Origin of the sequence: Streptomyces sp. WM6386, from assembly GCF_000972385.1 — a bacterium.
In the GTDB taxonomy this organism is placed as follows: domain Bacteria; phylum Actinomycetota; class Actinomycetes; order Streptomycetales; family Streptomycetaceae; genus Streptomyces.
This window is the reverse complement of the sequence record NZ_JXTE01000031.1, coordinates 1-57,671: the sequence shown is the minus strand read 5'-3', so window position 1 is coordinate 57,671 and position 57,671 is coordinate 1. Positions and strand designations below refer to the sequence as shown.

Below are 57,671 nucleotides of genomic sequence, written 5' to 3'. Positions count from 1 at the left end.
ATGCCGTGGGTGACCACGAACACCGCGAAGATCGTGGAGGCGAGGCCGCTCACCGAGCCGACGGACAGGTCGATCTCACCGAGCAGCAGCACGAACACCAGGCCGATGGCGAGCATGCCGGTGGCCGACAGGAAGTAGCTGATGCTGGACAGGTTGTCCGCGCTCAGGAACAGGTCGTTCTTCAGCTGGAAGATCGTCCAGATGACGATGAGGCCGACGACGACGGGCAGCTGGCCGAGCTCGCCGCCCCTGACCTTGCGCTTGAACTCGGTCCAGTAACCCTTGAAGCCCTCTTCGCGGATCAGCAGACGCGGGTCGACGACGACGACCGGCGCGGCCGTGGGGTCGTCGGCGGGCGCGACGGTGGTCTGTCCCTCCACCACGCCGGCAGTCTTTGCTGTCTTTTCGGCGTTCTCGGTCTTCGACGTGTCGCTCACTTTGCCGCCTCCGTGCTGCGACGCCCCGCACGACGGGTCACGGCGTTCTCCGTGGCACCCGTGATGGCGGCGATGATCTCTTCGTGGGTGGTGTCCTTCACGGAGAAGGAGCCGTTGTTCTTACCCAGGCGCAGCACGGCGACGGTGTCGGCGACAGCCTTCACGTCGGCCATGTTGTGGCTGATGAGGATGACGCCGAGGTTGCGCTCGCGCAGCCGCTCGACGAGGTCGAGGACCTGTGCGGTCTGCTCGACACCGAGGGCGGCGGTGGGCTCGTCGAGGATGACGACCTTGGGGTCACCGATGAGGGCACGCGCGATGGCGACGACCTGGCGCTGACCGCCGGAGAGGCTCGCGATCGGGATGCGCACGCTCGGGATGCGGATGGAGAGCGTGGACAGCAGCTCGCGGGCCTTCTGCTCCATCGTGACCTCGTCGATGACGCCGCGGTGCAGCAGCTCGCGTCCGAGGTAGAGGTTGCCGACCACGTCGAGGTTGTCGCACAGCGCGAGGTCCTGGTAGACCGTCGCGACGCCGAGTCCCTGGGCGTCGTGCGGCTTGTTGATGCTGACCGGCTTGCCGTCCCACTCGATGACGCCCTCATCGATGGGGTGGACTCCGGCGATCGTCTTGACCAGCGTGGACTTTCCTGCGCCGTTGTCGCCGACCAGGGCGACCACTTCTCCGGCGTGGACCTCCAGCTCGACATCGGTGAGTGCCTGCACAGCACCGAATCGCTTGGAAACTCCGCGCAACGCCAGCACGGGCGTAGCGGACACGTGAACCATCTCCTTCGCCGCCTGACCGGCGGGGATGCCGCGCTTGGGGTAAGGCGCGGAGGGGGATGCCGAAGGGGGCACCGACTTACTGATGAACTTGCGCGCAGCCCGTGCTTGTTGGCAACGGGCGCGTTCGCCATGCTTCCGTCCGGCGCCCGTCCCGCAGCGGGGTATGAAGGCGGGGCGGGCGCCGGAGGGGGCTGTACCTGCCAGGAGGGCGTGCCGGATCAAAGGCACGCCCTCGGGGCGGTGACTACTGCAGACCGGCCTTCTTGCACGCGGCGGCGTACTCGGCGGTGCAGATCTGGTCCACGGTGTACAGCTTGTCCTTGATCACCGTGTCCTTGATGTTGTCGACGGTGACGGAGACCGGGGTCAGCAGCTGCGACGGAACCTTGTCGCCGGAGCCGTTGGTCATGGTCGTCGTGGCGAGGGAGTCGATGCTCTTGCCCTCGAGCAGGTTGACCGCGAGCTGGGCGGCGGCGTCGGCCTCCGGCTTGAAGGCCTTGTAGACCGTGCTGGACTGCGTACCGGCGACGATGCGCTGGATACCGGCGAGCTCGGCGTCCTGACCCGTCAGCGGGATACCGGAGATGCCGGCGCCCTTGAGGGTGGTGGCGATACCACCGGCCATACCGTCGTTGGCGGCGTAGACGCCCGCGATGTTCTTCTTGCCGAGCTGGGTGATGGCCGCCTTCATCTTCTGCGCGGCGACCGAGTCCTTCCACAGGCCGGACTGCTCGTAGGCGATCTTGACCTTGCCGTCGAGGACGCTGTGGGCGCCCTCCTTGAAGAGCGCGGCGTTCGGGTCGGCGTCGTCACCGTTGATCATGACGACGTTGGCCTTGGGGGTCGCCTTGGCGCCGAGGGAGTCGAGGAGGGCCTGGCCCTGGAGCTCGCCGACCTTCTTGTTGTCGAAGGAGACGTACGCGGAGACCGGGCCCTGGGCCAGACGGTCGTACGCGATGACCTTGACGCCCTTCTTCACCGCGGCGTCGATCGAGGACTTGATCGCGGCCGAGTCCTGGGCGGAGACGACGATGACCTTCACGCCCTTGGTCACCATGGTGCTGACCTGCTGGGCCTGCTTGGCGGCGTCGGCGCCGGCGTTGTTGTAGGAGACGGTGCAGTCGTCGCACAGCTCCTTGACCTTGGCCTCGAAGAACGGCCGGTCGAACTGCTCGTAACGCGTGGTGACACTGTCGGGCAGGAGCAGGCCGATCGACTTGTTGTCGGAGCCGCTGCCGCCGCTGTCGTTGTCGTCGTCTCCGGCCTTGCCACAGGCGGCGGCGGAGAGAGCAAGAGCCGAGACCAGAACGGGCACGGCCGCACGACGCATAAGCGTGTTCACTTTGAAACCTCCCTGACGAGGCCGCGTCGTTGCGGCCGAGGTGGCTGGAAGTCAACTCGGCCGTACGTGCGACGTCAAGAAGTAAATACTTAACGGGTTGGCAACGGCGGGTTTCGTTCTCTAAGTGAAGGCAGGGGCTGCTGCATGCAGCGTGCCGTCCAAAAGGGTCGAATCGCCCATCTCGCTAAGTGCGAGAGCGAGCGCTCCGAGCACCTCCGCACGGCCCCCAAGTGCCCCCGGAAGAACGGAGAGTTGACGTGCCGCGCTAGGGATGGCGTACCGGCCCACGGACTCCCTGATGGGGCCGAGCACCAGCTCACCGGCCTCGGCGAGATCACCGCCCAGGACCACCCTGCTCGGGTTCAGGAGATTGCAGAGATTGGCTACTCCACTGCCGATGTGTCGGCCGACGTCGGCGATCACCCGACGGCAGCCTGGGTCTCCGTCCCTGGCCAGCCGTACGACGCCTTCCATCGTCAGGTCGGTGCCGTGACTGGACTGGAGGAGCGGCAGCACATAACGCGCGGCCGCGAAGGTCTCCAGGCAGCCACGGTTTCCACAGCGGCAGACCGGGCCGGACTCATCAAGAGTAATATGCCCGATTTCTCCCGCTGTGCCACCCGGGCCCCGGTAGATCTTGCCGCTGATGACCAGACCTGCGCCGACACCACTGGCGACCTTGATGTACGCCAGGTCTCTGGCGCCTCTGCCGGCGCCCCAGACCATCTCGCCGAGGGCGCCCAGGTTGGCGTCGTTGTCGACGTGCACGGGGACGCCCAGACGGCCTCCCAGCTCCTCGGCGGGCTTGGTGCCGATCCACCCCGGCAGGATCGCGGAGGAGCCCAGGGAACCGGACTCCACATCGATCGGGCCGGGGACACCGAGACCCACCCCGGCGATCTTGGAGCGGTCGACGCCGGTCGCCGCGATCAGGCGGTTGACCAGCTCTTCCGCCCGGTCGAAGCCCTGCGTCGAGGAGGCGTCCACGTCCAGCGGCTCGGACTCCTCGGCCAGCACCTGGTGGGCGAGGTTGCCGACCGCGACCCGTAGGTGCGTATGGCCGAAATCGACGCCGATCACAATGCCGGCGTCCCCGCTGAGCGAGACGCTGCGGGCCCGCCGGCCACCCGCCGAAGTGGGCGTGACCTCGACGGTTCCGCCGTCCTTGAGCTCACGGACGATATTGGAGACGGTGGCCGCGGACAGACCGGTGGTCCGGGCGATCTCCGCCTGGGTGAGCGACCCGGCCAGCCGGACGGCCCGGACGACCCGTTCCAGGTTGGCTCGGTGCAGTGACGACTGCGACCCCGGAGTCTCCACGACGACCTCCTGCGCGCGGGACCGCTTCTATGAGGCCCCGTGAGTGTCCAACTAGTGAACTCTAAGCTGAGCCGTTCGGGTCGCCTTCCGTCAAGAGGTTGAACAGTATCCGCGGCTCCGGCCACGTCGGCGTACGCCGCTCCCAGGGCGGGGAACGGCGTGCGCACGGTCGGTTCCGGAGCGCTACGCGCGCTTCACTTCAAGGTCGCGGATGTCAGCCCCGCCTGCACCTGACGCTGGAAGGACAGGTACACGACCAGCATCGGGATCATCGCGATGGTCACGCCCGCGAAGAGAACCGGAAGATCGGAGGCGTACCCCTGTTGCTGCTGGAGCTGGATGAGCCCCTGGGTGAGGACATAGCGCTCGGGATCGTCACCGCTCTGCGGCTGCATGAGGACCGTCGGCAGGATGAACTGGTTCCACTGGCCGAGGGTGTTGAAGATGCCGACACTGAGCAGGCCCGCCTTCGCCATCGGCAGCATCACCTGGAAGAACGTCCGGGTGTGCGAGGCCCCGTCCAGGATCGCCGCCTCGAAGACCGCGGTCGGCAGGGTCCGGAAGAAGGCGTGCATGAAGAAGACCGTGAACGGCATCGAGTAGGCGATGTAGACCAGGATCAGGCCCTGATAGGTGTTCAGCATGTCCAGCCGTTTGACCATGAAGAACAGCGGGACGAGGGCGAGGAACACCGGGAACATCGCGCCGGCCACGAAGAAGTAGTACAGGAAACGGTTGCCCCAGAACTCGTAGCGGGCCAGCACGTACGCCGCCATCGAGCCGAACAGCATCGTCAGCGGCACCGAGAAGACCAGCACGATGACGGTGTTGACGAAGTAGTCGCCGATGCCCTTGTCCCAGGCGCGGGAGAAGACGTCCAGCGACCAGTTCTGCGGCCAGCCGAAGGCCGAACCGCCGATCTGGGCATCGGTCCTGAAGGAGCTCAGCACCAGCCACAGCAGCGGCAGCACGATCAACAGCGCCCACAGGGCGAGGAAGCCGTGCGAGAAGACGTTCAGTGCGAGGCCTTCACCGCGCTGGTCGCCGGGGCGGGCCGGGGTCTTGCCGATCGAGGGCTGGGCGGGGACCGAACCGCCCGAGGCGGCGGTCTCCTTGAGAGGTGCGCTCATGAGGTGTCTTCTCTCCCCGCTCAGAACTCGACGCGGTCGCGGCGGGTGGCGCGCAACGTGAACACGGACACGATCAGGGTGAGAACGAGCATGACCACGCCCATGGCGCAGGCGTACCCGCTCTTGCCGTACAGCAGGAAGTTGCGCATCATCACGGTCGCCATGACCTCGCTGTGGTGGTCGGGGCCGCCTCCGTAGTCGCCGGAGGTCATCGTGGAGACCAGGATGAACATGTCCATCGCCGCGATGCCGAGATAGACCCAGGCGGTCTGTACGGACTCCCAGAGCAGCGGCAGCGTGATGCGGAAGAAGGACTGCGAGCGGCCGGCGCCGTCGATGAGCGCGGCCTCGTAGATGTCCTTCGGGATGGACTGCATGGCGGCGGAGAACAGCACGAGGTAGAAGCCGACGCCGTGCCAGACGACCACCACGAGCAGCGCCCACAGCACGAGGTCGGGCTCGTTGAGCCACTCGATGGGGCTCTGGGCGTCGACCAGGCCCAGCTTGATGAGGAGCCCGTTGAGCATGCCGCCGCCGTCACTGCGGTAGACGGCCCCGAACAGCACCGCCATGATCGCCAGCGACAGCACCTGCGGGAAGAAATAGATGATCTTGTAGTACTTGGATCCGGCGACCCCCGCGACCCCGCCGGCCCGGCTGCGCCCGCCCACGTTGAGCATGAAGGCGAAGAACAGCGCGAGCAGAATGGTGACCAGGGGAATGAAGATCAGGAACAGGATGTTGTGCCAGATCGCCCCCATGAAGATGTCGTCCTGGAACAGCGCCTTGTAGTTGTCCAGGCCGACGAACTTGAAGGTCTGGGACTGCCCCTTCCAGTCGGTCAGCGAATATCCGAACGTCTGGATGTACGGCCAGATCACGAAGATCACATAGAGCGCCACGGGAGCGAACAGAAATCCCGCGACGAACCGGTACTGCCCTTTGCGCATTGGCGTTTCCTGCCCCTGGTCTCCCGGCGGAACGCCCGCGCCCCTTTTCCGGGGCGCGGGGCACTGTGATCAGTCCCGGTGGTTCTTCTTCGACTCCGGGTCCTTGGCCTGCTTGTCGACGGCGGCCTGAGCCCGCTTGAGCCACTCCGCCGGCTGGATCCGCTTGGCCATCAGCTCGTTGGACGCGTTCTCGATCGCCGTACCCATCTCGCTGTACCACTCGGTGTACAGGAAACGGAAGGTGTCGTCACCGGCCGCCTTGGACGCCTCGACCGTCGACTGGGTGCCCGGCCGCAGCTGGACCCCGGTGTCGACGCCGTCCTTGACGATGGTCAGCGAGTTCGCCTCCTTGGCGAAGGTCGTCGACCACTCCTTGGACAGCATCATCCGCACGAACTCCTTGGCCGCGGGCAGGTTCTTGGCCTTGGCCGGGATGATGAAGGGCTCACCGGAACCGGCCCGGATCGCCTGGAAGGGCAGCTTGCTGCCGGGCAGCAGCGGCATCGGCAGGAACTTCATGTCGAAGTCGGACGGCGTCGTCTTGAGCTGCTCGTTCTCCAGCCAGGAGCCGCTGGTGATGAACACGGCCTTGTACTGGTTCCACCGGGTCTGGGACTCGGTGTGGGTCAGGCCGTTCGTGCCGGGCATCAAGTAGCCCTTCTCGACGACCTCGTAGACCGCCTCGACGGCGGCCTTCGCGGCGTCGGAGCCCACGAACGCGTTGGGCTCCAGGTTGTCGATCGCCTTCATGGCCTCCAGGCCGCCGGTCTTGGCGATCAGGTCCATGATGGCGACGTTGATGTAGTACGGGTACTTGCCCTGGTGGGCGAGGCCGCCGATGCCCTGGGACTTGGCGTCCTTGCAGATGGCGAGGAACTCGTCCCAGGTCTTGGGCTCCGTCCAGCCCTTCTCCTTGAAGAGCTTGCCGGAGTACCACAGGCCCCACACCGTGTAGATGTAGTTCAGGGCGACGACCTTGCCACCCTGCATGCCCGCGTCGAGGGTGCCGGGGATCAGCGTGTCGCGGACCTTCTTGGCCGGGTCGTCGATCGACGGGGCGTCCAGGACCACGGCGAGGTCGAGCAGCTGGCCGTTCTTGTACAGCACGTCGATCGGGATCTGCTGGGCACCGGAGTCGTCCACGATGTCCGGCGGGTTGCCCGCGTTGAAGCGGGGCTGGAGCTTGCCGGTGATCTCCTGGGTGCCGGTGTGGACGGAGGTCACGCCCCACTTCTTCTTGAAGCTCGCCTCCCAGGCCTTGGCGTAGTCGTCGCCGTAGCCGCCCTTGAAGATGACGACGTCGAGCTTGCCGCCGTCCTTCACGCCGAAGGGGTTGGACTTGGAGGTCTTGCCTCCGGTGTCGTTGTCGGAACTGTCGTCCCCGCCGCCGCTGGCGCAGGCGGAGAGGACGCTCATGGTGGGTACGGAGATCAGACCGAGCGCGGCGGACCGCTTGATCAGATCGCGGCGGCCGACGGAGCCTTTGTTGCTGTTCTCGGCGGAAGTGGATCCCATGCTCAAGTCCTCGCCTTCTCCAGGACTCAGGCGGTGAACCGGATCCTCCCGGGCACCGCGTTCGGGTCACGCTGGGTCGTGCAGGAAGTGCGGTGAATCGCCGACAGGTATAGTCCACTTCCCGCCAGCGGAGCAAGATCGAATGCAAGGTTGGCCATGGGTCTTTTCCGAGTTGAGACCTCCCGGAAATATGTGCGGGCTGTGTACCGACTGACGGAAATATCCCCGGCATTGCGCCCGAATGCCACACTCAACACCCTTGACACCGCCGACCACTTGGGCCACAACTGATCCTTGCGCATCGAAGTTGACAACGTTGTCCGCGATGGCAGGAGGGTGCTGGCGCATGCGGCACAGAGCTCGGTACAGACGAGGCCCGGCGGTCGCTCTCACGACCGCCTTTGCTTTGGCCATGGGTTCCCAGGGGGCCGCGACCGCCCTGCCGGAGGCGCCCGGCGCCGACCGGGAGTTCGCGTCCTCCTTCGAGGCGGACGATCCGGTGCCGGACTGGACCGACACGGTGGAGCGCGCCTCGGGCGTCGACGGCGGCTACAGCAGCGGCATCCCGGGCAATGTGACCGACCGTGTCACGGACGTCCGCGCGAGCGCCGAGAACACCTCCGGCGGCGAGGTGAAGGAGAACCTCGTCGACGGCGAGCCGGGCACCAAATGGCTGGCGTTCCAGCCCACCGGCTGGGTGGAGTTCGACCTGGACAAACCGCGAAAGATCGTGATGTACGCCCTTGTCTCGGCCAACGACTACGCCGAGCGCGACCCCAAGGACTGGACGCTTCAGGGCTCGACGGACGGCAAGGACTGGAAGACCCTCGACACCCGCGCCGGGCAGGCCTTCGCCGAGCGCTTCCAGACGAAGTCGTACGACCTCGCGGAGCCGGCCGAGTACCAGCACCTCCGCCTCGACGTCACCGCGAACAACGGCGCCTCCGGCCTCCTGCAACTCGCCGACGTGCAGTTCTCCACGGGCGGCGGCGACGGGCCCGTCCCGCCCGACATGCTCTCGCTGGTCGACCGCGGCCCGAACGGCTCGCCCACCGCGAAGGCGCGGGCGGGCTTCACCGGAAAGCGGGCGCTGCGGTACGCCGGGCGGCACACGGCGGACGGGCGGGCGTACTCGTACAACAAGGTCTACGACGTGAACGTGGCCGTCGGCCGGGACACCCGGCTGGCGTACCGCGTCTTCCCGTCGATGGCGGACGGCGACCGGGACTACGCGGCGACGAACGTGGCGGTGGACCTGGCCTTCACGGACGGCACGTATCTGAGCGGCCTCGGGGCCCGGGACCTGCACGGCTTCGAGCTGTCGCCGCAGGGTCAGGGCGCCGCGAAGGTGCTGTACGTCAACCAGTGGAACGACGTGGCCTCGCGGATCGGGTCGGTGGCGGCCGGGAAGACGGTCGACCGGATCCTGGTGGCCTACGACTCCTCCGGCGGCCCGGCGAAGTTCCGCGGCTGGCTGGACGACGTCCGGATCGGGACCGTGGCGCCCGAGAAGCCGAAGACCCATCTCTCGGACTACGCGCTGACCACCCGCGGCACCAACTCCAGCGGGGCCTTCTCCCGCGGCAACAACTTCCCCGCGACCGCCGTGCCCCATGGCTTCAACTTCTGGACGCCGGTCACCAACGCCGGATCGCTCAGCTGGCTGTACGACTACGCGCGGGCCAACAACGACGACAACCTGCCGACGATCCAGGCGTTCAGCGCGAGCCATGAGCCGAGCCCCTGGATGGGCGACCGGCAGACCTTCCAGGTGATGCCGTCCGTGGCCGTCGGCGTCCCGGAGACCGGCCGCGAGGCGCGGGAGCTGGCCTTCCGGCACGAGAACGAGACCGCGCGGCCGTACTACTACGGCGTGCGGTTCGAGAACGGGCTCAAGGCGGAGATGGCACCGACCGACCACGCGGCGGCGTTGCGCTTCACCTACCCCGGCGACGAGGCGAGCGTCCTCTTCGACAATGTGACGGATCAGGCGGGGCTGACGCTCGACAAGGCGGCCGGGGTCGTCACCGGGTACTCGGACGTGAAGTCCGGGCTGTCGACGGGGGCGACGCGGCTGTTCGTGTACGGGGTCTTCGACAAGCCGGTGGTCGAGGGCGACTCCAGCGGGGTCAAGGGCTATCTGCGGTTCAAGGACCGCACCGTCACACTGCGGCTGGCGACCTCGCTCATCAGCATCGACCAGGCCAAGGACAACCTGCGCCAGGAGATCCCCGACGGCACCTCCTTCGAGGCGGTGAAGTCGCGCGCCCAGAAGCAGTGGGACCGGCTGCTCGGCAAGGTCGAGGTCGAGGGCGCCACCGAGGACCAGCTGACCACGCTGTACTCCAGCCTGTACCGGCTGTATCTGTACCCCAACTCCGGCTTCGAGAAGGTTGGTTCGAAGCACCAGTACGCCTCGCCGTTCTCCCCGATGCCGGGTCCCGACACCCCGACGCACACCGGGGCGAAGATCGTCGACGGCAAGGTGTACGTCAACAACGGCTTCTGGGACACCTATCGGACGACCTGGCCGGCCTACTCGCTTCTGACGCCCACTCAGGCGGGGGAGATGGCCGACGGGTTCGTGCAGCAGTACAAGGACGGCGGCTGGACCTCGCGCTGGTCCTCCCCCGGTTACGCGGACCTGATGACCGGCACGTCCTCGGACGTCGCCTTCGCCGACGCGTACGTCAAGGGCGTCGACTTCGACGCCAGGTCGGCGTACGAGGCGGCCCTGAAGAACGCGACCGTCGTGCCGCCCACGTCGGGCGTGGGGCGCAAGGGGATGGAGACCTCCCCGTTCCTCGGCTACACCAGCTCCGAGACGCACGAGGGCCTGTCCTGGGCCCTGGAGGGCTATCTCAACGACTACGGCATCGCGCGGATGGGACAGGCGCTGTACGACGAGACGGGTGAGAAGCGGTACGCGGAGGAGTCGGAGTACTTCCTCAACCGGGCCCGGGAGTACGTGAACCTCTTCGATTCCCGGGCCGGCTTCTTCCAGGGTCGGGACCTCGCCGGTGACTGGCGTGTGGAGTCGTCGAAGTACGACCCTCGCGTCTGGGGCCACGACTACACGGAGACCAACGGCTGGGGGTACGCCTTCACCGCCCCGCAGGACAGCCGCGGCCTGGCCAATCTGTACGGCGGCCGCCGCGGGCTCGCCGAGAAGCTCGACGAGTACTTCGCCACGCCGGAGACGGCCTCGCCGGACTTCGTCGGCTCCTACGGCGGGGTCATCCACGAGATGACGGAGGCCCGGGACGTCCGCATGGGCATGTACGGGCACTCCAACCAGGTCGCCCACCATGTGAACTACATGTACGACGCGGCCGGCCGGCCGTGGAAGACCCAGCGCAACGTCCGTGAGGTGCTGTCCCGGCTCTACACCGGCAGTGCGATCGGGCAGGGCTATCACGGTGACGAGGACAACGGCGAGCAGTCGGCGTGGTTCCTCTTCTCCGCGCTGGGCTTCTATCCGCTGGTGATGGGCAGTGGCGAGTACGCCGTCGGCTCACCGTTGTTCACCAAGGCGACCGTGCATCTGGAGAACGGACGGGACCTCGTCGTCAAGGCGCCGAAGAACAGCACGCGCAATGTGTATGTGCAGGGCCTGAAGGTCAACGGGCGTACCTGGACGGCGACTTCGCTGCCGCACTCGCTGATCTCGAAGGGTGGCACGCTGGCCTTCGACATGGGTCCGCGGCCCTCGTCCTGGGGCACGGGCAAGAACGCGGCGCCGGTGTCGATCACCGAGGACGACAAGGTGCCGACGCCTCGGGCGGATGTGCTGAAGGGCGCCAGCAGTCTCTTCGACAACACGTCGGCGAGCGAAGTGGCGGTGACGGAGGTCGAGTTGCCGGTCACCGAGGCGGTCGGGGCGGTGCAGTACACGCTCACCTCGCCCTCGGACCGCTCGAAGGCGCCCACGGGCTGGGTGCTCCAGGGGTCGGCCGACGGGACCTCGTGGGAGAAACTGGACGAGCGGTCCGGAGAATCCTTCGCCTGGGACAGACAGACACGCGCGTTCACCGTGGGGTCGCCGGGTACGTACGAGAGGTACCGCCTCGTGCTGGACGGCGAGGCGACCGTGTCCGAGGTCGAACTGCTGGCCTGAGCAGTTGAGTTGGGAGTCTCGTGCCGCACCTTCCTGAAAGTGTCGACCCCGCCTGGCTGGCGCCCGGCGCCTTCCGGGCGATCGGCAGCCGCCGGACGCTCATCCGTGGCGGTGAGGGTCCGGTCGTGGACTCGGTGCACGAGGAAGTGGCTGAGGCCTGCGCCCGGTTCGGGGGACAGGTCGAGCGCGACGCGCCCTCCGGCCCCTACGACCTGCTGCTGGACCTGACCGGCGACGACGGGTCCGAGGCGTTCACGTTCGCACGGGAGGCCGGCCGGACGACGGTCACCGCGTCCGGCCGGCCAGGCCTGCTGTACGGGCTCTTCCACGTCGTACGGCTCGGCGAGGACGCCTTCCGGGGCGAACCCCGTCGGGAGACGCATCGCCCGGCCCTGGGCCTGCGCATGCTGGACCACTGGGACAACGTGTCCGTGCACCCGGTGATGGGCCAGGTGGAGCGCGGGTACGCGGGTGGCTCGCTGTTCTGGGAGGACGGGCGGGCGCGCGGCGATCTGGAGCGGGTCAGGGCGTACGGCAGGCTGCTCGCCTCGTGCGGGATCAACGCCGTGGCCGTGAACAACGTCAACGTGCACCAGGCCGAGGCGCGGCTGCTGACCGACCGGATCGGCGAAGTCGCCGCGATCGCGGGCGCGTTGAGGGCGTACGGGATCCGGACGCATCTGTCCGTGAGCTTCGCCGCGCCGGTCGTGCTCGGCGGGCTTGCGACGGCCGACCCGCTCGACGAGGGGGTGCGGACGTGGTGGGCCGGGGTGACCGCGCGGGTGTACGAGGCGATACCGGACTTCGGCGGGTACGTGGTCAAGGCCGACTCGGAGGGGCAGCCGGGGCCGTTCGCGTACGGCCGCTCACACGCCGAGGGGGCGAACCTGCTGGCCGCCGCGCTGGAGCCGTACGGCGGGACCGTGCACTGGCGGGCGTTCGTCTACGACCACCGGCAGGACTGGCGGGACCGGACGACGGACCGGGCGCGTGCGGCGTACGAGCATTTCGTGCCGTTGGACGGGGAGTTCGCGTCGAACGCCGTGCTCCAGGTCAAGCACGGGCCGATGGACTTCCAGGTGCGGGAGCCGGTCTCACCGCTGATCGGCGCGATGCCCGGCACCCGGCTCGCGGTGGAGTTGCAGGCGACGCAGGAGTACACCGGGCAGCAACGGCATGTGTGCTGGCTGGGGCCGATGTGGAGCGGGGTGCTGCGGTTCCGGCCCAACGGCACGCCGGTGGCGGAGCTGGCGGATGCCCTGGTCGCCGTCTCCAACGTCGGCGACGACCCGTTCTGGACCGGGCATCCGCTGGCCCAGGCGAACCTCTACACCTTCGGCCGACTGGCGTGGCGGCCGGACGCGGACCCGCTGGAGATCCTCGACGAGTGGATCCGGCTCACCTTCGGGACGGAGCCGGCGGCGGGGGTGCGCGCGGTGATGGAGGGGTCGTGGTGCACGTACGAGAAGTACACCGCGCCGCTCGGGGTCGGTTTCATGGTGCAGCCCGGTCACCACTACGGGCCGAGCGTGGACGGATACGAGTACAGCCCGTGGGGGACCTACCACTTCGCCGACCGGGACGGCATCGGCGTGGACCGCAGCGCGGCGACCGGCACGGGGTACGCGGCGCAGTACGCCAAGTCCTGGGCCGAGGTGTACGAGTCGCCGGAGGCCTGCCCGGACGAGCTGCTGCTGTTCTTCCACCATGTGCCGTACGGGCATGTGCTGCACAGCGGCGGGACGGTGATCCAGCACATCTACGACACCCATTTCGAGGGCGTGGAAGAGGTGGAGGCCGCTCGGCGGGTGTGGGCCTCGCTGGTGGACCTGGTGGACGCCGAGCGCCACTCGCGGGTGACGGAGCGGTTCGAGGAGCAGCTCCGCTGCGCCCGCGAGTGGCGCGACCAGATCAACAGCTACTTCTTCCGGAAGTCCGGTGTGCCCGACGTACATGGGCGCCGGATCCACTAAGCGCTCCGCGGGAAGTGCCGCGATGTGCCGTCGACCGTCCCCGGCACCGTCGTGGCTGGTCGCGCCCCGCGGCGGAGCCGCACATTGATACGGCCCCGCGCCCCTTCAGGGCGCTGCCGAACCGTAGAGGACTTCACCCGACCCGCTCAGAGCCCTTCTACCGGATTCGCAGGACCGCCGTGTCCAGCGGGTCGAGGGTCAGGGGTTCGCCCTTCTCGATCCGCTTGCCGGTGAGCAGGTCGGTGGCGGTGGTGTGGGCGGTGAGACGGGCCGGTTCGGGGGTGTGGTTGAGGAGGAAGAGGAGGCGGGTGCCGTCGGGGGCGATCCGGGTCGCGGTCTCGACGCCGGGGTGGTCGGCGTAGGGGCCGAGCAGGTCGTGGCGGGCGAGGACGCGGCGGACCACCTCGTCGACGCCGGGCTGGTCGAGGGCGGTGGCGACGTACCAGGCCTCGCCTTCCCCGAACGCGTTGCGGGTGACGGCCGGGGTGCCCGCGTAGAAGTCGGTGCCGTAGGTGGCGACCGGCTCGGCGCCGCGCAGTCGGACGATCTCGAAGACGAGGCGGGCTTGCGACCCCAGCTCGGGTACGGGCTGGGTGAACTCCGGTTGCCGGCTGTCCCATTCGTCGATCCGCACGCCCATCAGGGGCGCGAGCGGGCCCGGTACGTCGGTGGGGAACGCCCGGTCGTGCTGGTCGCCGCGGCCCGAGAGGAAGGTCGTCAGGACCGTGCCGCCGCGTGCGGCGACCGCTTCCAGTCGCTTGGCGAGATCACCCTTGACCAGGTGCAGCACGGGGGCGAGGACCACGGCGTACGAGGTCAGGTCGGCGGTCTGCGGGACCACGTCCACGTCGGCGCCGGCCTCGCGGGCGGCGCGGTAGTAGGCGTGGACCACCTCCTGGTACTTGACCAGCCGGGAGGGGCCGTCGGAGATCTCCAGGGCCCACCAGCTGTCCCAGTCGAAGACCAGGGCAGTGCGGGCGGGCGTGCGGGCGCCGAGCGTGGAGTCGCCCAGTGCCTCCAACTCCCTTCCCAGCTCGGCCACTTCGCCGAAGACGCGGGTGTCGTCGCGGCCCGCGTGGCCGATGACCGCGCCGTGGTACTTCTCGCAGGCGCCACGGGAGGCGCGCATCTGGAAGTAGAGGGCCGCGTCGGCGCCATGGGCGATGGCCTGGAAGGTGGCCAGCCTCAGCTCACCGGGGCGGCGCAGGGGGTTGACGTCCCGGCACGCGGTCGTGGAGGGCGTCTGCTCCATCAGCCAGAACGGGGCGCCGTCCTTCAGGCCGCGCATCAGGTCATGGGCCAGGGCGGGCCAGGTCGGCGGGGCGTCGAGGGGCGGGTAGCTGTCCCAGGAGGCGAAGTCGAGGTGCGGGGCCCAGCGGTGGTAGTCGAGGGGGCGAAACATGCCCATGAAGTTGGTGGTGACAGGGGTCTGCGGGTCGTGGGCGCGGATCACCTCCTTCTCGGCGAGGAAGCAGCCGAGGAGGGCGTCGGTGGTGAAGCGGAGATAGTCGAGGGTGAGGCCCTGGAAGGCGGTGTGGTCGGGGCCGCGCCAGTGCTCGGTGAGGGCGCTGGGGGGTTCGATCTCGGCCCAGTCGGTGTAGCGGTGGGACCAGAAGGTGGTCCACCAGGCGTCGTTGAGGGTGTCGAGGGTGACGTACTCGGTCCGGAGCCACTCCCGGAAGGCCTCGGCGCAGTGCTCGCAGTAACAGGCGCCGCCGTACTCGTTGTTGATGTGCCAGGCGAGCAACGCCGGGTGCTCGGCATACCGTTCGGCCAGACGGGCGGCCATGGCCGTGGAGAGGCGGCGGTACGCCGGTGCGCTGGGACAGAAGTTGTGGCGCTGGCCGTAGCGGTGGCGGCGGCCCTCGAAGTCGGTGCGGTTGACCTCGGGGTACTTCTTGGCGAGCCACGGCGGGAGAGCGGCCGTGCCGGTGGCGAGACAGACCCGGCGGCCCTCGGCGGCGGCACGGTCGAGGACACGGTCCAGGACGGTGAAGTCGTAGGTGTCCTCGGCGGGTTGGGTGAGGGACCAGGAGAAGACGCCGACGGTGAGGGTGTCGATGCCGGCCCGGGTGAAGAGACGGTGGTCCTCGTCCCAGGTGGACTGCGGCCATTGCTCGGGGTTGTAGTCGCCGCCGTACCGGATCTTGCGACTCATACGGTGAAGTCCTCCTGGGTCTCGGCGATCACCGGGCGGCCGCCGTGCAGCAGGGACAGCAGCAGCGGGGCGGCCAGCAGGGCGGGCAGGGCCTCCGTGAGCAGGCTGGTCCCGGCGGCGGTCAGGACGAGCAGCGAGGCGGTGGCGAGAGTGGCGCGGCCGTGCCGGAAGAGGAAGTAGCCGGCGAGGCCGGCGGTGTCGCGGGCGCGGAAGCTGAAGAGGGAGGTCAGCACGAGTGCGTGGGCTCCCCACAGGAGGGAGCCGAGGCCGATCGCCGCGAGCAGCACCGCCCACCAGCCGGGCAGGCCGGTCGCGGAGAAGTGGGTGAGCGTGAAGGCGATGACCGTGAGCCAGGTGAGCAGGGGCGTCCACAGCTTCAGGGCGGGGAGCGCGTTGAGCCGCCAGCCGCGCCAGTAGGTGCGGGCCGGGTGGAGGTCGGTGAGGTCGCGGTCGCGGTGGTGCAGGGCGTAGAGGGCGGCGGCGCAGGCGGGGCCGAGCGGGAGCAGGCAGAGGGCGGCGAGGGGGATGTTGGAGGGGTCGGGGCCGAGCAGGAAGAGACCGGCCAGGCCGGGGGCGGCCGCGATGAGGAGGAGGGCCTCGACCGTGACGAGGGTGTGGATGAGGGCGGCGGCCCGGGAGAGGGGGCCGATGCCGAAGGCGGTGGACGGGGTGCTCATCGCGCCTCCCTTCCGAGCAGTCTCCGCTCGTCCGTCCAGGCCGGTGCCTCGTCCGCGACCGCGCTGACCTCGACGAGCGTCACCTCGTGGCGGCTCAGCGTCAGGTCCAGGGCCACCCGGCCGTCCTCCACCGGCAGCCGCAGATACCGCCGCGCGGGTTCGGCCGCTTCATGGAGTACGTCGAGCTGGCCCGGCCGGGGTGAACGGGGACTGCCCATCCGCTGCCAGGCCGTACGCGCGTTGCCGTGCTCCTCGTCCACACCGGACCGGCGCACGAACGCCTCCCTGGCTCCCTCCACCGGTACGGACAGGCGCAGCCGGTGCTGTGACGGCCCGGGGGTTTCGCCGCTCGCGTCGACCGGCGCCCACGCGAGGACCATGATCCGGCCGTCCGGGTGCCGGGTGACCAGGTGGTCGTCGCCGCGCCGCAGGAGCTCGTCGCCCATCCGGGCCATGAACGCGTACAGATGGTACGTCGGCTTCTTCACCTGGCGGTGGGTGAGCAGGCCGAAGCCGCCGTGGAAGAGCGCGGTCGGCGGGCCGGCCTCCTCGAACATGTCGCTGAACGTCCAGTACGAGAAGGAGTCCACGTGGTCGCCGCCCGACGCCAGTACGGGGGCCAGGTACGCGGCGTGGAAGGCGGTGTCGTGGACCGGGTTGTCGGGACGGTAGGAGGAATTGAACTCCGTGATGTGGACGGGCAGTTCGGCCAGCCGGGTGCCCTTCAGCCGCTCGCGGGGCGTGGCGAACTGGTCGAGCAGGCCCTGCGCGGGACCCAGCGTCTGGTGCACGCCGAACGGCACGTGCTGGGCGGGCCCGGAGGTGTAGGCGTGCTTCGACACGAAGTCGACGGGGACGTCGTGCCGCTCGACGAACTCGGCGAAGCGGTCCAGCCAGTCGTCGGCGCCGGGCGCGAGGGCCGGGCCCCCGACCTGGAGGGACGCGTCCACCTCCTTCACCGCCTTGGCGGTGACCTCGTACAGCCGGTGGTACGCCTTCTCGTCCGCGCCCTCCCAGAAGTCGGGGAGGTTGGGCTCGTTCCACACCTCTATGGGCCAGGTGCGGACCTCGTCGAGGCCGTAGCGGTCGACGAGGTGGGTGAGGGTCGCTTTCACGAGCGCCGCCCACTCCTGGTGCGAGCGGGGCGGGGTGACATTTCCCCGCCACCAGAACACCGTCCGCTCCCCCGATGCCAACTCCACGGGCATGAAGCCGAGTTCGAGGAAGGGGCGGATGCCGAGCGCCAGGTAGGCGTCGACGACCTGGTCGACGTAGGTGAACGAGTGGTGGACGCGCCGGGCGCCCTCCCATTCGTAGGGCCGATGGACGCCCATGCCGTCGCTCAGCAGCCCGTGCCCCCGGATGTACCGGAAGCCGATCTCGTCCTGGAGGAGCTTCAGCGAGTCCTGGTAGTCCCGGCGCAGGGCGAGTTCGACGCGGCCGGTGCCGACGCAGTGGCGCCAGGCGTCGGGGAACCGGCCGGTGCCCTCGATCGGGACGCGGATCACCCGTTCTCCTTCTTGAACCGTTCGTACGCCTTGTTGTGGAGGTCGACGAGCTGCTGCATGTTCTTCGACTTCAACTCGCTGACGTACGCGCCCCATTCGGACATCGGGCGCTTGCCGAGGACGAACTGGAGCGTGTTCTGGATGACGGTGTCCTTGAGCGGGGTGTCCCACAGCGTCGCCTGTTCCTGCTCCACGGACTGCAGGGGGTGGGCCGGGTCGATGGGCAGCTGGGTGCGCTGGGCCATGGCGTCCTGGAACTTCTTCTCGTCCGGGCTGAAGTTGGAGGAGACCAGGGCCCAGCTGCCGCCGTAGGTGAAGACGCCGTTGAAGAAGCCGAAGTCCTTCTGGAGGTCCTTCGGGGCGTCCGGGTCGGAGCCCATGAGGGTGATGCCGGGCTCCATCTTGTACTGGCCGCCGGACTCCGTGTAGGTGGTGCCCTCCACGCCCCACTTGCAGAACTTCTGGCCCTCGTCGGAGTACCAGAGCCAGTCCACGAACTGCATCATCGCGACGAAGCTGTCGCTCTTGAGGGCCTTGCTGGAGACCATGATGCCGTTCTCCAGGCGGGCCCCGCCGAGCACCACCGGGCCCGCCGGACCGAGCGGCACCGGGATCATCTCGATCTTCGCGCCCTTGACCTGCTTCTCCAGGTTGTAGCGGTAGTCCTGCACCAGTACCTGCGGGTTGGCGCTGATCGCATAGGACTTCTCGCCGAGCAGCTTCTGCAGGGCCTGGTCGTCCTGCTGGGTGAAGCTCTCCGGGTCGAGAAGCTTGTCGGCGACGATTTTCCTCAGGTACTCGACCATCTGACGGTAGCCGTCCCTCGCCCCGGTGAAGACGAACTTCTTCGCCTGGGTGTCGAAGGAGATGTTGTCGTAGTTCCAGCCCGCCCTGACCCCGTACGCCTGACCGAGGTAGCCGAACAACGCACCGCACGGGAAGGGCGTGTTGGTGCTCCAGCGGTCGGTCCAGGGGTATTTGTCGGGGTACTCCGCCTTCAGCGCCTTCAGGACGTCGTACACCTCGTCCCAGCTGGTGGGCAGGGTCAGACCGTGCTTGTCGAGGATGTCGGTGCGGAAGGACAGGGAGTAGCCGGACTTGACCTTTTCATGCAGGCCGGGCAGCAGGTAGTACTTGCCGTCGGACTGGCGTATGGAGTCCAGTTCGGGCTCCAGCCGCCACTTCTTCACCTTGTCCCGGTAGTTGGGCATCAGGTGCACGTACTCGCTGACCGGCAGGATCGCGCCGGAGGACACGAAGGCGACCTCGCCCGGGTGGTACGTCTTCGGGATCAGGAAGGGGGCGTCGCCGGCGCCGATGAGGACGCTGCGCTTCTTCTCGTAGTCCGCCAGCGGGACGTCGACCGGCTTGATGGTGATCCCGGTGCGCCGGGTGACCTCCTTCCAGAACAGCCAGCTCTTCTTCGTCGGGTAGAGCGGGTTGTTGTTGTGCAGCATCGAGAAGGACAGCGGCTTCGCGGCCTTGAACTGCTGGCCGGCGCGGTACTCCTTCATGGCGCCGTTCTGCTTCTTGGAGAGGTCCTTGCTGTCCCCACCGTCGTCGCCGCTGCCGCACCCGGTGAGGCCGGCAAGTCCGATGAAGCCTGCGGCCGCAAGAATCTGACGCCGCGACAGCTGTCCTTCGTTCCTCACGGATACTCCCTTGTTCCGTAGGTGAATTGAGTGAGCGTCAGCCCTTGACCGCACCGAGCATCACGCCCGAGACGAAGTAGCGCTGGACGAACGGGTACACGCAGAGGATCGGCAGCGCGGTGAGCACGATGGTGACCGCCTGGATGTTCGCCCCGACCTGGCTGAGCTGTTCCGTGCCGGCTCCGGCGTTGGAGCCTCCGGTGGCGCCCTGGATGAGGTTGCGCAGATAGACGGTGACCGGCATCAGATCGGTGCTGTCCATGTAGAGGAACGCGCTGAACCAGGAGTTCCAGAAGGACACCGAGTAGAAGAGCACCATCGTCGCGACGACCGCCTTGGACAGCGGCAGCACGATCCTGAGCAGGATGCCGTAGGTGCTCAGGCCGTCGATCTGCGCGGCCTCCTCCAGTTCGGTCGGCAGGCTCTCGAAGAAGGCCTTCATCACCAGGAGGTTGAAGACGCTGATCGCGTTGGGCAGCGCGATCGCCCACACACTGTTCTTCAGGCCGAGGCTGGTGATCAGGACGTACTGCGGGATCAGGCCGCCGGTGAAGAACATGGTGAACACCGCGACACCGACGAGCGCGGTGCGCCCCTTGAGGTGCTTCTTCGACAGGACGTACGCGTAACAGGTCGTCAGGGCTATGGCCACGGCGGTCGCCACGACCGTGTAGAACACCGTGTTGCCGTAGTTGCGCCAGAACATCGAGTCCTGGAACACGATCTTGTACGTGGTGAGGTTGAACCCCTTGGGCCACAGGGTGACTTCACCGGCCCGGATCTGCCGCTCCCCGCTGAAGGACCGGGCGACGATGTTGACGAAGGGGTACAGGGTCACCAGCACCACGAGGCTGAGGACCACCCCGTTGACGCCCTGGAAGACCCGGTAGGAACGGCTCGGCTTCACCACAGGCTGGTCCCCACTGTGCGGCGCGACAGCTGGTTCGCGGAGGTGATCAGCACCAGGCCGATGATCGCCTCGAACAGGCCGATGGCGGCGGCGTAGCTGAAGCTGCTGGACTCCACGCCGGTCCGGTAGACGTAGGTGGAGATCACGTCGGCGGTCGGATAGGTCAGCGCGTTGTAGAGCAGCAGGACCTTCTCGAAGCCGACCGCGAGGAACGTGCCGATGTTGAGGATCAGCAGCGTGATCATGGTGGGGCGGATGCCGGGCAGGGTGACGTGCCAGATCTGCTGCCAGCGGTTGGCGCCGTCGATGCGGGCGGCCTCGTACAGGTCCTCGTCGATGGTGGTGAGCGCGGCCAGGTAGAGGATCGTGCCCCAGCCGGCGGTCTGCCAGATCTCGGAGCCGACGTAGATCGTGCGGAACCACTCGGGTTCCTGGATGAACCGGATCGGGTCGTGGCCGAACCAGCCCAGGACGTGGTTGACCGCGCCGTCCGTGGCGAGCATCTGCATGGTGATGCCGGCGACGATCACCATCGACAGGAAGTGCGGGAGATACGACACCGACTGCACGAAGCGCTTCAGGGAACGCCGGCGCACCTCGTTGAGCAGCAGGGCCAGCACGATCGGGATGGGGAAGCAGAAGACGAGGGTGAGCCCGCCGATCCACAGGGTGTTGCGGAACACCTGCCAGAAGGTGGGGTCGCTGAGGAACATCTCGATGTAGCGCAGGCCCACCCACTGCTCGCCGAAGATCGAGCCGCCGGGCTGGAAGCGCCGGAACGCGATCACGTTGCCGAGCATCGGCAGATAGCGGAAGACCAGGAAGAACAGCAGCGGCAGCAGTGCCAGCGAGTACAGCTGCCAGTCGCGCCGCAGGGCCCGTCTCCAGGGGACGCGGGCGGAGGGCGGCGGCGGTGGGTCGGGCTCCGGTGGGCCCTGGATGCCAGGCGGAGAGGCCGACTTGGTGGAGGTGCTCATGCTCGGTCCTCTCAGGAGGGGGGAGTTGAACCGAAACTTTCGAGCTCTTACCGGTAACTCCGCGGCAACCTAAAGGCACTCGGAAAGCGCTGTCAATGGGTGCTGCAGCGGGCTTTTGAGGCAGGCGTGCGGAGTTGAAGTCTCTTCCGCTCGGGGTAGAACACGGAAAACCGGCACATTGATCTCCGCAAGTTTCCCTCTGTCCTCCGACTCCTGCGAGGTGCCTCGTGCCCGCGTTCGACCTGCCGCTGACGGAACTGGTGCACCACCGTCCGCTCCCCGAAGAGCCCGCCGACTTCGACGAGTTCTGGCACGAGACCCTCAAGGAGGCGGCGCAGCCGGAGGTGTTGGTGTCGGTCCGGCCGGTGGAGACCGGACTGCGTCTGACGCAGACCTGGGACGTGACCTTCCAGGGCTTCGCGGGCGACCCGGTGCGCGCCTGGTTCAGCAGACCGGCGGGCGTGTCCGAACCGCTGCCCGCAGTGGTCGAGTTCGCCGGTTACGGCCGCGGCCGCGGCCTCCCCCACGAACGCCTGACCTGGGTGAACGCCGGATACGCCCATCTGCTGATGGACAACCGCGGCCAGGGCGACCAGTACGGCAACGGCGGCCGCACCCCCGACCCGCACGCACAGACGCCCGGCGGCCCGGGCCCGGCGGTACGCGGTCTGCTCGACCCGCACGACTACCACTACCGGCGCCTCATCACGGACGCCGTACGCGCGGTCGCGGCCGTCCGTGAGCTGCCCGGGGTGGACGCCGGACGCGTCGCGGCCGCCGGTAACAGCCAGGGCGGCGGCCTCGCACTGGCCGTCGCGGGGCTCGTCCCGGACCTGGCGGCCGCGCTGGTGACCGCGCCCTTCCTGTGCGGCATCCGCCGCGCCCTGGATCTCACCGACGCGAGTCCCTACGGCGAGATCACCGCGTACCTCTCCGTCCACCGCGGCTCCGAGCAGGCCGCCCACCGCACGCTCGCCTACATGGAGGGCATCTCCTTCGCCCGCCGCGCCCACGCCCCGGCCCACTTCGGGGTGGGCCTGCGCGACACGGTCTGCCCGCCGAGCGGGGCGTACGCCGCCTTCAACCGCTACGCCGAGTTGTCCGGCGCCGAACCGCGCACCGAGATCCACGCCTATCCGTACAACGGGCACGAGGGCGGGGACGCGGTGCAGGCGCGCCGGCAACTGGACTGGCTGCACCGGACGTGGGGCTGACGGAGGGCTGACCCCCTACGATGCGCGGGTGAAGAAGACAGTGACCGCAGGCCCCGGGCACCGCGTGGGCGACATTCTGCGCGTGACCTGCCCGTGGACCCCCGCGAAGGTGGCCAGGGTCGCGGGCGGTCATGCCTTCCTCGTCTGGCCGTGGGCCGGGATCGACCCGGACTCGCGGTACCGGTGGGACGGCCAGATGGCCATGCCGACCGACCCGGACTCCCTCGAGTGGTGGCAGGGCGTGTTCCACACGGAGCCGAAGCCCTGGCAACTGTCGGCCGGGGACACCTGCCTCGTCGGCGTGCCCGAGACCCTGGTCCGGGTCCTCGACATCCAGAGCCACGACCCGCCGGCGGACCGGGGACGGCTCCCCCGGCCGCGCACCACGCTGGTCGTGGCCCACGTCGATCAGCCGGACGGGACGTGGGCCGAGGAGGAGGGCCAAGGATTCGTCATCGATCCGAACTCCTCCGAGCCCCTCACCTTCGAACTCGTCTCCCGCGCCGGCCCGTAGGTCAGCCGACGGCGAGGGTGAACACGTGCAGCCGCGCATCGTCCGGCAGCCGTACGCTCGCGATGCGCTTCCCCTCGGGCGCGGTGAACGGCTCGGTGGCGAAGACGTACGTCGCGACCGGATCCCTTCCGGCTCCCGCGATGTTCCGGTACGCGGCCGCGGCGACGACCTCGTTGCCGTACCGGACGCTGCCGCCGCCCCCGCCCCGCGTCCAGTCGGTGAAGGAGACGTCGGTCGTGTCGGTGGTGCCGTCGGTGTAGGTGACGGTGGCCTTGGACTGCCGGTTGCCGAAGACCGCGCTGCCGATGAGGGACAACTGGCTCACCGGCTCGTCCAGTTGCAGGGTCTGCCCCGCGGCCCAGGCATTGTCCGGCCGCCCGCCCGGCGAGTCCGGCCAGGTGAAGGCCAGAGCGCCGACCGTGCCCCGCGCACCAGGCGTCAGCCCCGCCGCGGCCAGCGCCTGACGGGAGTAGCTCCAGCCGCCGCCGTCGAAGTCGGCCTCGGTGTGGTCGCCGGAGTCGTCCGAGACGCCGGTGCCGTTGTAGGCGGCGAGGAGGGTGCCGGGTGCGGCGACGGTCAGGGCCACGGGTTGGACGTAGGAGGTCACGGCGACCTTCACGTCGTAGAAGCCCTGCTCGATGCCCTTGCCGGCCGTCAGCACGATCTCCCGTGTCCCCTCGACGACCCTGCCCTCGGCGGGAGTCGCGGTGATGCCCTCGGGTGTCTCCACCCGGAAACGCGCCTCGCCCCCGCTCATCGGCAGGGCTTTGATGCCGATCGTCGTGCTGCCGCCCGGGGCGAGCGTCGCCGTGGTCGGGCCGACACCGATCCGGTACGGCTGCTCGCCCTCGCGGAAGGACGGCGGGGCGTCCTCGGAGGCGGTGCCCCAGGCCCGGTCCGGGGTGCCGGAGAGCGTGTAGTCCAGCCGGCCGCCGTCCCGCACGAAGGCGGCTGGGAGCCAAGGGCGGTCGCTCGCGCGGCCGTTGACCTTCAGGGAGTGGATGTACGGCGAGTCGGCGGCGGCGCCCTTCGCGCCGACGGTGATGTCGTCGCCGCCCGGGCGGTCGATCTCGATCCGCGGGAACAGCGGTGAGGCGAGGACGAGTTCAGCCCGCGAGGGGACCTGCGGATACATGCCGAGCGCCGAGAAGACGTACCAGGACGACATCGCGCCGAGGTCGTCGTTTCCGGGGATGCCACCCGGCTGCGTCGACCAGAGCTGCCGCATCGCGGCGCGGACGGTCTCCTGCGTCTTGTACGGGGCGCCCGCGTAGGCATACAGGTAGGGGACGTTGATCGACGGCTCGTTGTCCAGCTCGGACTTCTCCCCGCCGCTGCCGGTCAGGGCCCAACCGCCGTCCTCGTCACGGAAGAAGCCGTCGAGCCGCGCCACCGCCTCGCCCCGGCCGCCCATCGCGGCGAAGAGCCCGGCCGGGTTGTGCTGGACCATCCATGTGTACTGCGCCGCCGTACCCTCGACGAATCCCTTGCCTGTGGCCGGGGTGAAGCCGGTGACCCAGCTGCCGTCGGCGTTGCGGTCGGCGATGTAGCCGCCGCCCGGATCGGCCGCCAGGTTGAAGTTGTTCTGCCACCACTGGGAACGCCCGGCGAAGTCGGCCGCCACGTCCTTCTCCCCCGCCGCGGCGGCCAGTTGGGAGAGCGCGAAGTCGGCGCCGGACATCTCCAGCGTCTCGGCCGCCCCGCCCCAGGCGTTGGAGACGGACGGCATGTAGTGGTGCTTCATGTACGTGTCCAGGGAGGGGCGTTGGCCGACGGACAGCACCGGCCGCCCGGCGGACGACAGGTCCTTCCCGGTCGGCACGGTCGCCGCCTTCACCAGCGAGGCGAGCGCACCGCGCACATCGAAGCCCGTGCCGCCGAAGGCGTGGATACCGGCCAGGGCGATGGGTGACGGGTCCCCGTTCATGACATGGGTGCCGCTCGCGCCGTGCAGCCAGCGGTCCCAGATGCCGCCGTTCTGCTCGGCCAGTTCGTACAGGGACCGGGCGATGTCGGAGCCGGTGTCCGGCTCCAGCAGGGTGAGCAGCTGCACCTGGTCGCGGTAGACGTCCCAGCCGGAGAAGGTGCCGTACTGGGCTCCGCGGGAGGTGGTGTGCACCTCGCCGTCGGCGCCTCGGTACCGGCCGTCGACGTCACTGATGACGTTCGGGTGGAGGAGGGAGTGGTAGAGCGCGGTGTAGAAGGTGGTGCGCTCGGCGTCCGTGCCACCGCCGACCCGGATCGCGTCCAGCCGGTCGCGCCAGGCACCGCGGGCGGCCTTCCGTACGTCGTCGAAGGTGCGGTACGAGGGGTTCTCCGCCGCCAGATTCGCCTCGGCGCCCTCGCGGCTGACGTAGGAGATGCCGACCTTGACGTTCACCGGTCCGGCGCCGGGTGCGAACTCGACGTAGCCGCCCGCTCCCTTGCCCGCGACGGGCCGTCCCTCGTTCGCGAAACCGCCGGTGCCGCCGGACGCCTTCCGGGACCCGGGAGCGAGGTGGTCGTCCTCCCAAGTGCCCGTCGACTTGAAGGCGCGGTCGAAGTGGGCGGTGAAGTGGAGGGTGTAGTAGGCGCGTCGGCCTTCGGGGTCGAGGTGACCGCAGAAGTTCCCCGAGGTGACGGACCCGGAGACCGTGCGGCCGGCCGGGTCGATCTCGATCCGCGAATCGGTCGAGCCCACCTCGGAGTTCGCCGTACGGATCAGCAACGAGGCCGGCTTGTCGTCCGGGTAGGTGAAGCGGGCCGAGCCGGTGCGGGTGGTGGCGGTCAGGTCGGCCGTGACACCGGACGCGAGAGCGACCTCGTAGTGGCCGGGCTCGGCGGTCTCGTCGGCGTGGCCGAAGTCGGCGGCGTACACCGCGTCCACGGTGTCGCTCGCGGGCGAGGTGGTGACCTCACCGGCGTACGGGAAGAACGGGATGTCGCCGCTGCCGCCCGCACAGCCCGTGCCGGACATGTGGGTGAGGCTGAAGCCCCGGATGCGGGTGGCGTCGTGGTGGTAGCCGCCGGGCGCCGCGGTACGCGTGGCGTCACCCCGGGTGTTCTCGGGACTCCAGGAGAGCATGCCGAAGGGGGTGACGGCGCCGGGGAAGACGTTGCCGCCGTTGCTGGTGCCGATGAGCGGGTCGACGTACGGCGTGGGGTCGTCGACGAGTTCGGGCGGCGCGGTGGGGGCGGTGGAGGTGACGCCGGCGAGTGTGAGGGCGGCGGCGAGGATCAGGGACATCACGTGCGCCAGCCGTACCACGGGGCAGGTGGGCGGGGGTTCAGCCACGCGGAGGCATCACCCGGTCGGGGCAACTCCAACTCGCTTGACTTCGACTTCCGTTGACGCGGTAGAGTGAGGTTTAGACCACTAGACAACGTTGTCGGACGCGCACCGGCGCACCATCGCGCGCCACGGCGTCGCCACAGACCAACCGACACCCGGGCAGGGACTCCCCCCGTTCGCCTGCCCGGCCCGCGGACCCGGTGGGGGAACCCACCGGGTCCGCACAGGCCACCTACGGCTGCGACTCGGGCACCGGAAGCAGGCCTCCGCGCCTACCCTGTCCGCGTGGCTCGCACCGATCTCCTCCTTCGCGCCCTCCAGGACCCTGGCGACCCGCCGCTGCGTCCGCTGCCGGACCCGGCGGCGGAGCTGCTGCGGGAACTCGACGCGCCGCCGCGCCTGGCCGCCCATCTGCGAGCCGTGCACGACGTGGCGCACGAGCTCGTCGAGTGGGTGTCGCAACGGCACCCGGCGCTCCCGCTCGACCGCGACGCCGTGCTGTTCGGCGCGGCCACGCACGACATCGGCAAGACGGCCCACACCGCCGAACTCTCCGGCCCGGGCTCGGCCCACGAGGACGCCGGCCGCGAGCTGCTCCTCGCCCACGGCATAGCCCCCCACCTGGCCCGCTTCGCCGCCACCCACGCCACCTGGACCGTGGCGGACCTCTGCATCGAGGATCTGCTGGTGAGCCTCGCCGACAAGATCTGGAAGAACAAGCGGGTGCCGGAGCTGGAGGACCTGGTCGTCAGGGAGCTGACCGCGGTGAGTGGGCGGACGGTGTGGGAGGAGTTCCTGGACCTCGACGACCTGCTGACATCCGTGGGTGAGGGGGCGGACGCACGATTGGGGTTCCAGGGGGCGTATCCGGTGTGAGCCGGGGTCAGCGGTCGGCCACCAACAGCCGGTAGCCCACGTCGAAGGAGTCGCGCGTCAGAAGGTCGGCGTGGCGGGTGCGCCAGCGGCCGGTGGCCAGGTCGTCCGCGAGGCGGGCCAGGCCGGGCGCGAGGGCGTCCTCGCCGGGCTGGGACAGCAGGGAGACGCCCGCGCGCACCTGGGCTTCGAGGTAGGCGTGGGGGCGGCGCCAGTACGCGGCGGCGAAGCCGTCCGTGCAGTCGTGGGGGACAGGGACCGGTTCCACACGGGCCCCGCCGAGGAGTTCCGCCAGCCGATCGGTCGGGACGGCGCGATCGTCGTCGAACGCGGCCGCCTCCGGCAGATACTCCCTCACCAGCCAGAACCGCTCGCGGAACACCCGCTGGTCCCAGGTCAGCACGACGACACGGCGGCGGGCGACCCGGCGCAGCTCCGCGATTCCGGCCGCCGGGTCGGTCCAGTGGTGGATCGTGAGCAGTGCCATCACCGCGTCGGCGGCGTCGTCCCGGACGGGCAGATGCTCGGCGACCGCCTGCACGGCGGGCGCGGATCCCGGTGGGCGCTGGGCAAGCATGACCTTGCTGGGCTCGACCGCGAGCACGGTCCGCGCGGGTTCGTAGGACCCGGTGCCCGCTCCCACGTTGATCACGTCCGTGACGTTCCCGAGGGCGGCGTGGATCTGCGCGGCGATCCGCGGATCGGGGCGCCGGGTACGGGCGTAGGTCGCGCCGAGCGTGTCGTAGGTCGCCATGCCGGCCATCATTCCCGGGATCCCCCGCGCGCGGCCCCCGCGATTCCCCGCGATTCCCCGCGAGGAGTGGCCCGCGACCCGCTCTCCCCGTTACAACAGGCCCGTGGACTTCCCCAGTGCGCTTCGTGAACGCCGTACCCACCGTCATCTGAGCCAGCTCGACCTGGCACTGCGGGCGGGCACCACCCAGCGGCATCTCAGCTTCATCGAGTCCGGCCGGTCCGTGCCCGGGCGGAAGATGGTCGTACGTCTGGCCGAGTCGCTGGAACTGCCGCTCAGGGAGCGCAACGAACTGCTCCTGGCCGCCGGTTACGCACCCGTCTACCCGGAGAGCTCCCTCGACGACCCGGTGCTCGCGCCGGCGCGTACGGCGATCGACCACATCCTGCGCGGGCATCTGCCGTATCCGGCGCTGGTGGTGGACGGCGGCGGTGGGCTGATCGCCGCGAACGGCGCGTTCGACGTGATCACCGAGGGGGCGGCCGCCGAGCTGGTGGGGCCGGGCCGCAACGTGTACCGCCTCGCGCTGCATCCCGACGGCGTGGCGCCCCGCATCCTCAACCTCGCGGAGTGGGCCCGCCACATCCTCGTACGCCTCGACCACCAGCCTGAGCTGCGGGCCGAGCTGACCGCGTACGTCCCCGAACTGGACGCGTCCGCCGGTCTTTTGGGGTTCGCGGTGCCGCTGCGTCTGCGGTCCTCGTACGGTGAGCTGCACCTGATGACGACGGTGACCACCTTCGCCACCGCCGTCGATGTGACACTGGCGGAGCTGAAGCTGGAGGCGTTCCTGCCGGCCGACCCGGCGACGGCGGACGCACTCGCTGCGGCCGCGGGTCAGGCTCCGGGGAACATGTAGTCGGCCTTGATCCGGCCGTCGTCGTCGAGTACGAGGACCTCCAGGCCCCCGCCCAGCACGTCGCCGGTCTCGGTGGACACCGCCTCCCAGCCGAACTTGACCAGTCCGCGCAGCCGTACCGCGTCGGCGCGGGACCGGAAGGTGTACCCCTTCTGCTCGACGAACTCCTGGTAGCTGCGCGTCACCCGGGTCTCGATGGCGTCGTACCCCTGGGCCTCCAGGGTGGTGCGGCCGAAGCCGAGGCCCGCCGCGATCTCCCGGATCTCCACGGGTGGTTGCAGGATGTGCGTGCCGTCCTCGGCCCACAGCCGCTCGATGGCCGCGCGGCGTTCGGCGGCGTCCGGGACGTTCCACTGGGCGATGTAGTCGCGGGCCAGATCCTGCGGATCGATCTCGGTCATGTGCGTCTCCTTGCCGGCAGTCGCGCGGGTCGCTTCGGGACCAGATCCTGCGCTGTGCCGCGGAGACCGACAATTCCCCCCAGGGAATGGGCCGGTGCGCGGGCCCGGCGGGCAGCGGCTCATGCCCACCGGGTCCGCTGCGGCTCAACCCACCCGACAGGGAAGGGTCGTTGCCGTATCTCCGCCGTCGCCCTGGACGACGTAGCCGAACGTGGCGCTCGCGCCTGGAGCGAGGGAACCGTTCCAGTCGGCGTTGTGGACCATCACGGCCTGGCCGTTGTACGTCGCGTTGCCGTTCCAGAGGCTGTTCACCTTCTGGCCGCCCGGCAGCGTCCAGTCGACCATCCAGCCCAGCATCGGAACGTCGCCGGAGTTGGTGACCGTCACCTCGGACTGGTAGCCGCCGCTCCAACTGCCGGTCGTCCTACGGGTCGCGGTGCAGGTGCCCGGCACGGGTTCGCTCGGGTTGCCCGGCTCGTGGATGCCGGTGACCTCGCCGTTGCCGCCGTCGAAGACGACGTCGGAACAGGAGTAGAAGGTCTCCGCGCTGTCCGAGCGCTGCCAGACCATGTAGATGATGTGGCGGCCCGACTTGTTCGCCGGAAGCTGCCCGGACCATGAGTAGTTGGCCTCGACCGTGCCCGGGCTGCCGTTGAGCGGCGGGTGGTCGACGGAGAGGAAGGGCTGGGCCTCCATGTCGTTCCAGGTGAGGGTCTTGGTCGCGTCGAAGCCGTCCTTGGTGACGTAGACGTAGAACCAACCCGGGTGCGCGGCCCAGGCGTTGTAGGAGAAGTCGACGGTCGCGCCCGAGGTGAGATGGGTCAACGGCCAGTCGCTGCGGGCGGCGTTGAAGCCGGTGAAGTTGGTGTTGCCGCCGCTGCACAGTTCGCCGTCCGGCACGAAGCCACGGGTGCGTCCCGCGCCGTCCGAGCGCAGTACGGAGAACCAGTTGTAGAACGGCGTGGTGCCGCTGACCGCCTGTGCGTTCTTGCAGGCCGGGTTGATCGGTTTGATCTCCCCGGTGTCGGTCAGTCCGTCCTGCCAGCACAGGAAGGTGCGGCTGGCGGGCTTCATCGGGGTGCCGTGGGCCTCCGCCTCGCCGCCGGTCGACATCACCAGCGTGACGGCCGGGATCGTGGCGAGCAGGGAGACCAGGACGAGGAAGAGGGCTCTGGCGCGGGTGGGGAGAGTTAATCGGCGACCTGGGGACGCCGCTGACTTTGTCATGATCATGACAGTCCAGTCCGTTCCTTGAGGTACGGGCCGTGCGGATGCGTGTGTGCGGATGAGCGGGGTGGGGGGATTCCTTGGGGCAGGTTCCGGTCCGCCGTGTGGGAGCGCTCCCACCCCGCCTGTTGCGGAAGTTAGCGCGAACGGGGGCGGCTGTAAACGGGTGGCGCGCGAGGGTTGGCTGTCGATGGCGGGCGGTCGCCGGTTCGGGTGACGGTGTCTTCGTGCGGACGATCACGCCATGTGCCGGCGTCCAGACTTGCGTCCATGAGGCCAGGAGGGCGAGGAGCCGCCACCGAGGAGACCTGGATGTTCCCGCCGATCGACGGCTGGGCCTTCGATGAGGTCACGGACCTGGAGGTCCCCTTCGACTGGGAACTCGTCGATGGGTGATCGCGCCTCGCGGGAAGACCGCGTTGTGGCACAACCACGTGCGGGGCGCTCTGGTGAGCGTGCTGTCTGCCGCTGAAACCGAGCCGTACACCGCGGTGAGCAGCCCATGCGTCATGGTCGACGAGCGCAACATCCTCAAGCCGGATCTGATCGTCTCCGACCTGCGCGGGCTGGATCCCTTCGAGGTCGAGTGCGCCCCGGTAGTCTCCCCGAATTTCTCGGCTTCACGTCCTACACCTCGAGCGCCGTTTTCGCGCGCCGAGCGCAACTCGGCGCACCTGGAGGGGATTTCGTGCGCCCTTCGCGCTCCCGTGCTTCGACGTCTCGGAAGCGGAGTACGCCCCTTCGGAGCACAAACACCCGTTCAGGCGTTCTCTCCTACGCAAAGCCCGGTCGCTCGGTCGCAGCTCAAGGTTGCTCAGAGAGCTGCCGCCGCCCCATCGACACCGCGCCGCGAACCGCCCGTGGCTTTTGGCTCTATCCTCTTTGCTAGAGGCATAATGAGAGGAGCCAAGAGCTAGGAACTTTCTGTGCATGGCCGATCAGGTTCAGGGTACGTGCACGGGCGAAGGAGCGGCGATGACCCCCGTGGACCCCAGTCTGAACCGGCGCAAACTACGTCTCGCACTGCGACAGGCGCGCGAGCGCGCCGGTCTGACTCAGCGTGAGGCTGCCGAACAGGTGGAGTGGTCCCAGTCGAAGCTGATCCGGGTGGAGACAGGTACGGTCAGCGTGTCCGTCAGCGATCTACGTGCGCTGGCGACCCTCTATCGCATCACCGACCCCGTCGAGGTCCACGACCTCGAGCAGGCGGCCCGGGGCAGCAAAGGGGCGAGTTGGTGGTCGAAGTACCACGACGTGGTGACCCCTCAGTTCGCCCAGTATCTGGGCTACGAGAGTGCCGCCGCGTCCCTGCACACGTACCACCCCATCGTCGTCCCCGGTCATCTCCAGACCCGCGGATACGCGAAGGCGCTCCTCGCCCCCCGCGGACTGTCGCCCGAACGGGCCGAGCGCGTCGTGGGTCTGAGGATGGAACGGCAGGAGCGGATGTTCGACGGCTCCGGCAAGCCAGTGACCACGTTCATCCTGGACGAGGCCGCGGTGCGACGACAGATCGGCGGAAGGGAGGTTCTCGATGAGCAGTTGGAGCAGCTGCTGAACTTCGGTGCCCGCGACGGCATCACGATCCGTATCCTGCCGTTCGAGGCCGGGGCGCACTACAGCACTCTGGGCAGCTTCGTCCTGCTGGGATTCCCCGACGACGACGATCTGCTGTACCTGGAGCATGCCGCCGGCAGCATGACCGGCGGTGAAGACCTGGAACTGCTGGCCCGTTACCAGGAGTGCTTCCACACGATCACGGAAATGGCACTCGGCGAAACCGAGTCTCGCGACCTGATCGATCGCATCAAGCAAGACCTCAGGGCCCGCTAGAACCGCGGTGCCCATGGCTGGTAGTGAGAGCCAGGGGGAGGACCGACGTGGTCTTCAGGTCGATATCTCAGGGCCTACAGCAGTGGGTCACCACTCTGCTCGGCGGAGCAGCCGGACTGAACGACGAGGAGCTCAAAGCACAGGCGATCAAGAACCAGGCCGAGACGGACCGCCTGGTCCAGATCGAGAACGCCCGCGGCACCGTGAAGCTGAAGCTCGTGACGATAGTCGGTGTCCTCGTGCTGGTCGCTTTCGCGTCCCTACTCGGAGCGATAGTCCTGGTCATCCAGGCGGCCGGGGATCTGAAACTGCCGTGGTCCCGGGTAGGCACGGCCGTCGGCACGTTCGTCGCCACCTCCGGGCTCGCCGCCCTGATGGGACGGTGGGCGACACGGTGGTTCAAGCGCCGCCGGGCGGCCGGCTCTCCTACCGTGGAGTCCGCGTCCCAGAACCCTCCGGGAGGCGACCCGAACCAGATGGCGTCACCATGACGTGACCGGCCTTCCACACCCCCGCACCGACCGACACACCGACCGACACGGTCACCCAGAGGATCCGCTTGGCGAGCAGGCTGTCGACGAGCAGGGAGGCGAGGGCTGCCGCCAGCGTCGCCAGCGCGCCGACAGCGAGCGCAAAAGCGAGGGCGCCGCCGATCAGCACATCCCGTTTATCCCTCTTCTTCCCCGACTGCCGCACCGCAGATGCCTCGGCACCCATACAGGCCCCCCTACCTACCTACTGCCGATGGCTGTTCAGAAACATCACGAACCCTCTAACGCCCCTTGGTTCACCGCGCGAAGGAACTGCGTCCAGACGGGAGCGGTGAATCGCAGAGGCGAACGACGGGGTTCCTTGGAGTCACGAGCGAGCACACGGTCCTCACGCACAGCGACCTCCAGGCACTCGTTCTCATTGCCACACATGCTGCTCCTGCGCCACAAGGGTTCCCCCCTATGCACCACCTCAGCCCTCCTGCTCCCCCGATACGCCTGGGCAGTGCCCGTCCATGCTAGTGGGCGGTCGACCACCGCCGCAGGCAAGTACCCCCGAACGTCAAGCCAAAGAACCACACATGGCACTCACAAGACTACGCACAGCTACTACATGTCCAGCGTAAATGATCCCGGCCCACTCCAGCCATACCCGAATCTGTCGATATGCCATACGTCATTGCGACCGCCGCGTCTCACATCAACTGGCCGCTTCGTCGGCGTTCCCAACTGCCCTCCCCACAAACCACATTGAGCATCTGTTGGCTCAAGTACGCACAGTTCTTGGCGAGTTGACATGGCTCAGCACGCCGTTAGCGCCACCGCTGGGGGAATCCCGTGTTCGACCTGAGGGTGGGTCATGACCTGGACGTCCCCGCACGAATACGGCGAAGGGCCGCACCCCCCGTCGCCGGGGAGTGCGGCCCTCAACTGCCCTGCCGTACCGCTTACTTGCGGATCAGCGAGCGCAGCACGTACTGCATGATGCCGCCGTTGCGGTAGTAGTCGGCCTCGCCGGGGGTGTCGATGCGGACGACCGCGTCGAACTCGACGCCGGTGTCGGTGGTGACCTTGACCGTGCGCGGCGTGGTGCCGTTGTTGAGCTCCTCGACGCCGGTGAAGGAGAAGGTCTCCTCGCCGGTCAGGCCGAGGGTCTCGGCGTTCTGGCCCTCCGGGTACTGGAGCGGCAGGACGCCCATGCCGATGAGGTTCGAGCGGTGGATGCGCTCGTACGACTCGGTGATGACGGCCTTGACGCCGAGGAGCGCGGTGCCCTTGGCGGCCCAGTCACGGGACGAGCCGGAGCCGTACTCCTTGCCGCCGAGGATGACCAGCGGGATGCCCTGGTCGATGTAGTTGCGCGAGGCGTCGTAGATGAACGACACCGGCGCCCCTCCTTCACCTTCGGCGGACCGGGTGAAGTCGCGGGTGTAGCCGCCCTCGGTGCCCGGCGCGATCTGGTTGCGCAGGCGGATGTTGGCGAACGTGCCGCGGATCATGACCTCGTGGTTGCCACGGCGGGCGCCGTAGGAGTTGAAGTCACGACGCTCCACACCGTGTTCGGTGAGGTACTTGCCGGCCGGGGTGTCGGCCTTGATGGCACCGGCGGGCGAGATGTGGTCGGTGGTGACCGAGTCGCCGAGCTTGGCGAGGACTCGGGCGCCGCTGATGTCGGAGACCGGGGTGGTCTCCATCGTCATGCCGTCGAAGTACGGGGGCTTGCGGACGTAGGTCGACTGCGGGTCCCACTCGAAGGTGTTGCCGGTCGGGATCGACAGGGCCTGCCACTGGGCGTCGCCCGCGAAGACGTCCTGGTAGGACTTGTTGAACATGTCCTCGCCGATGGCGTTGGCGACGACGTCGTTGACCTCGGCCTCGGTCGGCCAGATGTCGGTCAGGTAGACGGGCTTGCCGTCCTGGTCGACACCGAGGGCGTCCTTGGTGATGTCCACCTTCATGGAGCCCGCGAGGGCGTACGCGACGACCAGCGGCGGGGAGGCCAGGTAGTTCATCTTGACGTCGGGGTTGATACGGCCCTCGAAGTTCCGGTTGCCGGAGAGGACCGAGGTGACCGCGAGGTCGTGGTCGTTGACGGCCTTGGAGACCTCGTCCGGCAGCGGGCCGGAGTTGCCGATGCAGGTGGTGCAGCCGTAGCCGACGAGGTTGAAGCCGACCTTGTCGAGGTAGGGGGTGAGCCCCGCCTTGTCGAAGTAGTCGGTGACGACCTTGGAGCCCGGGGCGAGGGTGGTCTTGACCCACGGCTTGCGGGTCAGGCCCTTCTCCACGGCCTTCTTCGCGACCAGCGCGGCGGCGACCATGACGTACGGGTTGGAGGTGTTGGTGCAGGAGGTGATGGCCGCGACCGTCACCGCACCGTGGTCGATCTCGTACGTCGACCCGTCGGGGGCTGTCACCGTCACCGGGTTGGACGGGGCGCCGTTCGGCGCGACGGCCGGGGCGTCGGAGGCCGGGAAGGACTCCAGGCCGGCCTCGTCCACGGAGTCGACGTAGTTGCGTACGTCGACCTTGAACTGCTCGGCGGCGTTCGCGAGGACGATACGGTCCTGCGGGCGCTTCGGGCCGGCGATGGAGGGCACGACCGTCGACAGGTCGAGCTCCAGCTTCTCGGAGAAGTCCGGCTCGGCCTGCGGGTCCAGCCAGAGGCCCTGCTCCTTGGCGTACGCCTCGACGAGCGCGAGCTGCTGCTCGGAGCGGCCGGTGAGCTTGAGGTACTTGATGGTCTCGCCGTCGATCGGGAAGACCGCGGCGGTGGAACCGAACTCCGGCGACATGTTGCCGATGGTGGCGCGGTTCGCGAGGGAGGTGGCGGCGACGCCCTCGCCGTAGAACTCGACGAACTTGCCGACGACACCGTGCTTGCGCAGCATCTCGGTGATCGTGAGCACGAGGTCGGTGGCGGTGGTGCCGGGGGTGAGCTCACCGGTCAGCTTGAAGCCGACGACGCGCGGGATGAGCATCGAGACCGGCTGGCCGAGCATCGCGGCCTCGGCCTCGATACCGCCGACGCCCCAGCCGAGGACGCCGAGGCCGTTGACCATGGTGGTGTGCGAGTCGGTGCCGACGAGGGTGTCGGGGTAGGCCTGGCCGCCCCGGACCATGACCGTGCGCGCCAGGTGCTCGATGTTGACCTGGTGGACGATGCCGGTGCCCGGGGGGACGACCTTGAAGTCGTCGAAGGCGGTCTGGCCCCAGCGCAGGAACTGGTAGCGCTCCTTGTTGCGGCCGTACTCCAGGTCGACGTTCTGCTTGAAGGCGTCGTTGGTGCCGAACTTGTCGGCGATGACGGAGTGGTCGATGACCATCTCGGCCGGGGAGAGCGGGTTGACCTTCGCGGGGTCGCCGCCGAGCGCCTTCACGGCCTCGCGCATGGTGGCGAGGTCCACGACACAGGGCACGCCGGTGAAGTCCTGCATGATCACGCGGGCGGGCGTGAACTGGATCTCCTGCGACGGCTGGGCCTGGGAGTCCCAGTTGCCGAGGGCGCGGATGTGGTCGGCGGTGATGTTCGCGCCGTCCTCGGTACGGAGCAGGTTCTCGAGCAGAACCTTGAGGCTGTACGGAAGGCGGGCCGAGCCTTCCACCTGGTCCAGCCGGAAGATCTCGTACGACTCGTCGCCCACGCTCAGCGTGGCACGGGCGTCGAAGCTGTTCGCCGACACGACAGTCTCCTTCATTGATGTGCGCGTACTCACCACGATCCTGCCGCCACGGCATCTTGGCCGATCCGCTAAGGTCAGGCTAAGTTAGGTAACCCTTACCGCTGGAGTGGCGACGCGGGCGGCTGCGGTGCGCCTGGGCAGATATCTCGATGTCGAGATAACTCTAGTACACGGGCGCGGGATGGTCATGCCCCGCCTCCGTTTGTGACGTCCCCCACGGCTGGGGACACCCCGTGATTATCCGGCCGAACCCGACCTTCGGCGCGGCGAGCCCGTGGAGTTCGGCCATCAGTACGCCAAGTCGGGGTAACCGACAGGTACGTTCCGCACTCAGACGGGAGGCACAGATGCCCCTCACGTTCCGCAAGAGTTTCCGGATCCTTCCCGGCGTACGGCTGAACATCAACCGGCGCTCCTGGTCCATCACCACCGGCGGCGGCAGGCATGGGCCGAAGCACACGTCCAGCAGCACAGGACGTCGTACGACATCGGTGGATTTGCCCGGACCTTTCGGATGGCGCCGCACCCGTAACGCCAGGCGGCATTGACGCACCATCAGATCCGTCACCCGTACGGCCCCCCTCGGAATGCCCCATCTCATATCTGAGATAGCCTCAACCCCATGGCAGACGATTACCTCGTACGCATCGGCAAGCTCATCCGTGACGCCCGGCAACACCGGGGCTGGACACAGTCGCAGCTGGCGGAAGCTCTCGGTACCAGTCAGAGCGCTGTGAACCGCATCGAGCGTGGCAACCAGAACATCAGCCTTGAGATGATCGCTCGAATCGGTGAGGCCCTGGAGAGCGAGATCGTCTCTCTGGGCTACGCGGGCCCGATGCATCTGCGGGTCGTCGGCGGCCGCCGGCTCTCCGGTGCCATCGACGTCAAGACGAGCAAGAACGCGTGCGTGGCACTGCTGTGCGCCTCGCTGCTCAACAAGGGGCGCACGGTGCTGCGTCGCGTCGCCCGCATCGAGGAGGTCTACCGCCTTCTGGAGGTGCTCAACTCCATCGGGGTGCGCACCCGCTGGATCAACGAGGGCGTCGACCTGGAGATCGTGCCGCCGGCCGAGCTGGACATGGGCGCCATCGACGCGGACGCGGCCCGCCGCACCCGCTCGATCATCATGTTCCTCGGTCCGCTGCTGCACCGCATGGACAGCTTCAAGCTGCCGTACGCCGGCGGCTGCGACCTGGGTACGAGGACCATCGAGCCGCACATGATCGCGCTGCGCCGGTTCGGGCTGGACATCGCCGCGACCGAGGGCCTGTACCACGCACGGGTGGACCACTCGATCTCCCCCGACCGCCCGATCGTGCTGACCGAGCGCGGCGACACCGTGACCGAGAACGCGCTGCTGGCCGCCGCCCGCCACGACGGCGTCACCGTCATCCGCAACGCGTCCTCCAATTACATGGTCCAGGACCTCTGCTTCTTCCTGGAGGCGCTCGGCGTCAAGGTCGAGGGCATCGGCACCACCACGCTCACCGTGCACGGCATGCCGACCATCGACGTCGACGTGGACTACTCCCCCTCCGAGGACCCGGTCGAGGCGATGAGCCTGCTGGCCGCGGCGGTCGTGACGGAGTCGGAGCTGACGGTGCGCCGGGTGCCGATCGAGTTCCTGGAGATCGAGCTGGCGGTCCTGGAGGAGATGGGGCTCGACCACGACCGTACGCCCGAGTACTTCGCCGACAACGGCCGTACGCGCCTGGTGGACCTCACCGTCCGCCCCTCCAAGCTGGAGGCGCCCATCGACAAGATCCACCCGATGCCGTTCCCGGGTCTGAACATCGACAACGTCCCGTTCTTCGCGGCCATCGCGGCCTCCGCGCAGGGCAAGACGCTGATCCACGACTGGGTCTACGACAACCGCGCGATCTACCTCACGGACCTCAACCGCCTCGGCGGCCGGCTCCAACTCCTCGACCCGCACCGGGTGTTGGTCGAAGGCCCGACCCGCTGGCGGGCCGCCGAGATGATGTGCCCGCCCGCCCTGCGGCCCGCCGTGGTCGTCCTGCTGGCGATGATGGCGGCGGAGGGCACGTCCGTGCTGCGCAACGTGTACGTCATCAACCGGGGTTACGAGGACCTCGCCGAGCGCCTGAACTCGGTCGGGGCGCAGATCGAGATCTTCCGGGACATCTGAAAGTACTCAGGGAGAACAGCGTGACCAGGCCATGCGCCGACCCGGCCCGCGGCGAGGTCGCGGACCGGGTCGGCCTGGGCGTGGGTGCCCCGGATCGTCGCAGAGGGTGGCTGGATCAGTCGGTCATGTTGCCCATCTTCCAGACGGTCATGGACTTGACGACGCTGCCGTCGCCGAAGAGGCGCAGGCCGAGGGAGTCCTGGCGGAAGGGGTAGGCGCGGGTGGTGATCGACTTGTGATTGTTCGCGTACGCCTCGACCATCGAGCGGTCGACGAACACGTCGAGTGTCAGGTTGCCGTTGGAGAGCGTCAGCGGGCCCTTGTGGATGCCGAAGTTCGGCTCGGCGCTGGAGTTGTTCCCGGAGCGCGTCCGGTCGACGCCCAGCTGTCCCTCGGGTGCGTCGTAGAACAGGCGGGTGCGTTCCTCGTCTCCGGGGCTGCGGAGTACGTCGAGCCCGAAGGTGCCGGCGCTGCCGCGTTTCATCGTCAGCTTGATGTGGAGCATGTCTCCCTTGACGCCGGCCAGGCGGGTGTTGGCGTCGGCGAGGGAGGCGGGTTCGCTGATGTCCAGGAGCGGTTCGCCGGTGTGGAGGCGGGCGACCTCCTCGACGGGGCGGAATCCGAGGTCTCCGTCGGGCCGCATGGACAGCTCGATGGGCAGGCCGGCGTTGTGGGCCCAGCCGGCGTCGTAGTGGGCGCGTTCGGTGCGCCGGTCCTGGGCGATGCTGAAGACGAGGGAGCGTCCCTTGTCGTCCACCGTTCCGCTGGGGCCGGTGAAGTGGTCGCCGTAGTCCATGAGCCGGGGGTCGGTGGTGTCGGGTGTCCAGCGGCGGGCCTCGGCGTCCCAGGTGCCGACCCAGTAGTGGACGTACTTGCTGCTGTACTCGCCGGGGCCGGCGGGGAAGGCCGGGTTGACGAGCAGGGCCCGGCGCTCGCGGCCCTGGGCGTCCTTTCCGATGGGCAGGAAGGTGGGCAGCTCCCAGACCTGGCCGGTCCTGGGGTGGGCTGCCACGTCACCGACCATCAGGGGGCCCGAGTACGTCCAGTCGGTGAGGTTCTTGGAGGTGTAGAGGAGGGCGGTGCCGCCGATGTCGGTGCCCGAGGTGGTCTGGACGCCCGAGCCCATCAGCTGGAACCAGGTGTCTCCCTCCTTCCAGACGAAGGGGTCGCGGAAGTCGCCGAAGCGGACCTTGCGTCCGGCGCCGACGTTCAGGTCGGCGCTCTGGCTGGTGACCAGGGTGGGGTGCATCTTCCACTCGACCAGGTCGCTGTCACCGGGGTCGACGGGGCGGGCGAGGCCGGTCGCCTGGTTGGGGCGCTGGGAGTCGTTGCCGGCGGTGAACAGCAGGACGGGCACGCCGTTCTCGTCATAGGCGGCGTCACCGGACCAGACCCCGTCGGGGGCCACGCTGTCCTCGGTGGGTGCGAGTGCGACGGGCAGGTCGCGCCAGTGGACCAGGTCCTCGCTCACCGCGTGTCCCCAGGCGATGTTGTGCCAGTAGGGGCCGTGGGAGTTGTGCTGGTAGAAGAGGTGGTACTTGCCCTTGTACTGGATGGGGGCGTGGGGTTCGTTCATCCAGTGGTTCGGGGCGGTGAAGTGGTAGCCGGGACGGTAGCGGTCACCGTCGTAGCGTGAACGGTCCATCTCCATCCGGGCCTTGGGGGTGGTGCCTCCTGCGAAGGTCTGTACGTCCTTCTGGTGGCCGGCCGTGACCGAGGCCGGGGTGAGGGCGCTGTTGTGGATCTTCACCTCGTCGATGAGCCCGTTGAACATGTTGACGGCGAACGTGCCGTTGATGATGGCGGGCTGGTTGTGGCGGCCGACGATCAGGGGAACGTCGGCCTTGGCCAGCCGGGCGGTGCCCGGGATGGCGGTCTGGGCGACCTGCTCGCCGTTGAGGAAGAGCCTGATCGCTCCCTCGCTCGGGGCGAACACGGCCGACAGGTGCGCCCACTTGCCCGCGGCCAGGGCCGCCGGCTTCGGGACCGTCACCTCGTACCACGCGTCGCCGGTTCCGATCCCGAACTGCCACCTGCCGTGCCGGCCGACGCCGAGGGAGAAGCCCCGCTTTGCCGTCTCGTCCTGCTGGTTGACGACGGCGGACAGTTTGCCGTCGTCTCCCCACTCGAACGCGCGCGGCGCGACCCACGCCTCCACGGTCAGGCCGTCCGTGGGCAGCTGCGTCTGTGACGCGGCGCGGGTGACCCAGGTGGAGTAGCCGTCGAACAGCAGGGCGCCGGAGAGCACACCGTCGGCCTCGTTCTTCGGGCGCCAGAGCGGGTCGCTGTCGGGCTTGTACTGCGCGTCGTTGAAGACGTAGCTGATGGGGTCGGCGGCCTGGCTGACCTTCTCCCGGGTCGTGGTGCCCTGACCCTCGCTGAAGTCCCAGTGGGCGGCGAGTCCCCGCTGGGAGGGATCGGGTGCCGGGTCGGTGCCGACGCGGACGTCGTCGAGGTTGATGTGGCCCCAGCCGCCGGTGGCCTTGTCGACGGCGGTGACGCGCAGCTGCTCGCCGAGGTGTTCGCGGGCGTCCCACGTGACGCGGCGGTACGCCTCGTCGTCGGTTCCGGTGGCCTCGTGCAGGACGGTTCCGTCGAGGGTGGTCAGGGCTGCGTAGAGGTCGTTGTCGTTACGGCCGCCGGAGACCAGGGCGCTGACCATGCCGGTGCCGGTGAGCGTGAACGGTTCGGACGTCACCGTCCCGGTGGCGGCGTCACCGGCGGCGGCGAACCCCCACAGGTGGTACGAGCCCTGCTGGTTGAAGCAACAGCCCCAACCCCAGCCCGGGTCGTCGGTGACGGCTCCGTTGAAGGCGGTTCCGGTGGTGGTCCAGCCGCTGAGGTCGCCGGACTCGAAGCCGGGATTCGTCAGGGTGGTTCCGGTCGCGTCGGCGGTCTGCGTCATCAGGGGTGATGTCAGGCCCAGGCATATCGCGAGCGCGAGCAGCAGGCGCAGCAGACCGCTCCTGGTCGCGGTCGCGGATCTCGATGGTGCACGGGTTCGCATCGAACCTCCGTGGTGTGGGGTCGGGTTGATCGGGCGGAGCAGGACGCCGGCCCTGGGCGCGGCACGGTCCGGGGCCGACGCGTATGTGGGGTGGGCCGGGGATTCAGGCGCGCCGGACGGGGACGTTGACGTCGGCGACGTTGATGTGGCCCCAGCCCCCGTCGGCCCGGTCGACGACCTCGATGTAGATCCGTTCGCCGATGTGGGCGGAGAGGTCGAACACGACGCGGCGGTACTGCTCGGTGCTGCGGCCGGTGGCCTTGGCCAGTACCTTGCCGTCGTCGGCGCGGACGGCGGCCGCGTAGAGCCGGTCGGGGTCGTTGCCGCCGGACACGAGCAGGTCGATCACGCCGTCTCCGCCGAGGACCACCGTGGCGGAGCGCAGGACGCCGGTGGCGCCGTCGCCGCCTCCGGCGGGTTTGAAGCCCCACAGGTGGTGGCCGGTCGGATCGCCTTCGGTCTCAGCCTGGTAGAAGGGGCCGCCCCAGCCCCAGTCGGTGCGGGTGGTGACGTTGGCGTCGCTGAAGGTCGTGCCGGAGACGACGGTCCATCCGGTGAGGTCGCCGGTGGCGAAGTCGTGGTTGGGCAGGGCGTCGACGTCCGCCGGGCGCGGCGGGTCGTACGCGGCGGGCGCGGCCGGCGTGTCGTAGGCGCCGTTCATGCGCCAGACGTCCAGGGACACGACGCGGGCCGATCCGCCCTCGCTGGTCAGGCGCAGGCCGGTGGCGTCCTCGCGGGTGGGATAGACACGGCTGGTGATGCTGTTGGTGCCGTTGACGTACGCCTCCAGCATCGAGCGGTCGAGCAGGACCCTGAGCGTGAGGCGCCCGCCGTCGAGTTCCACACGGCCGCCGTGGACGCCCTTGCGGACGTCCGGGTCGAGGCTGGATCGGCTGCGGTCGATCAGGATGCGGTGCTCGGCCGTGTCGTAGGTCAGCAGGGTCTGTTCGGTGCCGTCGGCGCAGGCCCGGACCGTCAGGGTGATCGTCCGCGCGCCGCGCGGCTCGATGACGGCGCTGATGTCCAGCAGGTCGCCGAAGACCCCGGCGAGCCGCCGGTTCGCTTCCGTCACCGAGGTCTGCCGGATGCGGGCGAGCCTCGTGCCCCGCAGGCCGGCGGCCTCGGCGATCGGTTCGACCCCGAGGGTGCCGTCCTGGCGCAGGGAGACGGACACCGGCATACCGGCGTTGTGCGCCCAGCCGGACCGGGCGTGCTGCTGCTCGGTGCGGCGGCCCTGGGTGATGCTGAAGACCACGGACCGGCCGTCGGGGGTGACGAAGCCGGACGGGCCGGTGAAGTGCTCGCCGAAGTCGAACTCGCGTGGCTTGTCGTGGTCGGGCACGAAGCGGTGTTCGCGCTTGTCGAAGGTGCCGATCCAATAGTAGGTGTGCTTGACGGCGTTCGGGTGGAACCCCTCCCACCACGGACAGATCAGCAGGATGTGCTTGCCGGTGCGCCGGCCGCGGGGGCCGGGGAGCGGGAGGAGTACCGGCAGTTCCCACACCTCACCGGGCTCGGGCAGCGTGGCGAGGTCGTTCCGGTGCAGCGGCCCCTGGTACGTCCAGGGCCCTTCGGGCCGGCGGGCGGTGTGCAGGAGAGCGGTTCCGCCGTGCTTGCGGGTGATCTGCGCGCCGTCGTAGTCGACGATGCCGCTGCCGACGAGCTGGTACCAGACGCCGTCCTCCTCCCAGACGAACGGGTCGCGGAAGTTCTCCGCCCACGCGGTTCCCGGGCCGGCCGGCAGCTTGGCCGGGGCTTCGGTGACCGGCTCGGAGCGCATCGTCCAGGTGGGCAGATCGGTGTCACCGTCGTTCTTGTACGTGGATACGGCGAGGCCGGTGCGTTGCCGGTAGGGCAGCCGGTCGTCGCCGCCCGTGAAGAAGAGGACCGGCCCGCGGTCGCCGTCGACGCAGGCGGATCCCGACCAGATGCCGTCCGGGCCGGCCGAGTCCGCGGCGGGGGCGAGGGCGATGGGGAGGTCGCGCCAGTGCACCATGTCGGTGCTGACGGCGTGCCCCCAGTGGATCTGGCCCCAGAACGGTCCGAGCGGGTCGTGCTGGTAGAAGATGTGGTACTTGCCCTTGAAGTACACGGGCGCGTGCGGCTCGTTCATCCAGTGCCAGGGCGGCAGCATGTGGAACTGGGGGCGGTGCCGGTCGCCGTCGAAACGGGTCCGATGGGGGGCCAGGTCCGGGCGGGGCACGCGGTGGCCGGGCAGTGCGGCGATCTTCTCGGCGTGCTCGCGCTGGGCGGCCGAGTCGTCCAGGGTGCCCGGGCGGATCATGAGGCTGTCCATCAGACCCATGTACATGTTGGCGTGGAACTCGCCGTTGAGCAGCGTCGGGCGGTTGTGCTTCCCGATGAGGAGGGGTTCACCGGGCGCCGGTTCGGGGGCCCTGTCCGGGGTGGCGGCGGTGCCGATCAGGCGGCCGTCGAGGTAGAGGCGCAGCTGGTGGGCGGACGGGTCGTAGGTGGCGGAGACGTGGCTCCACCTGCCCTTGGCGGCCGGTTGGTCCGGGGCGCCCTTGACCTCGGTCAGGTCGGTGCCGAAGCCGAGCTGGAAGACGATCTGCCCGAAGCGGCGCAGGCCGAGCAGGAATCCGGTCCTGGCGACCGGGTCGTGCTGGTTGACCAGGGCCTGGGGCTTGCCGTCGATGCCGTGCTCGTAGGCGTAGGGCGCGATCCACACGTCGACGGTCATGCCGCCGGCGATGTCGAGCTTGCCGGGTCCCTCTGCCGTGACGACGGTGGAGCAGCCGTCGAAGTACAGGGCCCGGCCGCGCACGCCACGGCGGCGCACGGGATCACTGTCGGGCTTGTAGCGGGCGTCGTTGAAGACGTAGTCGACGGGGGTGGCCGACCCGGAGACCGCCTCGCGGGCGACCGCGCCGGATCGTTCGTCGAAGTCCCAATGGGCGGTGGGCTTTTGAGGACCCGACCGGCCACCGGCGGCGGCGAAAGCGGGAGCGAACGAAAGCGGTACGACGGCTCCGCCGACTGCGGCGGATACGACCCTGAGGGCGGTTCTTCTCCTCATGCTGTCTCCTGGACTGCGTGACAGACGGTGACCTGGCGGCCTGCCAATTCGATTTAGATGATGGGTCGGCATGGTTCGGGCGCCGTCGCCGCTAAAGCAAGAGCTAACGCATACGAATTTCGACTTCGCGCTACCCAGAGATGGGCAAATCACCCCAGAAAGTCACCGTTACGCAGGCGAGATGTCCGGGGTGTTGACAGCGCATGACGAGTGAAGCAATCTCATCGCATCTTGCTAATCCGATTTAGCCGAGCGGAGCTGATCCACCGATGCCCGAACGCCGCGTGACCATGGCCGATGTCGCCCGCGAGGCGGGCGTATCGCCGACGACCGCGTCGTTCGCCCTGTCCGGCCGCACCGACATGCGCATCTCCGACGCCTCCCGGGAACGGGTCCTGGAAGCGGCCAGGCAGCTGGGCTACCGCCCGAACGTCACCGCGCGCAGCCTCCGGACGAAGTCCACCCAGACCATCGGACTCGTGTCGGACCGGATCACCACCACTCCGTTCGCCGGCGATGTCATCCGCGGTGCCATGGAGGCCGCCCGGGAGCAGGATCACCTGCTGTTCATCACAGAGGCCGGCGGCGACCGCGCTGCCGAGTCCTCGCTGGTCCACGCGCTGCTCGACCGCCAGGTCGACGCGGTGATCTACGCGACCATGTTCACCCGGTACGTCACTCCCCCCAAGGAGCTGTTCGGGCGCCGCGTGGTGCTGCTGAACTGCCTGGCCCCCGGCTTCGACGCCCCCTCCGTCGTCCCGGACGAGCTGGAGGCCGGCCGGAACGCGGCCCGCGCCCTGCTCGCGGCCGGTCACACCGAGGGCATCTGGGCGATCGGCGGCCACCAGGCCGTCCCGGCCACACCCGAAGGGATCATCGCCGGCAACGAGCGCATGCGCGGCCTGGAGGAAGTGCTGCGCGAGCGCGGCGCCCGCCTGGACGGCGTCATCGAGTGCGACTGGAACACACCGGACGGCTACCGGGAGGTGTCCGCCCTGCTGGCGGCGGGGACCCGTCCCCGGGCGCTGGTGTGCCTGGCCGACCGGGTGTCCTTCGGCGCCTACCAGGCGCTCGGTGAGGCGGGGCTCTCGGTGCCCGGCGACGTGTCGGTGATCTCGTTCGACGACCAGGACATCGCGTCCGTGCTGCGGCCGGCGCTCACCACGCTGAAACTGCCGCACTACCAGCTCGGGCGCCTCGCCGTGGAGCTGATCCTCCGCGGCGGGCCACTCGAATCGGTCGTACACCGCGTGCCCATGCCGCTGCGGGAGCGCGCCTCTCTCGGTGCACCTGCCGAGGGGTGACACCGGCACCTGAAGACAGTCGTCCCGCCGCCCGCACCGATGGTCCTGGAGCAGGCGGCGGGACGGCCACCAAGAACAGCGACCGATGCAACCGGTCGCCCAGGGCGGGTCCTGCAAGACCCGCCTCCGTGAGATGGAGGAACCTCGTGGTGTTCAGAACAAGGCGCCTCGCGCTTGCGAGTGTAGCCGCCGCGGCGGCGACGGCGCTCGTCGCCGGATGCGCGACCGGCAGTGGCGGGAGCTCGTCGGGGGCCGGCGGCGACACGCTGACCCTGTGGACGCACAACGCCGGCAACTCGGCCGAACTCGACGTCGTGAAGAAGATCATCAAGGACTTCAACGGCTCCCAGGACAAGTACACGGTCAAGCTTCAGTCGTTCCCGCAGACCGATTACAACAACTCCGTCGTGGCCGCCGCCTCGGCCCGCAAGCTGCCCTGCCTGCTCGATGTGGACGGCCCCAACGTGGCGAACTGGGCCTGGGGCGGCTACCTGGCCCCGATCGATGTCTCCGGCAGCGAGGTGCCGGTGAAGGACCAGCTCGCCAGCACCGTCGGGACCTACAAGGACCAGCTCTACTCCTTCGGCTTCTACGACGTCTCCCTGGCCTTCTTCGCCCGCAAGTCCGTACTGAACGAGCACGGCATCCGTGTCCCCACCATGGACAAGCCCTGGACCAAGGGCGAGTTCGACGCCGCGCTGGCCGAGCTGAAGCAGAGCGGCGAGTTCACGTACCCCCTGGAAATGGGCACCGGCGGCAGCGGCGAATGGTGGCCGTACGCCTACTCCCCCCAGTTGCAGAGCTTCGGCGGCGACCTGATCGACCGCGACGGCTACAAGACCGCCTCCGGCACCCTCGACGGCGAGGAGTCCGTGGAGTGGGGCACCTGGTTCCGCTCGCTGGTGACCAAGGGCTACATGGCGAAGAAGTCCGGAGCCGACCCCAACAAGGACTTCCTGGCCGGCAAGAGCGCCATCCAGTGGGACGGCAGCTGGAACGCGGCCAAGAACGCCCAGAAGCTCGGCGACGACCTGGCGATCATCCCGCCGGTCGACTTCGGCAAGGGCCCCAAGATCGGCGGCGCATCCTGGCAGTGGGCGATGAGCTCCACCTGCTCCAACAAGGACGGCGCGCAGGAGTGGCTGAAGTTCTCCCGCCAGACCAAGTACTTCGTCGACTACGCCGAGGCCACCAGCACCATCCCCGCCACGAACGAAGCCGCGACGCAGATCAAGGACTACCAGCCGGGCGGCGAGTTCGCCGTGCTCGTCCAGTTCGCGCAGAAGTACGCGACGGTGCGCCCGGTCACCCCGGCCTACCCCTACATCTCCACCGAGTTCCAGAAGGCGGCCCAGGACATCCTGGCCGGCGCCGATCCCAAGGACGCTCTCGGCCAGGCCTCGAAGAACATCGACAACAACCTGAAGACGAACAACAACTACTCAGGCTGACCCGCCCCAGGCCGGTTCGGGCCCCCGACCGCACCGCCCGAACCGGCCCGGCTCCCTGGAGATACCGTGACCACCAAGACCGCAGCCCCCACGCGGCTGCGTCCGGTCCGGCGAACCCGCACGAACAACGCCCGTCGCCGTGAGAGCCTCACCGCCCTCGGCATGGCCACCCCGGCCGTCGTGCTGCTGATCGTCTTTCTCGTCGTACCGGTCGTCCTCGCCTTCGCCCTGGCCTTCACCGACGCGAGGCTCATCTCGCCCAACCCGGCCCGCTTCGTGGGCCTGAGGAACTTCACCCAGCTCTTCGAAGACCCCGTCTTCTACAAGTCCCTGCGCAACACGGTGTACTTCGCCGCCGTCGTCGTCCCGCTCCAGGCCGGCCTCGCCCTGCTCCTGGCACTGCTGGTCAACGCGAAGGTACGGGGCGTCAACTTCTTCCGCACCGTCTACTTCCTGCCGGTCGTCACCTCGATGGTCGTGGTGTCCCTCCTGTGGACCTTCCTCTACCGGAAGGACGGCCTGGTCAACCACGTCATCTCGACGCTCACCCTCGGCCACTTCCAGGGCCCGGACTGGCTGGGCGACCCGGCCACCGCGATGCCCGCCATCATCCTGATGTCGGTGTGGCAGGGCGTCGGCTTCCACATGATCATCTGGCTGGCCGGCCTGCAGACCATCCCCGCCGAGTTGTACGAGGCCGCCGAACTCGACGGCGCCACCACCTGGCACCGCTTCCGCCACGTCACCTGGCCGGGACTGCGCGCCACCCGCACCTTCGTCCTCGTCACCATCACGATCGCGGCGTTCAGCCTCTTCACCCAGATCAGGGTGATGACGCAAGGCGGCCCGCTCGACTCCACCACCACCGTCGTCTTCCAGGCGGTGCGCACCGGCTACGACCAGCAGCAGACCGCCTACGCGGCGGCCATCTCGCTGACCTTCTTCGTACTCGTCCTGACCGTGTCGCTCGTCCAGCGCTTCCTGACCCGGGAGAAGGACTGACATGACCTCCCTCCTCAAGCGGCTCGGCGGCCATGCCGGCCGCATCGTCCTGGCCCTGGTCTTCGCGCTCCCGCTCGTCTTCATGCTGGTCTCGTCGTTCAAGACGGACGACCAGATCTTCGGCGACCTGGACTCGCCGAGCGCTTTCCTGCCGGTCGGAGCCCTGTCGCTGGACAACTACACCGGCATGTTCGACCGGGTCCCCGCGGCACGTTTCCTGCTGAACTCCGTGCTGATCTCGTCGATCACCGTGGTGCTCGGCGTCATCATCAACAGCCTGGCCGCCTTCGCGCTCTCCCGCATGCGGTGGCCGGGCCGCAAGCTCGTCCTGACCACCATCATCGCCACCCTCATCGTGCCGTTCGAGACCTTCGCGCTGCCGCTGGTGTGGTGGGTCAACCAGCTGCCGCTGCTCCGCGTGAACGGCTTCCAGCTGGAGTGGACCACCGGCTGGATGGACACCTACCAGGTGCAGATCCTGCCGTTCGCCGCCAACGCCTTCTCGATCTTCTTCTTCCACCAGTTCTTCCAGAGCATCCCCAAGGAACTCGACGAGGCGGCGATCATGGACGGTGCCGGCTGGTTCAGCATCTACCGCCGCATCGTGATGCCGCTGTCCGGTCCGGCCGTCGCCACCGTCGCCATCCTCACCTTCCTGCCCGCCTGGAACTCCTACCTGTGGCCGCTGATGGTCGTACAGAGCGAGGAACTGCGACCGGTGATGGTCGGCATCTCCTACTTCTTCCAGCTGAACGTGGGCTGGGGCCAGATCATGGCGTATTCCTCCATGATCACCGTGCCGATCCTCGCCCTGTTCGTGGCGTTCCAGCGGTCCTTCGTCAACAGCATCGCCTCCACCGGCGTCAAGGGCTGACCCCCGCACCGCGCTGTCGGTTCCGCCGCGTCCTCATGACTTCCGTGTGCTTCGCATGCCCTGAGAAAGGCCCCGTGTGTCCACGTCGCCCGCCGACCCCCATCTGCCCGCGGTCCATCTGCGGCCGCCACGCAACTGGATCAACGACCCCAATGGTCTGGTCTTCCACGACGGCCACTACCACGTGTTCTTCCAGTACAACCCGCACGGCCCCCAGCACGCGAACATGCACTGGGGCCACTACCGGAGCCCCGACCTGCTCACCTGGGAGTCCCTCCCCGTCGCTCTCGCCCCCACGCCCGGCGGCCACGACGCCGACGGCTGTTTCTCGGGCAACGCCGTCTCCGTCGACGGCCGCATGGTGGCCTTCTACTCCGCCCACCGCACCGACCGCTGGTGGCAACCGGTCACCACGGCCGAGTCACACGACAACGGCCGCACCTGGACCAAGCGCCCCCACCTGCTCATCCCCGAACCACCGGCCGGCACCACCATGTACCGGGACCCCTACGTCTGGCGGCAGGACGAGCGCTGGCGGATGCTGGTCGGCTCCGCCCTCGACGACGGCCGCGCCGCCACGCTGCTGTACGAGTCCGACGACCTGGAGCACTGGACCTACCGCGGCCCCTTCCACACCAGCGAGGCCGCCGCCGGCACGGGCCCGATCGGCTGGGAATGCCCCCAGTACGCCACCTTCGGCGACCGAAGCGTCCTGATCCTCAGCGACTGGACCCCCAAGGGCGGCCCCAGCCACACCAGCGTGGTCACCGGCCGGGAGAGGGACGGCCGGTTCGAAGCGGCCACGGCCCCCGCCCCGCTGGACCACGGTCCCGACTTCTACGCCCCCGCCCTGCTGAAGGCCCCCGGAGACGACCGCTGGCTGATGTGGGGATGGGCCTGGGAAGCCCGGGACGACACCTGGGCGCACGAAGCGGGCTGGGCAGGCGTCCTCACACTCCCCCGAGAGGTCAGCCTCGCCGCCGACGGCACGGTCGCCCAGCACCCCGCCCGCGAGCTGCTGGCGCTGCGCGGCCCGCGTGTCCTGCACGGGACCGGGCACGTCACACGGACCGAACCGGCCGAACTCGGCGAGGTCGGCCACACCTTCGACCTCACCGCCGCCCTCGTCCCGGACACCACCGGTACGAGCGGGCTGCGCCTGACCACCTCGGCCGATGGCTCCGAGTACCTCGACATCGGCCTCGACCCCACGGCGGGCCGCCTCGTCGTCGACCGCACCCACGCCTCACAGGACCCGCGGGCACGGGGAGGGGCGTACACCGCGCCGTGCCCGGCCGCGGCACGCCCCCACGCCCCCGTCGAGCTCCGCGTGATCGTGGACCGCTCGATCGCCGAGGTCTACCTGGCCGACGAGCAGGTCCTCACTCTGAGGTTCTACCCGTCCACCGACGGACCGTGGCGGCTGCAGGCCCGTACGACAGGGGCAGGACGCAGCGAGTTCGCCGTCGCGGCCTGGAACCTGACCGCGAAAGGCCTCCCCCGAGAAGCGCAGTTGGCGGGCCGGGGAGCACAGGGCGCTTGATTCCCGGGTCGCACAAGCCCTGAAGGCCGGCAGGCCGACGGCACCCCGGAACAGCCCCGCGAGCGGGGCCGTTCTCGCGTCCGGGACTCAGAGCGCCGCGGCCGCCGCCTTCCCCGCCTGCCTGCCCGAGAAGAGGCAGCCGCCGAGGAAGGTGCCCTCCAGGGAGCGGTAGCCGTGGACTCCGCCGCCGCCGAAACCGGCGACCTCTCCGGCCGCGTACAGGCCCGGTATGGGGTTACCGGACTGGTGGAGGACGCGGCCGGAGAGGTCTGTCTGGAGGCCCCCGAGGGTCTTGCGGGTGAGGATGTTGAGGCGTACGGCGATCAGCGGACCGGCGCCCGAATCCGTGATCTTGTGGATCGCCGCCGTACGACTCAGCGTGTCCCCGGGGTAGTTGAGGGCGTTGCGGAATCAGGTCGGGGTTCTGCTCCGAGCCCGACAGCGCGAACTCCTTCGCGATGATCTTCTGCGTGGTGACGAACCACGAGTAGTCGTAGCCGGTGTCGGTGATCGACTTGAGGGTGTGGAGGGTGTCGTAGCCGGGGATGTCGGGGCTGGAGAACCGCTTGCCGGTGGCGTCGAACCACATCGAGGACGGGCCGGGCAGGATGCGGATGCCGTGTTTCGGCCAGATCGGGTCGACTTCCACCGCCAACTGGCGCTCACCGCGCTGACGTACCTGGACAACGGCCGCCGCCTCGACCAGACGGCCGCGGCCCTGTTCACCCACCCCAACACCGTCCGTTACCGGCTCGGCAGGCTCCGGGAGATCACCGCCGGATCACTGAACGAGCCGCTCGCGGACGGCGGTTCGGGGCCACTGCACACCCTTCACTGGCGGTGGGCGCTCACCACCTGGCTGGAGGTCAGCCCTCGGTCAGCGTGACGTCCTGCTGCCGGGACGCGTGGAACCGGGGCAGGGGCAGGCCGCCCTGGGGGGCGAGTTCCATGACGGTGGCCTCGACGTGGGCCGCGCCCGGCTCGAGCGCTCCGGGCGAGGGCTTGCCCGTGTTCTCCCAGCGGTGCTCGACGCCGTCGCAGACGGCCTGGGTGCCGCCGATGCCGTGCCGGACGGACGGGGACTTCTGCCCCACGGAGGAGCTCACGAAGACCGGGCCCGAGTTGCCGAGACAGCGGTAGGTGCCGGAGAGGGTGACCGTGCCGTCGGCGGCGATGCTGCCGGCCGGGGCGACGGTGACCGTCTCGTAGGGGTCGGCGGTGGCGGTGGGGGCCGCGGCCAGGAGGAGCAGCGCGGCGAGGACGAGGACGGGGCGTACGGGCATGGGGGTGCCTTCCGAAGGAGCGGAACGGGATCCCCCACTCGTACCGCTCAGGCGCCCCGACGGGCGTGATCGTCACTCCTTCGGTGGCGAGTCCGCAGCGGTCTTCGTGGATCGGTCCTGGTGTTGTCCGCGTGTTGTCACGGTTGGCGTCCGGCCGTTCCGATGCGTTCTCGGCGGGAGCATGGTCTATCCATACGGACGATCCGTACGGATCGTCCTCCGATGTGGAGGTGCGCCATGTGTTCCCACCAGCCTTCGTGCCCTTCCTCCGACACCGCCGCTTCGCACGTCGTGGCCGCCCATCCCGAGCAGGGGTGGAGCCTGTTGTGCGACGGGGCGATCGTCTTCGACGACACCGGTGAGCTGCGGCCGGACGGCAGTGCCGTGGGGCCGGTCGAGCGACTGGCCATGGCGGCCTGATTCCCGGGATTCAGGGCAGGACCGCGAAGCCGTCCAGTTCAACCAGCGCCTCCTCGTCCCACAGGCGTACGACCTGGACGACGGCCATCGCGGGGAAGTTCCGGCCCGCCAGCCTCCGCCAAATACCCCCGAGTTCAGCGGCTCGGGCGCGGTAGTCGGCGACATCCGTGGCGTAGACGGTGACGCGGGCGAGGTCGGCGGGGGTGCCGCCGGCCGCTGTCAACGCTCCCAGCAGATTGGTGAGCGCCCTCTCGAACTGCTCCACGAGCCCCTCCCCCACGACCTTCCCGTCGGTGTCGAGGGCGGTCTGGCCGGCCAGGAAGACCACGCGGGTGCCGGTGGCGACAACGGCGTGGGAGAACCCGGCGGGCGGGGAGAGGTGGGGCGGGTTCACGCGCTCGGTGCTCACCGGTGCGCCTCCGTCTCCGCGTACAACTCCTTGGCGATGATGCCGCGTTGGACCTCGCTCGCCCCCTCGTAGATGCGTGGGGCGCGCACCTCGCGGTAGAGGTGTTCGAGGAGGTGGCCGCGTTGCAGGGCGCGGGCGCCGTGCAGTTGGACGGCGGCGTCGACGACGTACTGCGCGGTCTCGGTGGCGAGCAGCTTCGCCATCGCGGCGCGCTTGGGGACGTCGGGGGCGTCCTCGTCGTACGCCGTCGCCGCCGCGTACACCATGAGGCGGGCCGCGTCGGTGCGCAGGGCGAGCTCGGCGACCCGGTGGGCGACCGTCTGGAGGTCCTTCAACTTGCCGCCGAACGCGTCCCGTTGCGCGGTGTGGGCGAGGGTGGCGTCCAGGGCCGCCTGGGCCATGCCGACCGCGAAGGCGCCGACGCTGGGGCGGAAGAGGTTGAGGGTGCCCATCGCCACCCGGAAACCGCGGTCGGGCTCGCCGAGGACGTCGTCGGCGGTCACGGGCACGGCGTCGAAGCCGAGGGCGCCGATGGGGTGCGGGGAGAGCATGTCGAGGGCGGTGCCGGTGAGTCCGGGACGGTCGGCGGGGACGAGGAAGGCGGTCACCCCGCGTGCTCCGGCACCGGGGGTGGTGCGGGCGAAGACGGTGTAGAAGTCGGCCTCGGGCGCGTTGGAGATCCAGCACTTCTCACCGCTGAGACGCCAGCGGGAGGAACCGTCGGACTCGGCGCCGAGCGCTCCGCCTTCCGGCTCGACACCGACAGCAGCCTCGACGCCGGGACCATCCGCGATCGGCTCCCCATGGGAAGCATCCACGCGCCGCCCGTCGCCACCAGGAGCGCCCCTGCCCGGCCCGTCGCCAGGCGCCCCGGCCCGCTCCGCTCGCAGCGTCAGTGCCGCCGCGTCCGACCCGGCGCTCGGCTCGCTCAGCGCGAATGCGGCCACTGCGCGGCCCTCGCTCACCGGGGGGAGCCAGCGCTCTCGCTGCGCAGGTGTCCCGTATGCGTGCACGGGGTGGGCCCCCAGCCCCTGGAGAGCGAGCGCGGTCTCCGCCTCGGTGCAGGCGTGGGCGAGGGACTCCCGCATCAGACACAGGTCGAGCGCCCCGGAGGTGAACAGCCGCCGCAACAGGCCCAGTTGACCGAGTTCGGCGATCAGCGGCCGGTTCACGTGCCCCGGCTCGCCCTTCTCCGCCAGCGGGCGCAGCCGCTCCGCGGCCATGGCACGCAGCTCCGCACACCAGGCGGTTTGTACCGGATCGAGCGAGAATGCGGGCATTGCCGGTCCCCTCTCTCCACTGGACCCTTCGACGATATCGCGTCCTATTGACTGTCGTCACCAAGACGATACGCTCATTGCGCGAGCCCACTCACCACGCCCACAAGGCAGGGGGCGAACCGCCATGAACCTCTCGGCGCACGTCGACACCTTCGCGCGCGACCATCTCCCGCCCCCGGAACAGTGGCCCGAACTCCATTTCGATCTGCCGGAGCTGCGGTACCCCGATCGGCTGAACTGTGCCGCCGAGCTGCTGACCGGCCCGCCCGACGACAAGCCGGTGTTCCACACCCCCACCGGGGACACCTGGACATACGGGACCCTGCGCGCCCGCGTCGACCGGCTCGCGCATCTCCTCACCGGGGACCTCGGCGTCGTACCCGGCAATCGCGTGCTCCTGCGCGGGCCGACCTCACCCTGGCTCGCGGCCTGCTGGCTGGCGGTCCTGAAGGCGGGCGCCGTCGCGGTGACGGTGCTGGCACAGCAGCGGCCGCACGAGCTGGCCACGATGTGCGAGATCGCGCAGGTCAGACACGCACTGTGCGACATCCGGGCGGTCGACGACCTCGCGAAGGCCGAGATACCGGGGCTCAGGATCACGGCCTACGGCGGTGACGCGCCCGACGACCTGCTCAACCGGACGGCGCCGGACACCCCGTACCCCGCCGTGCAGACCGCCGCCGACGACGTGGCGCTGATCGCCTTCACCTCCGGCACCACCGGGCGCCCCAAGGGGTGCATGCACTTCCACCGGGATGTGCTCGCGACAGCCGACACCTTCTCGCGGCATGTACTGCGCCCACAGGCGGATGACGTCTTCGCCGGCAGTCCCCCGCTCGGGTTCACCTTCGGCCTCGGCGGGCTCGTCGTCTTCCCCATGCGGGCCGGCGCCAGCGCGCTCCTGCTCGAACAGGCCGGTCCCAAGCAGCTGTTGCCCGCGATCGCCGAACACCGGGTCTCCGTCGTGTTCACCGCGCCGACCGCCTACCGCGCCATGCTCGACGAACTGGACGCGTACGACGTCGCCTCCCTGCGCCGCTGTGTCTCCGCCGGCGAGAACCTTCCCGCGGCCACCTGGCAGGCCTGGCAGGAGCGGACCGGGCTGCGGATCATCAACGGCATCGGCGCGACCGAGCTGCTGCACATCTTCATCTCTGCCGCCGACGAGCACATCAGGCCGGGGACCACCGGGGTGCCGGTACCGGGCTGGCACGCGCGCGTGGTCGACGAGGAGGGCCGCGACAGGCCCGACGGGGAGCCCGGGCTGCTCGCCGTGCGCGGACCCGTCGGCTGCCGCTATCTCGCCGATCCGCGGCAACGCGAGTACGTGCGCGGCGGCTGGAACATCACCGGGGACACGTACGTCCGTGAGAGCGACGGCTACTTCCGCTATGTCGCCCGCGCGGACGACATGATCATCTCGGCCGGGTACAACATCGCGGGCCCCGAGGTCGAGGACGCGCTGCTGCGCCACCCCGACGTCGTGGAGGCCGCGGTCGTGGGGCGGGCGGACGAGGCGCGGGGGCAGGTCGTGGTGGCGTACGCCGTGGTCAAGGAGGGCGCCGAGCGGGACGCCGAGGCGTTGCGCGCGTTCGTGAAGGCGGAGTTGGCGCCGTACAAGTGTCCGCGCGAGATCGTCTTCCTGGAGGCGCTGCCCCGCACGGCGACCGGCAAGCTCCAGAGGTTCAGGTTGCGCACCAGGGGTGACCAGCAGTGATGCCGACGACCTAAGATGATCAACGTGTCCGACCAGCATGCACCACGGTCTCTCATCGTCACGCTCTACGGCGCCTACGGCCGCTTCGTGCCCGGCCCGGTACCGGTCGCCGAGCTCATCCGGCTGCTCGCCGCGGTCGGCGTGGACGCCCCCTCCGTACGTTCGTCGGTGTCCAGACTCAAACGGCGCGGGCTGCTCGTGCCGGCCCGCACGGTACAGGGCGCGGCCGGGTACGAACTGTCGCCGGACGCCCGCCAGTTGATGGAGGACGGCGACCGGCGCATCTACGCCGTCGAACCGCCCGAGGACGAGGGCTGGGTGCTCGCCGTGTTCTCCGTCCCGGAGTCGGAGCGGCAGAAGCGGCACGTGCTGCGCTCACGGCTGGCCGGTCTCGGCTTCGGCACCGCGGCACCGGGCGTCTGGATCGCGCCCGCGCGGCTGTACGAGGAGGCCCGGCACGTGCTCCAGCGGCTCCGCCTGGACCCGTACGTCGACTTCTTCCGCGGTGAGCACCTCGGCTATGCCCCGACCGTCGAGTCCGTGGCCCGCTGGTGGGATCTCGCCGCGATCGCCAAGGAGCACGAGGAGTTCCTCGACCGCCACGCGCGCGTGCTGCGTGACTGGGAGCAGCGCGAGGACACACCTCCCGAGGAGGCGTACCGCGACTATCTCCGCGCCCTGGACTCCTGGCGCCACCTCCCCTACGCCGATCCCGGCCTGCCCGCCCGGCTGCTCCCCGAGGACTGGCCGGGCAGCCGCTCGGCGGCGGTGTTCCGGGGGCTGCACCGGCGGCTGCGCGACGCGGGGGCCGGCTTCGTCGGGGTGTGACCTCACGCACAACACAGGTAGCTAAGGGAACCCTCAGGGTCCTCTGCCCCTCTTCTCAAGTTTCTTACCTAGGGTCCCTCAGGTCGCCCGAAGGTAAGGAAGAGGACTGTTGCGCATGACCACCACGGCAAGGGCTCAGGGAGCCACGGTCTGGCTCACGGGGCTGCCGAGCGCGGGCAAGACGACCATCGCCCGTCACCTCGGTGAGCGGCTGAAGGCCAAGGGACACCGGGTGGAGGTCCTCGACGGCGACGAGATACGCCGTTTCCTCTCCGCGGGCCTGGGCTTCTCCCGCGAGGACCGCCACACGAACGTGCAGCGCATCGGGCTGGTCTCCGAGGTCCTCGCCCGCAACGGCGTGCTGTCCGTCGTCCCCGTCATCGCGCCCTACGCCGACAGCCGCGAGGCCGTCCGCAAACGGCACGAGGCGAGCGGGACGCCGTACATCGAGGTGCATGTCGCCACTCCGGTCGAGGTGTGCGCCGAGCGGGACGTCAAGGGCCTGTACGCCAGGCAGGCCGCTGGCGAGCTGTCCGGGCTGACCGGCGTCGACGACCCGTACGAGCCGCCGGTGGACGCGGCGCTGGTGCTGGAGACGCAGGCGCGGACCCCACGGGAGTCGGCAGCCGCGGTGTACGCGGTGCTGGCGGAGCGGGGGCTGGTGTGAGCACCGTGACCACCGAGCAGAAATTCACCCTCTCCCACCTGGACGCTCTCGAATCCGAGGCCGTGCACATCTTCCGCGAGGTGGCGGGCGAGTTCGAGCGGCCGGTGATCCTCTTCTCCGGCGGCA

At 69.1% G+C, this 57,671-nt stretch carries 45 protein-coding genes and 2 pseudogenes (1 of these 47 running past the window's edge); 22 read left to right on the top strand and 25 right to left on the bottom strand.

Annotation, left to right across the window (positions count from 1 at the left end; all coding sequences use genetic code 11):
- The 7 genes from TN53_RS20340 to ngcE form a co-directional block, all read right to left on the bottom strand.
- Window positions 1-437, bottom strand: partial view of a sugar ABC transporter permease gene (locus TN53_RS20340; protein ID WP_046259990.1) — the beginning only. The gene continues 904 nt to the left of window position 1, outside the view; only the first 437 of its 1,341 coding nucleotides appear in the window; the start codon lies at window positions 435-437; its stop codon lies beyond the left edge, outside the window.
- Window positions 434-1,225, bottom strand: a complete 792-nt coding sequence (locus TN53_RS20335; protein ID WP_046259989.1) for an ATP-binding cassette domain-containing protein — start codon at window positions 1,223-1,225, stop codon at window positions 434-436. The genes TN53_RS20340 and TN53_RS20335 overlap by 4 nt, the downstream gene beginning before the upstream one ends.
- Before the next feature lie 244 nt (window positions 1,226-1,469).
- Window positions 1,470-2,555: a sugar ABC transporter substrate-binding protein gene (locus TN53_RS20330; protein WP_046259988.1), complete on the bottom strand. Its 1,086-nt coding sequence runs from the start codon at window positions 2,553-2,555 to the stop codon at window positions 1,470-1,472.
- Window positions 2,556-2,687: 132 nt separating this feature from the next.
- Entirely contained in the window at window positions 2,688-3,887 is a 1,200-nt protein-coding gene (locus TN53_RS20325) for an ROK family transcriptional regulator (RefSeq protein ID WP_046259987.1), read from the bottom strand.
- Between the two features lie 194 nt (window positions 3,888-4,081).
- On the bottom strand, window positions 4,082-5,017 hold the full coding sequence (locus tag TN53_RS20320) for a carbohydrate ABC transporter permease (RefSeq protein ID WP_046259986.1): 936 nt from the start codon (window positions 5,015-5,017) through the stop codon (window positions 4,082-4,084).
- Window positions 5,018-5,037: 20 nt separating this feature from the next.
- Window positions 5,038-5,967, bottom strand: a complete 930-nt coding sequence (locus TN53_RS20315; protein ID WP_046259985.1) for a carbohydrate ABC transporter permease — start codon at window positions 5,965-5,967, stop codon at window positions 5,038-5,040.
- Window positions 5,968-6,036: 69 nt separating this feature from the next.
- A complete protein-coding gene (gene ngcE, locus TN53_RS20310; protein ID WP_046259984.1) occupies window positions 6,037-7,482 on the bottom strand; it encodes an N-acetylglucosamine/diacetylchitobiose ABC transporter substrate-binding protein in 1,446 nt (481 codons plus the stop codon).
- A gap of 346 nt (window positions 7,483-7,828) precedes the next feature.
- Here ngcE and TN53_RS20305 point away from each other — a divergent pair, with 346 nt between their 5' ends.
- The gene (locus tag TN53_RS20305; protein ID WP_046259983.1) at window positions 7,829-11,599 is read left to right on the top strand and encodes a GH92 family glycosyl hydrolase; all 3,771 of its coding nucleotides are present in this window, start codon (window positions 7,829-7,831) and stop codon (window positions 11,597-11,599) included.
- A 20-nt stretch (window positions 11,600-11,619) separates the two neighbouring features.
- Window positions 11,620-13,572, top strand: a complete 1,953-nt coding sequence (locus TN53_RS20300) for an alpha-glucuronidase (protein WP_046259982.1) — start codon at window positions 11,620-11,622, stop codon at window positions 13,570-13,572.
- 157 nt (window positions 13,573-13,729) lie between these two features.
- Here TN53_RS20300 and TN53_RS20295 read toward each other — a convergent pair whose 3' ends face one another.
- Genes TN53_RS20295 through TN53_RS20270 form a run of 6 tightly spaced genes read right to left on the bottom strand, consistent with a single transcriptional unit; the run spans window position 13,730 to window position 21,454 of the window.
- Window positions 13,730-15,730, bottom strand: coding sequence for a beta-galactosidase (locus TN53_RS20295; protein WP_046259981.1), 2,001 nt, complete (start codon window positions 15,728-15,730; stop codon window positions 13,730-13,732).
- Complete coding sequence (locus TN53_RS20290) at window positions 15,727-16,407, bottom strand: DUF624 domain-containing protein (RefSeq protein ID WP_046259980.1); 681 nt, start codon at window positions 16,405-16,407, stop codon at window positions 15,727-15,729. The genes TN53_RS20295 and TN53_RS20290 overlap by 4 nt, the downstream gene beginning before the upstream one ends.
- Window positions 16,404-17,915, bottom strand: coding sequence for a GH39 family glycosyl hydrolase (locus tag TN53_RS20285; RefSeq protein ID WP_199924622.1), 1,512 nt, complete (start codon window positions 17,913-17,915; stop codon window positions 16,404-16,406). Before TN53_RS20285 ends, TN53_RS20290 begins: the two co-directional genes overlap by 4 nt.
- A complete protein-coding gene (locus TN53_RS20280) occupies window positions 17,912-19,567 on the bottom strand; it encodes an extracellular solute-binding protein (RefSeq protein WP_046259979.1) in 1,656 nt (551 codons plus the stop codon). Before TN53_RS20280 ends, TN53_RS20285 begins: the two co-directional genes overlap by 4 nt.
- Window positions 19,568-19,604: 37 nt before the next feature.
- Complete coding sequence (locus TN53_RS20275; protein WP_046259978.1) at window positions 19,605-20,477, bottom strand: carbohydrate ABC transporter permease; 873 nt, start codon at window positions 20,475-20,477, stop codon at window positions 19,605-19,607.
- Window positions 20,471-21,454 carry an ABC transporter permease gene (locus TN53_RS20270; protein ID WP_046259977.1) on the bottom strand — a complete coding sequence of 328 codons (984 nt, stop codon included), beginning with the start codon at window positions 21,452-21,454 and terminating at the stop codon, window positions 20,471-20,473. The genes TN53_RS20275 and TN53_RS20270 overlap by 7 nt, the downstream gene beginning before the upstream one ends.
- A gap of 227 nt (window positions 21,455-21,681) precedes the next feature.
- Here TN53_RS20270 and TN53_RS20265 point away from each other — a divergent pair, with 227 nt between their 5' ends.
- Entirely contained in the window at window positions 21,682-22,668 is a 987-nt protein-coding gene (locus tag TN53_RS20265; RefSeq protein ID WP_046259976.1) for an acetylxylan esterase, read from the top strand.
- Between the two features lie 28 nt (window positions 22,669-22,696).
- The gene (locus tag TN53_RS44145) at window positions 22,697-23,182 is read left to right on the top strand and encodes a hypothetical protein (RefSeq protein ID WP_052745264.1); all 486 of its coding nucleotides are present in this window, start codon (window positions 22,697-22,699) and stop codon (window positions 23,180-23,182) included.
- A 1-nt stretch (window position 23,183) separates the two neighbouring features.
- Here the strand turns inward: TN53_RS44145 and TN53_RS20255 are convergent, their stop codons facing one another.
- Window positions 23,184-26,408: a GH92 family glycosyl hydrolase gene (locus TN53_RS20255; protein WP_046260018.1), complete on the bottom strand. Its 3,225-nt coding sequence runs from the start codon at window positions 26,406-26,408 to the stop codon at window positions 23,184-23,186.
- 330 nt (window positions 26,409-26,738) lie between these two features.
- On the opposite strand from TN53_RS20255, the gene TN53_RS20250 reads away from it, so the two are divergent.
- The gene (locus TN53_RS20250) at window positions 26,739-27,329 is read left to right on the top strand and encodes an HD domain-containing protein (RefSeq protein ID WP_046259975.1); all 591 of its coding nucleotides are present in this window, start codon (window positions 26,739-26,741) and stop codon (window positions 27,327-27,329) included.
- A gap of 7 nt (window positions 27,330-27,336) precedes the next feature.
- On the opposite strand, the gene TN53_RS20245 is transcribed toward TN53_RS20250, so the two are convergent.
- Window positions 27,337-28,080, bottom strand: coding sequence for a methyltransferase domain-containing protein (locus TN53_RS20245; protein WP_046260017.1), 744 nt, complete (start codon window positions 28,078-28,080; stop codon window positions 27,337-27,339).
- Window positions 28,081-28,183: 103 nt separating this feature from the next.
- Between TN53_RS20245 and TN53_RS20240 the strand changes: the two genes are divergently transcribed.
- Window positions 28,184-28,939, top strand: a complete 756-nt coding sequence (locus TN53_RS20240; protein WP_046259974.1) for a helix-turn-helix domain-containing protein — start codon at window positions 28,184-28,186, stop codon at window positions 28,937-28,939.
- On the opposite strand, the gene TN53_RS20235 is transcribed toward TN53_RS20240, so the two are convergent.
- Window positions 28,918-29,340 (bottom strand): hypothetical protein, encoded by a 423-nt coding sequence (locus tag TN53_RS20235; protein ID WP_046259973.1) that lies wholly within the window; start codon window positions 29,338-29,340, stop codon window positions 28,918-28,920. The genes TN53_RS20240 and TN53_RS20235 overlap by 22 nt on opposite strands.
- Window positions 29,341-29,484: 144 nt before the next feature.
- The gene (locus TN53_RS20230; RefSeq protein WP_420719113.1) at window positions 29,485-30,567 is read right to left on the bottom strand and encodes a lytic polysaccharide monooxygenase auxiliary activity family 9 protein; all 1,083 of its coding nucleotides are present in this window, start codon (window positions 30,565-30,567) and stop codon (window positions 29,485-29,487) included.
- Window positions 30,568-30,837: 270 nt separating this feature from the next.
- Between TN53_RS20230 and TN53_RS49175 the strand changes: the two genes are divergently transcribed.
- The 3 genes from TN53_RS49175 (at window position 30,838) to TN53_RS20220 (ending at window position 32,891) form a co-directional block, all read left to right on the top strand.
- Entirely contained in the window at window positions 30,838-30,963 is a 126-nt protein-coding gene (locus tag TN53_RS49175; protein WP_267886547.1) for a hypothetical protein, read from the top strand.
- 579 nt (window positions 30,964-31,542) lie between these two features.
- Entirely contained in the window at window positions 31,543-32,400 is an 858-nt protein-coding gene (locus tag TN53_RS20225) for a helix-turn-helix domain-containing protein (RefSeq protein WP_046259971.1), read from the top strand.
- A gap of 47 nt (window positions 32,401-32,447) precedes the next feature.
- Entirely contained in the window at window positions 32,448-32,891 is a 444-nt protein-coding gene (locus TN53_RS20220; protein WP_052745263.1) for a hypothetical protein, read from the top strand.
- Between the two features lie 270 nt (window positions 32,892-33,161).
- On the opposite strand, the gene TN53_RS45290 is transcribed toward TN53_RS20220, so the two are convergent.
- Together TN53_RS45290 and acnA are read right to left on the bottom strand one after the other, a co-directional pair.
- Entirely contained in the window at window positions 33,162-33,359 is a 198-nt protein-coding gene (locus tag TN53_RS45290) for a DUF397 domain-containing protein (protein ID WP_267886548.1), read from the bottom strand.
- A 479-nt stretch (window positions 33,360-33,838) separates the two neighbouring features.
- The gene (gene acnA / locus TN53_RS20215) at window positions 33,839-36,571 is read right to left on the bottom strand and encodes an aconitate hydratase AcnA (protein ID WP_046259970.1); all 2,733 of its coding nucleotides are present in this window, start codon (window positions 36,569-36,571) and stop codon (window positions 33,839-33,841) included.
- 347 nt (window positions 36,572-36,918) lie between these two features.
- Between acnA and TN53_RS45285 the strand changes: the two genes are divergently transcribed.
- Window positions 36,919-37,119 (top strand): DUF4236 domain-containing protein, encoded by a 201-nt coding sequence (locus TN53_RS45285; RefSeq protein WP_095046606.1) that lies wholly within the window; start codon window positions 36,919-36,921, stop codon window positions 37,117-37,119.
- 74 nt (window positions 37,120-37,193) lie between these two features.
- Window positions 37,194-38,723, top strand: a complete 1,530-nt coding sequence (locus TN53_RS20210; RefSeq protein WP_046259969.1) for a helix-turn-helix domain-containing protein — start codon at window positions 37,194-37,196, stop codon at window positions 38,721-38,723.
- Between the two features lie 115 nt (window positions 38,724-38,838).
- Here the strand turns inward: TN53_RS20210 and TN53_RS20205 are convergent, their stop codons facing one another.
- Together TN53_RS20205 and TN53_RS20200 are read right to left on the bottom strand one after the other, a co-directional pair.
- Complete coding sequence (locus TN53_RS20205; protein ID WP_095046605.1) at window positions 38,839-41,730, bottom strand: GH32 C-terminal domain-containing protein; 2,892 nt, start codon at window positions 41,728-41,730, stop codon at window positions 38,839-38,841.
- 103 nt (window positions 41,731-41,833) lie between these two features.
- Window positions 41,834-44,767: a GH32 C-terminal domain-containing protein gene (locus TN53_RS20200; protein WP_052745261.1), complete on the bottom strand. Its 2,934-nt coding sequence runs from the start codon at window positions 44,765-44,767 to the stop codon at window positions 41,834-41,836.
- 269 nt (window positions 44,768-45,036) lie between these two features.
- Between TN53_RS20200 and TN53_RS20195 the strand changes: the two genes are divergently transcribed.
- The 5 genes from TN53_RS20195 (at window position 45,037) to TN53_RS20175 (ending at window position 50,941) form a co-directional block, all read left to right on the top strand.
- The gene (locus TN53_RS20195) at window positions 45,037-46,071 is read left to right on the top strand and encodes a LacI family DNA-binding transcriptional regulator (RefSeq protein ID WP_046259968.1); all 1,035 of its coding nucleotides are present in this window, start codon (window positions 45,037-45,039) and stop codon (window positions 46,069-46,071) included.
- Window positions 46,072-46,220: 149 nt separating this feature from the next.
- A complete protein-coding gene (locus TN53_RS20190; protein WP_234441651.1) occupies window positions 46,221-47,522 on the top strand; it encodes an ABC transporter substrate-binding protein in 1,302 nt (433 codons plus the stop codon).
- A 66-nt stretch (window positions 47,523-47,588) separates the two neighbouring features.
- The gene (locus TN53_RS20185; protein WP_046259966.1) at window positions 47,589-48,524 is read left to right on the top strand and encodes a carbohydrate ABC transporter permease; all 936 of its coding nucleotides are present in this window, start codon (window positions 47,589-47,591) and stop codon (window positions 48,522-48,524) included.
- 1 nt (window position 48,525) lies between these two features.
- A complete protein-coding gene (locus tag TN53_RS20180; RefSeq protein ID WP_046259965.1) occupies window positions 48,526-49,398 on the top strand; it encodes a carbohydrate ABC transporter permease in 873 nt (290 codons plus the stop codon).
- Between the two features lie 76 nt (window positions 49,399-49,474).
- Complete coding sequence (locus tag TN53_RS20175; protein WP_046259964.1) at window positions 49,475-50,941, top strand: glycoside hydrolase family 32 protein; 1,467 nt, start codon at window positions 49,475-49,477, stop codon at window positions 50,939-50,941.
- Between the two features lie 87 nt (window positions 50,942-51,028).
- On the opposite strand, the pseudogene TN53_RS45280 reads toward TN53_RS20175, so the two are convergent.
- Window positions 51,029-51,581, bottom strand: a pseudogene (locus tag TN53_RS45280) (FAD-binding protein); the annotation flags it as partial.
- Here TN53_RS45280 and TN53_RS20170 point away from each other — a divergent pair.
- The gene (locus TN53_RS20170) at window positions 51,465-51,827 is read left to right on the top strand and encodes a helix-turn-helix domain-containing protein (protein WP_324609620.1); all 363 of its coding nucleotides are present in this window, start codon (window positions 51,465-51,467) and stop codon (window positions 51,825-51,827) included. The pseudogene TN53_RS45280 and the gene TN53_RS20170 overlap by 117 nt on opposite strands.
- On the opposite strand, the gene TN53_RS20165 is transcribed toward TN53_RS20170, so the two are convergent.
- Window positions 51,808-52,224 (bottom strand): DUF6299 family protein, encoded by a 417-nt coding sequence (locus TN53_RS20165; protein WP_046259962.1) that lies wholly within the window; start codon window positions 52,222-52,224, stop codon window positions 51,808-51,810. The genes TN53_RS20170 and TN53_RS20165 overlap by 20 nt on opposite strands.
- A gap of 237 nt (window positions 52,225-52,461) precedes the next feature.
- Between TN53_RS20165 and TN53_RS20160 the strand changes: the two genes are divergently transcribed.
- Window positions 52,462-52,644 (top strand): DUF5999 family protein, encoded by a 183-nt coding sequence (locus TN53_RS20160; RefSeq protein ID WP_046259961.1) that lies wholly within the window; start codon window positions 52,462-52,464, stop codon window positions 52,642-52,644.
- Window positions 52,645-52,654: 10 nt separating this feature from the next.
- On the opposite strand, the gene TN53_RS20155 is transcribed toward TN53_RS20160, so the two are convergent.
- On the bottom strand, window positions 52,655-53,053 hold the full coding sequence (locus TN53_RS20155; RefSeq protein WP_046259960.1) for a RidA family protein: 399 nt from the start codon (window positions 53,051-53,053) through the stop codon (window positions 52,655-52,657).
- Window positions 53,050-54,333: an acyl-CoA dehydrogenase family protein gene (locus TN53_RS20150; RefSeq protein WP_046259959.1), complete on the bottom strand. Its 1,284-nt coding sequence runs from the start codon at window positions 54,331-54,333 to the stop codon at window positions 53,050-53,052. Before TN53_RS20150 ends, TN53_RS20155 begins: the two co-directional genes overlap by 4 nt.
- Window positions 54,334-54,457: 124 nt before the next feature.
- On the opposite strand from TN53_RS20150, the gene TN53_RS20145 reads away from it, so the two are divergent.
- From TN53_RS20145 to TN53_RS45275, 4 genes and pseudogenes are all read left to right on the top strand, one after another.
- Complete coding sequence (locus tag TN53_RS20145; protein WP_046259958.1) at window positions 54,458-56,050, top strand: AMP-binding protein; 1,593 nt, start codon at window positions 54,458-54,460, stop codon at window positions 56,048-56,050.
- A 15-nt stretch (window positions 56,051-56,065) separates the two neighbouring features.
- On the top strand, window positions 56,066-56,878 hold the full coding sequence (locus TN53_RS20140; protein WP_046259957.1) for a PaaX family transcriptional regulator C-terminal domain-containing protein: 813 nt from the start codon (window positions 56,066-56,068) through the stop codon (window positions 56,876-56,878).
- Between the two features lie 115 nt (window positions 56,879-56,993).
- The gene (gene cysC / locus TN53_RS20135) at window positions 56,994-57,545 is read left to right on the top strand and encodes an adenylyl-sulfate kinase (protein WP_046259956.1); all 552 of its coding nucleotides are present in this window, start codon (window positions 56,994-56,996) and stop codon (window positions 57,543-57,545) included.
- Window positions 57,542-57,671, top strand: a pseudogene (locus TN53_RS45275) (sulfate adenylyltransferase small subunit); the annotation flags it as partial. The gene cysC and the pseudogene TN53_RS45275, both read left to right, overlap by 4 nt.

Bases quoted from the DNA above. Each gene is read 5' to 3' on its own strand.
- TN53_RS20205 (WP_095046605.1), bottom strand. From the start codon at position 41,730: ATGCGAACCCGTGCACCATCGAGATCCGCGACCGCGACCAGGAGCGGT.
- TN53_RS20210 (WP_046259969.1), top strand. From the start codon at position 37,194: ATGGCAGACGATTACCTCGTACGCATCGGCAAGCTCATCCGTGACGCC.
- TN53_RS20195 (WP_046259968.1), top strand. From the start codon at position 45,037: ATGCCCGAACGCCGCGTGACCATGGCCGATGTCGCCCGCGAGGCGGGC.
- TN53_RS20330 (WP_046259988.1), bottom strand. From the start codon at position 2,555: ATGCGTCGTGCGGCCGTGCCCGTTCTGGTCTCGGCTCTTGCTCTCTCC.
- TN53_RS20245 (WP_046260017.1), bottom strand. From the start codon at position 28,080: ATGGCGACCTACGACACGCTCGGCGCGACCTACGCCCGTACCCGGCGC.
- TN53_RS20255 (WP_046260018.1), bottom strand. From the start codon at position 26,408: ATGTCCCTGATCCTCGCCGCCGCCCTCACACTCGCCGGCGTCACCTCC.
- TN53_RS20145 (WP_046259958.1), top strand. From the start codon at position 54,458: ATGAACCTCTCGGCGCACGTCGACACCTTCGCGCGCGACCATCTCCCG.
- TN53_RS20150 (WP_046259959.1), bottom strand. From the start codon at position 54,333: ATGCCCGCATTCTCGCTCGATCCGGTACAAACCGCCTGGTGTGCGGAG.
- TN53_RS49175 (WP_267886547.1), top strand. From the start codon at position 30,838: ATGAGGCCAGGAGGGCGAGGAGCCGCCACCGAGGAGACCTGGATGTTC.
- TN53_RS20225 (WP_046259971.1), top strand. From the start codon at position 31,543: ATGACCCCCGTGGACCCCAGTCTGAACCGGCGCAAACTACGTCTCGCA.
- TN53_RS20180 (WP_046259965.1), top strand. From the start codon at position 48,526: ATGACCTCCCTCCTCAAGCGGCTCGGCGGCCATGCCGGCCGCATCGTC.
- TN53_RS20200 (WP_052745261.1), bottom strand. From the start codon at position 44,767: ATGAGGAGAAGAACCGCCCTCAGGGTCGTATCCGCCGCAGTCGGCGGA.
- TN53_RS45285 (WP_095046606.1), top strand. From the start codon at position 36,919: ATGCCCCTCACGTTCCGCAAGAGTTTCCGGATCCTTCCCGGCGTACGG.
- TN53_RS20305 (WP_046259983.1), top strand. From the start codon at position 7,829: ATGCGGCACAGAGCTCGGTACAGACGAGGCCCGGCGGTCGCTCTCACG.
- cysC (WP_046259956.1), top strand. From the start codon at position 56,994: ATGACCACCACGGCAAGGGCTCAGGGAGCCACGGTCTGGCTCACGGGG.
- TN53_RS20165 (WP_046259962.1), bottom strand. From the start codon at position 52,224: ATGCCCGTACGCCCCGTCCTCGTCCTCGCCGCGCTGCTCCTCCTGGCC.
- TN53_RS20320 (WP_046259986.1), bottom strand. From the start codon at position 5,017: ATGAGCGCACCTCTCAAGGAGACCGCCGCCTCGGGCGGTTCGGTCCCC.
- ngcE (WP_046259984.1), bottom strand. From the start codon at position 7,482: ATGGGATCCACTTCCGCCGAGAACAGCAACAAAGGCTCCGTCGGCCGC.
- TN53_RS20315 (WP_046259985.1), bottom strand. From the start codon at position 5,967: ATGCGCAAAGGGCAGTACCGGTTCGTCGCGGGATTTCTGTTCGCTCCC.
- TN53_RS20235 (WP_046259973.1), bottom strand. From the start codon at position 29,340: ATGACCGAGATCGATCCGCAGGATCTGGCCCGCGACTACATCGCCCAG.
- TN53_RS20270 (WP_046259977.1), bottom strand. From the start codon at position 21,454: ATGAGCACCTCCACCAAGTCGGCCTCTCCGCCTGGCATCCAGGGCCCA.
- TN53_RS20335 (WP_046259989.1), bottom strand. From the start codon at position 1,225: ATGGTTCACGTGTCCGCTACGCCCGTGCTGGCGTTGCGCGGAGTTTCC.
- TN53_RS20290 (WP_046259980.1), bottom strand. From the start codon at position 16,407: ATGAGCACCCCGTCCACCGCCTTCGGCATCGGCCCCCTCTCCCGGGCC.
- TN53_RS20160 (WP_046259961.1), top strand. From the start codon at position 52,462: ATGTGTTCCCACCAGCCTTCGTGCCCTTCCTCCGACACCGCCGCTTCG.
- TN53_RS20140 (WP_046259957.1), top strand. From the start codon at position 56,066: ATGATCAACGTGTCCGACCAGCATGCACCACGGTCTCTCATCGTCACG.
- TN53_RS20295 (WP_046259981.1), bottom strand. From the start codon at position 15,730: ATGAGTCGCAAGATCCGGTACGGCGGCGACTACAACCCCGAGCAATGG.
- TN53_RS20230 (WP_420719113.1), bottom strand. From the start codon at position 30,567: ATGACAAAGTCAGCGGCGTCCCCAGGTCGCCGATTAACTCTCCCCACC.